Source organism: Methylomonas sp. EFPC3, from assembly GCF_029643245.1.
In the GTDB taxonomy this organism is placed as follows: domain Bacteria; phylum Pseudomonadota; class Gammaproteobacteria; order Methylococcales; family Methylomonadaceae; genus Methylomonas; species Methylomonas koyamae_B.
In genome coordinates this window covers 4,203,022-4,258,308 of sequence record NZ_CP116398.1, presented here as the reverse complement: position 1 = coordinate 4,258,308, position 55,287 = coordinate 4,203,022, and the positions used below count along the sequence as shown (strand labels likewise).

The following is a 55,287-nucleotide window of genomic DNA, read 5'->3' as shown; positions in this document are numbered from 1 at the left end:
GCTGCCGGCTGATCGGCGACTGGCAAGCCGGCTTCGATTATCGGCTAGACCAAGAGCGTGGGAGCATGCCGGTTTTCGGCCGTCTGCAGCCGGACGCGAACAATCTGGCGATTTTCACCTCCGGCTCGACCGGCGCGGCCAAATCGATAAGCAAATCCCTCCGACAGTTGCAAGCCGAAGTCGACACGCTGGAAAGGCTTTGGGGCCGGGATTTGGCCGGCAGCCGGATTCTGGCAACGGTCAGCCAGCAACACATTTACGGGCTGCTGTTCCGGGTGTTGTGGCCGCTAGCGGCCGGCCGCACCTTCCACAGCGAAACGGCGCTGGATGCCGAACATCTGGCTCGACAAGCCGCAGCCGGTCCGGCCTGCTGGGTCGCCAGCCCGGCCCATTTGAAGCGGCTGGCGGCCGATGCGCCGTGGCCCAGTCTGGCCGGGCTTTCCGCCATTTTCAGTTCCGGCGGCCCGCTTCCGGCCGAGTCCGCCGCACAGATTAAGCGCCATTGCGGCCGGGCGGCGCTGGAAATCTACGGTAGCAGCGAAACCGGCGGCATCGCCTGGCGCCGCTATCCCGATCCGGTCTGGCAATTGTTCGACGGCCTGAGTCTCGAACTAACCGACGGCAAGGCCTACCTGAGCTCACCCTATTTGCCGGATGAGAACGCACTGGAGCTGGACGACAGGCTGGATTTGCAAAGCAAGGACCGTTTCCTGTTGCACGGCCGCCGCGACCGTATCGTCAAAATCGAAGAAAAACGCTTGTCTCTAACCGAATTGGAACGGCATTTGGCGGATAACCCCTGGCTGAGCGAAGTCCATGCCCTGGCTTTGGCCGGCAGCCGCGACCAGTTGGCGGTCTGTGCGGTACTGTCCGCAGCCGGTAATGCGGCGATGGCCGCCCACGGCCGTAAAGCCTTGATCGGCAAGCTGAAGGAAGCTTTGCAGCCGTGGTTCGAAGCGGTGTTGATTCCACGCAAGTGGCTATTTCTGTCCGCCATGCCGACCACCGTGCAAGCCAAACTGGACAGCCAATTGCTGCAAACCTTGTTACAGAGCAACGACCGCATGCCGCTGTTGCAAACCGCCGACTTGCAGCCGGACACCGTGGTGCTGGGTTTGAAAGTGCCGCGCCAGCTGCGCTATTTTGCCGACCATTTCCCGGGTTATCCGATTCTGCCCGGTGTGGTGCAGATCGGCTGGGCCGAGCATTTCGGCAAACAACTTTTTAACATCAACGCGCCGTTTAGCCGTTTGGAAGCCGTCAAGTTCGCTAAACCGGTCCGTCCCGATTATGAATTGCAATTAACGCTGGACTGGCGCCGCGACAGCAACAAATTGAATTTCCGATTCAGCCAAGCCGAACAAGTCTATAGTTCCGGCCGTTTGACATACGCAGCGGACCCATCATGAATACCTGTTTGGTCATCCCGGTTTACAACCACGAACGTGCGATCGTGCCGTTGCTGGCGCGATTGAAACGCTTCGGTTTACCTTGCATTCTGGTCGACGACGGTAGCAGTCCGGCATGCCGGCAAGTACTGATCGAGTGTGCCGCCCGACACCGCAGTTGGATCACTCTGCTACAACGGCCGAGTAACGGCGGCAAGGGCGCGGCGGTAGTCGACGGTTTTCAAAGGGCCATCGCCCAGGGCTTCAGTCATGCGCTGCAAATCGACGCCGACGGCCAACATGACGTGGACGATATTCCCAAATTTCTGGAGCTGGGCTGCCAACATCCGGAAAAAATGATCTTGGGAACCCCGCAATACCAGAGCGACGCGCCAAAAAGTCGGGTTCATGGCCGAAAAATCACCAATTTCTGGATCGCAGTCAATACCTTGTCGACTGCTATCGGCGACGGCATGTGCGGCTTTCGCCTGTATCCATTGGCGGCGGTCGGGCAATTGCTGGCCGGCAGCCGGCTGGCGCCCGGCATGGCGTTCGATATCGATATCGTAGTGCGCTTGTACTGGCAAGGACTGGAGGCGGTCAACCTGGCGACCGCCGTTCGCTACCCCCTGGACGGCGTTTCGCATTTCGATCTATGGCGGGACAACTTGAAGATTTCGGCGGCCCACGCCCGCCTGTTTTGCGGCATGCTGCTTCGTCTCCCCCGCCTGCTGGCGCGGCATTGGCGATGAGAACCAAGCGGCATTGGTCGCAAATGCGGGACTGGAGCCTGGCTTGGGGTATGCACCTGTTGTTTGCGGTCTACCGACTGTGCGGACGGCAGATGCTGCAAGTCTTTCTCTACCCGGTCGTGACCTATTACTGGCTGGCAAATTCCGCGGCCAGACGCGCCAGCCGCGATTACTTGGCTAGATTGGCGGCTTTCCAGCCCGAGGTGAAGCTATCCGGCAGCCTGTTCGATAGCTACCGCCACTTCCTCGGCTTCGCCAACGCCATCATCGACAAACTGGCGGCCTGGTCGGGTCTGATCGCGGTAAACGATGTCGAATTCTCGGGCCGCGAACAACTATTGGCGGACCTTGCCGACGGCCGTGGCGCCTTGTTGCTGGCTAACCACCTGGGCAATCCGGAAGTATGCCGGGTCATGGCCGACCGCGACGCTGCCGTCAAGATCACGGTATTGGTACATACCAAGCACGCCGAAAAATTCAATCGCCTGCTCCGCCGTTACAACCCGGACAGTGCGATGAATCTATTGCAAGTCACCGAAATCAATGCCGCCACGGCCATGCTGCTGGCGGAAAAAATCGAACAGGGCGAACTGGTGGTGATTGCGGCCGACCGCACGCCGGTCAACGGCGGCCGTACCCTGACCGTCGATTTCCTGGGGGCGCCGGCCCGATTGCCGCTCGGGCCGTTCGTATTGGCCGGCCTGTTGAAATGCCCGGTGTATTACCTGTTTTGCGTCAAGTGCAAGGGCAGACACCAAATCGTGTTCGAACGAATCGGCGATGCGTTGAGTTGGCGGCGCGAACAGCGGGATGCCGTTATCCAACAAGCGGCCGCACTTTATGCGCAGCGGCTGCAACAGCATACATTGCAAGCGCCGTTGCAATGGTTCAATTTCTACGATTTCTGGCAGACATAAAAAAGCCGCCGTTCAAAAGAACGGCGGCCTACGCTGTATTTCCCAGCGGGCCGGCGGAAACCGGACCCGGTGTCGTTACCAGGTCAGAGTAAATACCGATCTAAAGTTTTTCGCCGGGGCATAGGTATAACCGGGAGCGGAAATACTGTTGATGGTATACACGCCGGATGCCGCCCTGACTTGTCTCGACGGTTTGGAGGTGTGAAACACGATACCGTCGGTTCCGGTTTTAGCAACCGAGGAACCGGACAGCGCACCCGACCAGGTGCCGGTTACCACCGCATTCGGCACCGGACGGCCTTGGGCATCAACCACTCTGAGCAAAATCATCCCGGTAGCAGTGGAGCCTCTGGCAACCATCAAACTGGCGGAGCCAACGGATACCGATTTCACTGCCGGCGCGATGACAACCACTTGCACCGATTTAGTATCGGTCAAATTGTACTGGTTGGTTACGGTCAGTTTTGCGGTAAAGGTCCCGGCGGTTTTGTAGATATAGACCGGGTTGGCACTGGTGGAGCTGCCGCCGTCGCCAAAGCTCCATTGGTATTTGACGATATTGCCGTTGCCGATGGATTTGTTGGCCGAGAAATTGACGGTCAATGCGCTAGGCCCGCTCAAGGTGGAAGCATCGATCACCGCAGCCGGTGCGGCGGCGCCGGCATTGGCAACCGGGAACGAGCCGGTGATGCTGTATTGGCCCAAGCTGGCGTAGGTCGGATAGCCATAATCGGTACCGGCAGCGGCATGAGCGCTGCCACTAACCGCCAGATAGTAAACGCCGGCAGGTACCGTACTGTTGATCGTTGCCGCCAACGAGGTTTCCGACGCACTGGTCGCAACCACGCTGCCATCGGCTTTGTAAAGCGTCGTTTTAACGTCCAGATTCGGACCTTTCGCCGCCGGTTTCACGCTCAGATTCACCAATCCGCCGGCCGTATTGACGATAAACATATCGATATCGGCAGCGGTTTCGATCACACCGAACGTGCTGATATTTGCTGTGGCGCCGGTTGCGGTATTGTTCAACGAGCTGGCGTTGCCGAAAAGATTACCGAAATCATCAATGCGCGCATTAAATCCGGCGGATGCCATCACCGCCAGATCGTTTTGCTGGTTATTGGCACCAGGATAGACGCCGGCACTCCACTGAGTCACATTTTTGTAGTAACCAACCCCCATGATCGGCGCCCAGCCGGTTTCGCCGGTACCGTGGCCGCTGTAATAACCTACCGTGGTGGTCCCGGAATTATGGCCGTCATGCAACAAGCCCAGGGTATGGCCGGCTTCATGCGATATCGCTTCCGCAATGTATTTTTCATTGTTGGCCAGCGATTGTTGGAACACCCATGCCGGTTGGTAGTAAGTGTTATTCACCATCGATACCACGCCGACGTAGGCGACACCACCGCAGTTACAACTGATGGTGCCGGTTTTGGTGATCACGACTTGGGTGCCGTAACTGGTATCGGCGGAACTGGTGCGGAGCAGCGCGTCGCTGCTGGGCGGCTCGGTGGTGACGTCGACGTCGAAGGCAATGTAATCCTCGGCCACCCGATTCCAGATACTGATGATATTGCTGCGTTCGTTGTCGTCGAATACCGCCGGGTTACCGCTCAAGTCGTAAGCCGGCGCGGTGATGGTAGAGCTGCTCCAAGCGGTTTTGCTGGCGGTGTAGCCGACGAAATTAAGATAAATGGTTTTGCTCGCGCCCGGTTTGCTATGCAATTTGAAGGCATTGGCCAGCTGCGCGGTAGAAGCGATCGGCACCGTGGTATTGCTGGTCGTCGCTGTGGTTGCACCGCCCGCCGTTTCGGGTTCGTGCGCGCCGGGATTACCGGCATCTTGGTCGACGTAAAACATCCGATTGTTCTCATCGACCCGCAACGAATCGTCGCTGAGTAGCATTTCCCGCAATTTGTCCGGTGTCAGGCCGTAACCGTCAGCCACCTTGGCCAATTCGGCCCCTAAAAAATCGATGGCGTGTTGCCCTTCGTAATTGACCGGCAATTCGACGGAAGTTACTGCGGCTTGGGCCAGCACCGCGCCGCCGGCGTTTGCCGCTTGCATCGGATCGCTGCCGTCGCCGTTGGCTCCGGTATCGATGATTTGTTTGATTTTACCGGCCTGATCGACTTGAACCATGTAGTTGCGGCCATGCATGACGCTATTGACCAAATCGCGGTTTTGGTCGAGATCTTTGCCAAGCAACTGAGAGGTATCTGCGGCGAATGCCAGAGAGGCGGAGCTTGCAGCAATGGCAAAAATGCCCGCCGCAATCTTGTTGAGCGTTTTCATATCGGTCACCTTTATATCATATGAACTGCAACAGGCACACCAACCGATCCAACCTGTTGCAGTGACGGCTTTGCGTTATCGCCGTCGAGTTAATGGAATGCACGGAAAGCTAAACTCGCTGAGTTTGCTTTCTGCACGGCTCATTGTTACGAGCATTGCGCCGGCGTTCTTTGAAGTAGCTCTAACTTAGCGAGACCCGGAGACCTACCTTGGCGAATTACTAGAGCCAGTCTTCAAAAAAGCCGCGCTCAGCAACGAATAAACTTGGTTAACCCGCCGCCGCGGGATATGCGAAAATCCCGGACGTTTTGATTTACGCAACCGGCATGTCCATTTCATCTTTACGCTACCCGGCCGGCTTCCGGCTCCACTCGAATCGCACACCGACGCCGTGACCCCACTGCCGCCCGTACTGTTCGACGGCTCGCCGTTGCCCATCGAATCCATCGCCGATCTGGCCCGCCAACGTCGTGGCGCTGGGTTAAGCGATAATCCGGACTTTGCCGCCCGCATCGACCGCGGTGCCGCCTTCGTCGACCGGCTATTGCAGGAAGAAGGCTGCGTCTACGGCGTCACCACCGGCTACGGCGACTCCTGCACGGTCGCCATTCCGGCCGATCGAGTTGAAGAATTGCCGATTCATTTGTACACCTTTCACGGCTGTGGTTTGGGCCATCACTTCGACGCCGAACAAAGCCGCGCGATTGTTGCCGCACGGCTGGCCAGTCTGGCTCAAGGTTATTCCGGAGTCAGATTCAAGCTGTTGCAACAAATCGCACTATTGCTGCAACACGACGTTTTGCCGTTGATTCCGCAGGAAGGCTCGGTCGGCGCCAGCGGCGACTTGACGCCTTTGTCTTATTTGGCGGCGGTGCTGGCCGGCGAGCGCGAGGTGCTGTACCGGGGACAACGCCGCCCGACCGCAGAGGTGTTTGCCGAATTGCAGATCGAAGCCTTACGCTTCCAACCCAAGGAGGCTTTGGCGATCATGAACGGCACCGCGGCTATGACCGGCCTGGCTTGTCTGGCTTTCGACCGCGCCGCCTATCTGGCCGCACTCTGCACCCGCATCACCAGCCTGACGGTGGCCGCCTTGCTGGGCAACGCCTACCACTTCGACGCCAAATTGTTTTCGTTGAAGCCGCATCCCGGCCAGATGCGGGTTGCGGCCCGAGTCCGCTCCGATCTGCAAATCACCGGCGAAGCGCCGCGCAACGACAAACGCTTGCAGGACCGCTATTCGCTGCGCTGCGCGCCGCATGTGATCGGCGCGCTGGAAGACGCCCTGCCCTGGCTGCGGCAACTGATCGAAACCGAATTGAACAGCGCCAACGATAATCCGTTGATCGATGCCGATGGCGAGCATGTCCTGCACGGCGGCCACTTTTACGGCGGCCACATCGCGATGGCGATGGACACTTTAAAAACCGCCGTCGCCAACTTGGCCGACCTGATGGACCGGCAACTCGCGCAACTGGTCGACCCCAAATTCAACCACGGCCTGCCGGCCAATCTAAGCGGCGCCTGCGGCGACCAGGCGCCTTTGAACCACGGCTTCAAGGCAGTGCAAATCGGCGTCTCGGCCTGGACCGCCGAAGCCTTGAAACTGACCATGCCGGCCAGCGTGTTCTCCCGTTCCACCGAATGCCATAACCAGGACAAAGTCAGCATGGGCACCATCGCCGCCCGCGACTGCATCCGGATTCTGGAACTGACGGAACAAGTGGCGGCAGCGTTATTGATCGCGAGCTGCCAGGCCTTGGAATTGCGCGGTAGCCTGGACCGCGGCGGACCGATGTTGCAAGCCACCCTGCACCAAGTCCGCGAACACGTAGCGTTTTTGACCGACGACCGGGCCCTGGAAGCCGATTTGCGCCGCTGCCTGAGCGCGATTCGGCAGCAGCAATGGCAACTGTATCCGTAACGCCATGCCCGAAAAATTGACCACCGAAGTCGAGTTTCTGGTTCCGTTCCACGATGTCGATATGATGGAAGTGGTTTGGCACGGCCACTATTGCAAGTATTTCGAGATCGCCCGCTGCGCCTTGCTGGAAAGCATCGATTACGACTACCGGCAAATGCGCGATTCGGGATTTTTCTGGCCTATCATCGACTTGCACCTGCGCTATATAAAACCGGCGCGTTTCGGCCAGCGCATTTTGGTGCGCGCCACGCTGAGCGAGTGGGAAAACCGGCTGAAAATCGACTATCTGATCCGCGACCACGCCAGCGGCAGCCGGCTATGCAAGGGCCACAGCGTACAAGTGGCGGTGGATATCCAAACCCGGGAAATGCGTTTCGAATCGCCGCCGGTTTTGTTCGCCAAACTCGGGATCGAAAAACCATGAAAACCTTATCCGCCCTGCTGCTCTGGCTATCCGCCGCCGCCGCCCAGGCCGACGACGCCTTGGCCGCCGTCAAATCCCGGCTGACGCCGACGGAAATCGTCCAAGGCCATTTCCGCCAGGAAAAACAACTGAAATTTCTGAGCAAACCGCTGATTTCGGAAGGCGAATTCACCTTCCAGCAGCAACGCGGCGTGATCTGGAAAACCGTCAGTCCGGTCGAGTCGGTGCTGCTGATCGGGCAAAACCGCTTAATCACCAGCCAGGGCGAGCAAGCCCTGCCGGCCAGTTTCGGCCGCGTGTTTCCGGCCATGCTCGGTGGCGATTTCGCCGAGCTAAGCGCAGACTTCAGCACCAGCGCCGAGATGCAAGCCGATTCCTGGCGCCTGACATTGCTGCCGAAAGACCCGCTGCTCGGCAAAGCCATCGCCGCCATTTACCTGGCCGGCGACAGCGAATTGCGCAGCGTGGAAATTCGCGAAACCGGCGGCAACGTGTCGCGGATCGGCTTCGATCAGATCAGCCGCCCAGCCCAACTCAGCCCGCAACAGGCGGCCGAATTTGCGCGTCTATCGCCCTAGACTTTACGCGGCGCTGTGGCTGCTGGGCATGCTGGCCCTGGTCTGGCTGACCCTGCAAAATCTGCGGCGGGATTGGCTGGAAACCGGCTTCCTGGCGCTACTGCCGCAGGCCGAACAACGGCCGGAGGTTGCAAACGCCATCGAACGCCACAATCAGGCCGTCAACCGCAAAGTGGTCTGGCTGGCCGGCGCTGCCAACGCCGGTCAAGCGCTAACCCTGGCTGAAACGGTGAAGACGCGCCTCGCCGCCAGCGGGCTATTCGCCGAGTTGACCTTACAAATTCCGCAGCAACAGTACCGGCAAAGTTACCTGCAACTGTTTAGTTACCGCTACCAACTGCTGGACGCAAAAACCCGGCAAGCCTTGCAGCACGATCCAGAGCGCTTGCTGCGCGACAATCTGGAAACGCTGTACAGCCCGCTCGGCCAGTTGCAAGCCGCCAATCTGGAACACGACCCGTTGTTGCTGTTCAGCCGCTACTTCGCCGCGCAAAACCCACTGCAACTGAATATCGAACACGGCGCCGTGGTGGTGCCGGACGGACAGATGGTCTGGGCCCTGCTGGTCGGCGAATTGCCCGACCGAGATTTGAAACTCGACAAGCTGGAACTCTTGCTGAGCCTGAATCAAAGTTTGCAAAACCAAGTGCGCCAACAAGGCGGCGAACTGCTGGCGACCGGCCTGCCGCTGTTTACCGCCTACGGCGCCCACCAGGCCCAACACGAAATATCCACCATCGGCAGCGGCTCGACGCTGGGGGTGGTATTGCTGCTCTGGCTGACTTTCCGCAGCCCCCGGCCCTTGCTGCTGTGTTGCCTGGCCGTTGGCGTCGGCCTGCTGACCGCCTGGAACTTGAGCCTGCTGCTGGTCCCGAAACTGCACATAATGACCTTGGTATTCGGCTCCAGCTTGATCGGCGTGGTGGTCGATTACGCGTTGCATTTTTTTTGCGACGGCCTCGGCCTGCCGCACTGGACGCCGCGCCGCGGCTTGACGTACGTGCTGCCGGGCATAGCCTTCGGCTTGCTGACCAGTTTGTTGGGTTATGCCGGCCTCGGCTTCTCGCCGTTTCCGGGCTTGCGGGAAATGGCGCTGTTCTCGGCACTGGGTCTGGTCGCCTCCTGGCTCACCGTGGTCATGCTGTTTCCGGTTCTGCTCACCCGCTTCCGGCCGCAACACCAATTCGGCATGCTGAGTCTGGCCGGCTACTGGCAGCGCAACTGGCCGGAACGGCTACACCGCCATCGGCGTTATCTCTGCGCCGGATTCGGGCTACTGCTGGTCGGCGGCCTGAGCCAGTTGCGCGCGCAGGACGACGTTCGCCTGTTGCAAACCGCCCCAACCGAAATTACCGCAGCGGACGCCGAAATCAGACGGCTACTGCCGATCGGCCGCGACAACCAATTCTTCCTGGTCTCCGGGGCAGACCTGGCCGACTGGTACCGCAACGAACGCGGCCTGCTCGACGCGCTGGCACCGCTAACCGCGCAAGCCAAACTCAAGCAGTTCGATGGCGTCAGTTCGCACTGGCCGGACCCGACCCAACAACGAGCCGATTACCAGTTACTAAAAACCGGCGTTTACCGGCCGGATTTGTTGCAGCGCTATATGCTGAACCTCGGATTCGAGCAAACGGCAATCGATAGTGAGTTACAAAATTTCGCAGCCGCAGAATCAAAAACGTTGAGCCTGGACGAATGGCTGGCAAGCGCCAACCCCAATCTGCGCCAGCAGTGGTTGGGCTGCAACGCCGAGGCTTGCCGCAGCATCGTGACTTTAGCCGGCATCGCCAATCTGGCGCCGCTACCAGCGCTGGCCGATTTGCCCGGCGTCGTCTGGGTGGACCACGTATCGCAATTGTCGGATTTATTCCAGCGCTACCGGCAGCGAGTTACAGTGCTGTTGCTCGGGGTGTGCGGCTTGATTCTGGGCATCCTGATTTATCGCCTGGGCTGGCGCGACGGCGGGCAGGTGATGTCGGTGCCGCTGTTGGCGATGTTAACGGCGCTGGCGACGTTGGGCTGGTTCGGCGAATTGTTTACGCTGTTCAATCTGTTCGCGTTGCTGTTGGTGTTGGAAGTTGCCGTCGACTATGCGGTGTTCTTCCATATGGCAGCTGCTTCCGCCGGTACGGTTGACAAGCGCGATACGACCACGCTGGCGGTGGCCTTGTCGGCCTTCACCACCCTGCTGGGCTACGGTTTGTTGGCAAGCAGTTCCACCGCCATCGTCCATGCCTTCGGCGTGACCTTGGCCGCCGGTGTCGGCAGCGCCTTCCTGCTGGCGCCGCTCATCGGCTTTAACGCCAATAATTCCAAGCAATGAAGCCCACACCCGCTTCGCCGCCGGCCAGCAAACCCGCCAAACGCTACAGGTGGTTATTTTTGCTGGCGCTACTGGCGATACTCGGCGCTGCGGTCTGGAACCTGCGCTTTCAGATCAGCGAACGGCTCTTGATCCGGGCGTTGCAATTGAGTCCGCTGGCCGCAACCGAATTATCCGGCCTTCAATTCGACGCCGGGCAGGTGCAACTGGCCCGGTTCGGATTTGCGCTGGAAACCGCCGCCGGCCCGTTGCAAGTAACGCTGGAAAACGTCGCCGCCGATTATCGGCTCGACCCGTTGGGTGTGGATGCCGTCGATATCGGCCGCGCGACGCTGAAGCTGGACTACCGGCCCGCTGCCGACAACCCCGCGGCGGCCGCTGCGGACGCCGAGCGCCAGCGCTTGCCGCTGCCGCCGGTACGCATCGCCCAGCTCGATCTGCAAATCGCCACACCCTGGGGCGACAGCAATTTCAACGGCAGCGCCCAATTCGGACTGACGCCGCCCGCCGCTTACCGGCTGAATCTCGAGGACGGCCGGCAAAGCCTGACCCTGGATTTGGCCGCCGACATGAGTAATTTCGACCTGACGCTGGCGGGCGCGAACCGCGCCCGGATTCTGACGCTGGACGGCTCCGGCTTCGGCAGCGCTGCCGGCAAGCTGAGCCTGCGCGGCACACTGGGCGACATCGCCGCCTGGCTGGCAAGCACGCCGTTGCTGCCGGCCAAGCTGCGGCCGGCCGGCGCGCCGACGGCGTTGGCGGCGCAACTCGGCAACAGCCGATTAAATCTGGACTTGCACAGTTCCGACGGCTTCGGCCACAGCCAGGGCCGTTTGTCGCTGATTCGCGATAAAGCCATTCTGGCCGAAGCCAACGCCGCGATCAGCCGACAACCGCAGCCGGCCGCCGAGATTACCGGCAGGCTGGCGCTGACCGCCGGCGAAGCCTTCGACCTGGCCAAACCCTGGCTCCCGGAAACCGCCCGCAACTGGAACGTGGCCTCGGGCCAGATCGCTGCCACCTGGCAAATCTATTGGCAAGCGCAACTCAAACGCGGCAAAGCCGACATTGATGTCTCCGATTTGGCGTTAACCGCCGGACCGGCGCGCTTGCTGCACAGCGATATCCACGTCGCCGTCCCTGACCTCGGCGCCGGCAGCGGCGAACTCAGCGCCCGGATTCGGACGCTGGAATTGGGCGACGGCTTGACCGGCCGCGATCTGGAGATAGACGCCGCCTACCGGGAACCGGAACTGAATCTGAAGCGGGCCCGGCTGGCCATCTTCGGCGGCGAGCTGGAACTGGCACCGGCGACGTTCGATATTAGCCAGATGCCGCTGGCCTTGACCCTGCAAGCCCGGCAAATCGATCTGGCCCAGCTATTGGCCAGCCTGGATTATCCACAATTGTCCGGAACCGGCAGCGTCGACGGCGAACTGCCGTTAACGCTGGCGACCGACAGCATCGAGCTGCAAAACGGCACCCTGTCCGGCACCCGCCCCGGTACTTTGCGCTACCTAAGCCCGGCCGACGACGGCAATCTGGCGTTTCAAGCGCTACGCAACCTGGTTTACCATCGCTTGCAAGCTCAATTAAACTACCAGCCCAACGGCGATTACCGGATCGGCTTGCGCCTGGAAGGCCATAATCCGCAAGTGCTGTCCGGGCACCCATTGGCCTTTAACCTGAACATCAGCGGCCAATTGCCGGAGCTATTGCGCCGCGGTTTGGTGGCCGGCAATTTCGAACGCGCGATACTGGAAGAAGTCGGACAACAAACGACCCAACCCAAAGCCCAGCCCGCTGGGAAACCATAACCAACGCTGCCGCCGGCGGCCGAGAGGAGAAAATAATGAAATTAGCAGCGCAGTACCTACTGCCGGTCTGGGCCGTCTGGATACTGGCGGGATGCTCGCCGTCCGTCAAACTCGAAGCCCCGGACAAACCGATCGAGATCAACATGAACGTCAAAATCGAACACGAAATCCGCCTGAAAGTGGAAAAAGACGTCGACGATTTGATTTCCAGCCAAAAAGGCCTGTTCTAAGGAGTCCCCATGTTAGCGAAAACCGCACAATCCCTGTTATCCGCCCTGGCCCTGGGCTTGATGTTGTCCTTCTCCGCCGTAGCCGCCGATCTGGCGCAACTGAAAGCCGCCGGCACCGTCGGCGAACGCAGCAACGGCCTGTTGGGCCTGGTCAAAGCGGACGCCCCGGCCGAAGTCAAAGCCTTGGTCGACAACATCAACGCCCAACGTCAGGCCGAATACCAACGCATCGCCGCCAAGAACGGCGTCAGCCCGGAAGAGGTCGCGCGGCTGACGGCGCAAAAAGTCATCAACCAAGCTGCGCCGGGCCAGTTTGTCGATACCGGATCGGGGTGGCAGCAGCGGTGATGGGTAATCGGTCGGCTGAGAAATCCAGGTTGAATCAATCTGAGCTTATCTCCATGCGGCCTTCCGCTGCGAACGAGTGGCAATTGGCGCACGATATAACCCGGGACAACATGGCACCTTACTACCGGTCGCTAGGCCGCGAATGGGACACAGCACTATATCGTGAGAGTTGGCCCACCACAGAGAACATTACAATCGAACATTCCGGCGTCGTGGTGGGTTTTCTCCGGCTTACTCAACAGCCGCCGGCAATGTATATCCGCGATCTGCAAATTATCGAAACCGCCAGAGGCCTTGGCCTAGGCTCCTATGCCATCGCCAGCGCGGAACAGTTGGCCCGAAAACAAGGGATTGACACAATCCGGCTCAGGGCCTTCGCCTCAAATCCAGCGATACGTCTTTACAAACGGCTAGGCTTTGCGCCGTTAAGCGAAATAGCAGGACTTGTGACCTTGGAAAAACAGCTGTCCCGTTAGCTTTCGAATCAAGCCGACTGAAATCACCAAACGCGACATTGCGTTACCGAATCGACTCCGGGCCGGCGGCCTGGGAGTCGTACCCGCCCAAAAACCCCGCTTTTTATGTTGGTTAAATAACAAGACCCTACAAACAATGTTGCCAACCCCACCATGCCAAACCGGAAAATCAGAATTTTTTATCATTTAAAATCAACAACATAAAAACAAATACCACATTGGCACGGCCATTGCTCTTATCAGGTTGTTATTAACAACACCCACTCAAGAGGAGAAGACCATGGCGAAACTACGTCAATGCGCTATTTACGGTAAAGGTGGTATCGGTAAATCCACCACTACCCAAAACCTGGTTGCCGCTCTGGCGGAAGCCGGTAAAAAAGTGATGATCGTCGGCTGCGACCCTAAAGCCGATTCTACTCGCTTGATCCTGCACTCAAAAGCTCAAACCACCATCATGCACTTGGCTGCAGAAGCTGGTAGCGTCGAGGACTTGGAACTGGAAGACGTGTTGAAAGTCGGCTACGGCGACGTTAAATGCGTTGAATCAGGCGGTCCAGAGCCAGGAGTTGGCTGCGCCGGCCGTGGTGTTATCACCGCGATCAACTTCCTGGAAGAGGAAGGCGCTTACGACGACGAACTCGACTTCGTGTTCTACGACGTATTGGGTGACGTTGTTTGCGGCGGTTTCGCGATGCCTATTCGCGAAAACAAAGCGCAAGAAATTTACATCGTTTGCTCTGGCGAGATGATGGCCATGTACGCGGCCAACAACATCGCCAAAGGTATCGTCAAATACGCCAACTCAGGCGGCGTTCGTTTGGCCGGTTTGATCTGCAACTCTCGTCAAACAGCTCGTGAAGACGAACTGATCGAAGAGTTGGCAAGACAAATGGGCACTCAAATGATCCACTTCGTACCACGTGACAACGTTGTACAACGTGCCGAAATCCGTCGTATGACGGTTATCGAGTACGAACCAACCGCCAAACAAGCCGACGAATACCGCGCCTTGGCTCAAAAAGTTCTGAACAACAAAAACCTGGTGATCCCTACTCCGATCAGCATGGACGAGCTGGAAGAGTTGTTGATGAACTTCGGTCTGATGGAAGAAGAAGACGAATCTTTGGTTGGCAAAACCGCCGCTGAAGAATAAGTCTAGCTAGAAACCGGCGGGCGGTTGACCGCCCGCCACCCTATCAGTTCCCAAAAACTGTCTGTTGGGGGATTACCCACGACATTAGGAGGAAAACATCATGGCTGCCATGACAAGAGAAGAGACTGAAGCGCTGATCGCAGAAGTGCTGGAAGTCTATCCTGAGAAAGCCAAGAAAGACCGCGCCAAGCACTTGGCGGTAAACGATCAAAGCTTGGAAAAATCCAATAAATGCATTACTTCAAACCGTAAATCCTTGCCGGGCGTGATGACCATCCGTGGTTGCGCGTATGCCGGTTCCAAGGGTGTGGTTTGGGGTCCGATCAAGGACATGATCCACATTTCCCACGGTCCTGTCGGCTGCGGCCAATATTCCCGCGCCGGCCGCCGTAACTATTACGTCGGTACCACCGGTGTCAACACCTTCGGTACGATGAACTTCACTTCGGATTTCCAAGAGAAAGACATCGTCTTCGGCGGCGACAAAAAGCTGGCCAAATGTATCGACGAGATCGAAGCTTTATTCCCATTGCACAAAGGTATTTCCGTGCAATCCGAGTGCCCGATCGGTCTGATCGGCGACGACATCGAAGCCGTATCCAAAAACAAAGCCAAAGACATCGGTAAAACCGTGGTGCCGGTGCGTTGCGAAGGTTTCCGCGGCGTATCCCAATCTCTGGGCCACCATATCGCCAACGACGCGATTCGTGACTGGGTGTTGGACAAACGCGACGGCGACGATAGCTTCCCGACCACTCCGTACGATGTCGCGGTAATCGGCGACTACAACATCGGTGGTGACGCTTGGGCTTCACGGACTTTGTTGGAAGAAATGGGTCTGCGCGTCGTTGCGCAATGGTCCGGCGACGGTACCATCGCCGAGATCGAAAAAACCCCGAAAGTGAAACTGAACCTGATCCACTGCTACCGTTCGATGAACTACATCGCCCGGCACATGGAAGAAAAGTACAGCATTCCCTGGATCGAGTACAACTTCTTCGGCCCGACCAAAATCGCCGAGAGCTTGCGCAAAATCGCCGCTCACTTCGATGACACCATCAAAGAAGGCGCAGAACGCGTGATCGCTCGTTACCAAGCCGAGTACGAAGCGGTTATCGCCAAGTACAAACCACGCCTGCAAGGCAAAAAAGTCATGTTGTACATCGGCGGCTTGCGTCCACGCCACGTCATCGGTGCATACGAAGACTTGGGTATGGAAGTGGTCGGTACCGGTTACGAATTCGGTCACAACGATGACTACGACCGTACCATCAAGGAAATGGGCAATGCCACCTTGTTGTACGACGACGTCACCGGCTACGAATTCGAAGAATTCGTGAAAAAGGTCAAACCCGACTTGGTCGGTTCCGGCATCAAGGAAAAATACATTTTCCAAAAAATGGGTATCCCATTCCGGCAAATGCACTCCTGGGATTATTCAGGCCCATACCACGGCTACGACGGCTTCGCCATCTTCGCCCGCGATATGGATATGACCCTGAACAACCCTTGCTGGAAACAAATCCAGGTGCCCTGGAAAAAAGCCGAATCCGAAAGCGAAGCGGTAAAAGCGGTTGCTTAATCGGCAGGGTGGACGCGGTATCGCGTTCACCTTCCCAGATCGATGGGTGGACGTCGAAACGGCGATCACCCTCCAGACCCAATCCATTCAACGCCGGACCACAGATTAGTGGCGCGTTTAGGAGATTATCATGAGCCAACAAGTCGACAATATCCAACCGAGTTATCCTTTATTCCGTACCGACGAATACAAGGAAAATCTTGCCAACAAGCGCGCGATGTACGAAGAACGTCATCCGCAAGATCAAATCGACGAAGTATTCCAATGGACCACCACCCAGGAATACCAAGAACTGAACTTCAGCCGCGAAGCGATCACGATCAACCCGGCTAAAGCCTGCCAACCTCTGGGCGCGGTACTGTGCGCACTGGGCTTCGAAAAAACCATGCCGTACGTGCACGGTTCGCAAGGTTGCGTCGCTTACTTCCGGACTTACTTCAACCGTCACTTCAAAGAGCCGGTATCTTGCGTCTCCGACTCCATGACCGAAGATGCGGCGGTATTCGGCGGTCAGAAAAACATGTTCGCCGGCCTGGAAAACGCCAAAGCCTTGTACAAACCGGACATCATCGCGGTATCGACCACCTGTATGGCGGAAGTTATCGGCGACGACTTGAACGCGTTTATCAACAACGCCAAAAAAGAAGGCCACGTCGATCAAGACTTCCCGGTACCGTTTGCTCACACCCCAAGCTTCGTGGGTAGCCACACCACCGGCTGGGACAACATGTTCGAAGGCATGGCGCGTTACTTCACGCTGAAAAGCATGGAAGGCAAAGAGCCAGGCAAAAACGGTAAAATCAATTTTGTACCCGGTTTCGAAACCTATTTGGGCAACTACCGCATCATCCACCGGATGATGAAAGAAATGGGCGTGGGCTATACCCTGCTCAGCGATCCGACCGAAGTATTGGATACTCCGGCCGACGGTACTTTCCGGATGTATTCCGGCGGCACCACCATGGACGAAATCAAGGATGCGCCGAACGCGATTACCACCGTGCTGCTGCAACCCTGGCAATTGGAAAAAACCAAAAAGTTCGCCGAAACCACTTGGAATCACGACGTACCGAAACTGAACATTCCGATGGGCTTGGAATGGACCGACGCATTCCTGATGAAAATCTCCGAACTGAGCGGCAAAGCCATTCCGGAATCGTTGGAAAAAGAGCGCGGCCGTTACGTGGACATGATCACCGACTCCCACGCCTGGTTGCACGGCAAAAAATTCGCGCTGTACGGCGACGCCGACTTTGCCTTGGGCATGACCAAAATGCTGCTGGAATTCGGTGCCGAAGTCAGCGACGTGCTGGTTAACCACGCCAACAAACGTTGGAAAAAAGCCTGCGAAGCGATCCTGGCCGAATCTCCTTACGGCCAAAATGCCACGGTACATATCGGTCGCGACTTGTGGCACTTCCGTTCCTTGATGTTCACCAACAAACCGGACTTCATGATCGGCAACAGCTACGGCAAATTCATCCAACGCGACACCTTCTACAAAGGTGAAGAGTTCGAAGTGCCGCTGATCCGCATCGGTTTCCCGATCTTCGACCGCCACCACTTGCACCGCATGACCACCCTGGGTTACGAAGGCGGCATGTATGTGCTGACCACCCTGGTCAATGCGGTTCTGGAGCAGTTGGACAAAGAAACCAAAGGTATGGGCACTACCGACTACAACTACGACTTGATCCGCTAAGATCGAAGCGCGTAGGGTGGGCGCCGCCAGGCGCCCACCGCCATTCCTGCCAGGCGGGCAATTGCCCGCCTCACGCTATCCCAAAGGAGAATCCCCATGCCCAGCGTCATGCTTAGAAAGCGCGAAGACGGTAAGCTGTTGTTCTACATTGCTAAAAAAGACTTGGAAGAAACCATAGAATCCCTGGAGTTCGATACCGCCGACAAATGGGGCGGCGAAGTTATGCTCGGCGACGGCTCGAAATACTACTTCGAACCGCTGTCCCCGGCACCGAAAATCCCGACCACGTTACAAGCGAAACGTTTAGCGGAGGAATAAAGCCATGTCCCTTTACATCGTAGCCGAAGAGTGTATTTCCTGTGGCGATTGCCTGCCGGTGTGCCCGACCGATTCGATCAAGGAAGGCGCCATCGTCTTTGAAATCAACAAAAAAACCTGTACCGAGTGCAACGGCGATTACGACGAACCGCAATGCGTCAAAGTCTGCCCGATCGACAACTGCATTCTGCCGCTAGCGGCCTAGAGCGATGGACCGGTCGAGCTTAAGCCGGGAACTGGCTCTCAGGATCGGGTTGGCCGCACGCGCCCTGCCCGATACCTCGCCGAAATTGTTCGTCTCGGTGTTGCGCGCCTGCGCCGGCCCCGTGCTTGACGAAACGAAGCTCGCCCAACTCGGCGAAGCGCAATTGCATCAAGCGCTCGGCAATTTCGGTGTAAAAACCGATGCCGATTCGGTGCGCACCGCACTGACGCTCCTGCAACGCCCGACTGCGCACGCCAATCCGGCGCCGCAACCGCGCTTGGCCGACCTGCCCGGCTCCATCCTGGTAGCCGTGGGCAGCGACGATCCGCAACAAGTCGTCGGCCATTTCGGCTCTTGCCGCCAATTCCTGGTGTATCAGGTTTCGGCTAGCGAAGCGCGTTTGATCGATATCCGCAGCGTCGATAGCGACGCCCAACGCCGCCACGACGACAAAAACGCCTACCGCGCGCAATTGATCGCCGATTGCCGCGTACTGTATGTGGCCTCGATCGGCGGGCCGGCCGCCGCCAAAATCATCAGGTACGGCCTGCACCCGATTAAAACCGAGCAAGGCGAAGCGATCAACCAAGTCATCCACCAACTGCAAAGCGTGCTGAGCCAAACCCCGCCGCCATGGCTGGCCAAATCGATGGGGATTGCCCCGGCACCACGCATTTGTTTCGAACAGGAATCTTAAAGATGATCAGTCCAGACCAACTGCAAACCATTGCCGACCGCATCAACGGCACCACGCTGAGCGAAAGCGTGGTCACCGAATTGCGCGGCGAATTTCCCGGCATCCACTTCACCTATTGCATGGAAGACGACATTCCCAACCACGAACCGTTGCTGGAAGGCAGCGGCTTCAATCTGTATCTGGTCGACGGCCGCGAACATTGCCTGTGTCTGACCCGTAACTACGAACACGCGTCAGGCATCGTCATCGCCGAAGTCATTCCCGAATAGGGAGGCGGCATGAGCGACGCGGACCGTCCCGTCAGCCTACCGATCGCCGATTGCAGCATTTGCCCGTTCCGCGGCAAAACCTTGCTGATGGGCCGCTGCATGCCCGGCGATACCTGCGTTACCGCCCAAAGCGGCCGCCAAATCGACCGCTTCTTCCGCGTCAACCCGGTGTACGCAGTCAATTTTCTGCGCGATAAATTCTGGGAGCGCCGCGCCATCGCCGTGCGTTACTCGCCGCTGAAAGCCTTGTTGCCGCTGATCGCAGACGAGGACGAGGTGGTACGCCGCGCCGTCGCCTTCCGCCTGCCCGCGCAACAACTGGCGGCGCTGATCGAAGACCCGGATCGCGAAGTGCGGATGACCGTGGCCGATCGGATCGACGCCGACAATCTGGAACGGCTGGCGGACGATCCGGATTACATCGTCCGCCTCACCGTCGCCAAGCGCCTGCCGCCGGGCCGGCTGTTCCGCTTCATCAAGGACGAGGATTTGCAGGTGCGCAAGCGGGTCGCGGAACGCCTGCCGGAAGTCAGCCTGGGCCTGATGGCCAACGACCCGGCGCCCGACGTGCGCCGCATCGTCGCCGAACGCATGCCGGCCGACGATGCGGCGCTGCTGTTGCACGATAGCGACTGGGTAGTGCGCTATACCGCGGCGCTGAAGGCCGATCCGGCCGAACTGGTCGCGCTGGCGGACGACCCGGAACCGGACGTGCGCGAACTGGTGCGGCAACGTTTACAATCAACCTCTACTCCAGAAGCCGATCATGACTGAAGCCAAACTCAATCTTGCCGGACAAGACATCACCGACTGCTGTAAAAAAGTCATTCCGGGGCAAACCGACGACCTGCTGCTCAGCAAATTGCAGGCGTTGGTGCCGGATTACCCGATTCATCTGGCCCTGACCGGCGACGAGTGGTACAAGCTGGGCGGCGTGGTCGACATGAACGGCTCCCGCATCGCCAACGACATCATCGAGTGGGCCGAACGCACCTACCTGGAGTGCGGCCAGAATCTGCAAACCCTGATCGACCACGCGCTCGAGTTGCAGTTGATCGCCACCCGCCAGACCGGCAAGACCCTGTATTTCGTCGTGCAAACCGGCGACAAGGCCGAAGACTTTACCCTGATCGAAATCGACAAAACCCACGAAGTCTCGGACCGGATGCTGATCGACGAAACCAATCCGCCGGCCGACCTGGAAGAGCTGATCGACCCGATCCAGCCGTTCTGCATCGAAAGCTACGGTTTCGGCCACTCCCGCTACACCTACCGGCGCAAGACCGACGTCAGGCTGTTCATGGAAGTCATCAACGAACGCCACCCCGGCGAGCATCCGGTGCAACGCTTCATGGACGACTGGAACCGCAGCAGCGCCGGCCAGAAACACCGGATGAGCGAGGACTGGGTCATCCGCCCCTACCGCCACACCGGCCGCTTCGGCGAACAAATCGTCAACGTCGAAATCGTCAACACCCACAAAAACCACCTGCCGCACCTGGAAGACTTCGCCGGCAAGAAAGGCAGCTCGCTCAGCAACGTGCTGAGCCGCTTCGACCGCCAGGCCGGCTACCCCTTCGCCTGGTTCTTCTACATGCTGAAAGGCAAGCTGGTATCCACCCACAGCGCCGAATCGGTGTACAAGGACATTTCCGGGGATTTCGCCTACTTGCCGGAACGGGACGAGGCGGTGCTGAGGGATTGGATTTCTACGCCGTATAACGTTTGATCCCTGTCTGACATAGGATGGGCACGGGTTTTGTGCCCATCGCATTCCCTGCTAAGCTTTCTCCTGACTATCGCAAATCAGATAGCATCCGATTTGGGATGGTATACACTATCTAATCAGTTGTTAGGGATCTCATGGCAACCTCCGTTCACGTCACCGTTCCGATGTTTGAAAAGGGCCGCAGCTTCGTCATGGCAGGAGCACTGGTGAAAGCCTACGAAGGGCATCGGTTCGTCTATTTGCACCTCTTGTGCCAAGGACTGGAGTGCATTGGCAAGGCCCTTTTGCTAGCGCACGACTACGAGAAGTACGAGCCAAAGCTGAAGAGCGACTTCGGTCACGGCCTCGAATACCTCATTGCTGAAGTCGACAAGAGTCGGGGCAGCGCATTCTTCTCCCAGGAGGCGCATAGGGAACTCAAGGCCCTCGATTCCTACTACAAGCGCCACATGCTTCGCTATGGCGACCCCTCAGATTTCAAGAAGGAGTCAGCCCAGCTCAAGGCCGATAGTCTTCACCGTGAACTTGTCGAATCACTTGATTCTCTCAACACGAAGCTCGTGGTGACCGGCGATGCCTAACTTCAAGTCCCTTGGCGGGCGTTCGGTCAGGGCTCTTAACCCGCCGACGTCTAACCCCTCAGTCAAGGGGAAGTCTTGCGGCAAGCCGCAAGACTTCCGTTACCTCGAACGCTAACCATTTCCAAATGCCATCTGTTATGTATAAGAAGATTGATATTTCAGAACGCCAACTTGAAGAGCTTATCCGTAAACACTCCGGGTTAATTGAAGAGGGTATGTCGTATATTTCACACCAAAATCGGCTACCGAACGGGCGACTTGATGTGCTCTTAATCGACAGTGGAAAGTCTTTGGTTGTTGGAGAGCTGAAGGTGGTTGAAGACGATGCAATGCTTATGCAGTGCCTCGATTATTACGATCTGTAATGGTCAACAAAAACCGGACACTTGTTTAGGCAGCGTCTCTCGAAAATTCCCGCTCGAATTCGATCGGGGATTGATAGCCCAATGTTGAATGCGATCGACGGCCGTTGTAAAAAGCCAAATAGTCGATCACGCTCAGTTTTGCCGCCTCTTGGGTTTTGAATTTTTCGTAGTTGAGCTGTTCATGCTTCAAGCTACGGAAAAAGCGTTCCGTCGGCGAATTGTCCCAGCAATTGCCTTTTCGGCTCATGCTTTGCTCCATGCGCATCACGGCCAGATGTTGGCGATATTCTCGACTCGCATACTGACTACCACGATCCGAGTGATGCAGCAGACCAGGTGGCGGTTTGCGACGCCAGAAGGCCATTTGTAATGCCTTGACACAGAGCGAGGTCCGCATGTGGTCGTCAATGGCCCAGCCCACCACTTGGCGGGAGAATAGATCGATAACGACCGCGACATACAGCCAGCCCTGTAACGTCCAGACATAGGTAATATCCGTGCTCCACACTTGATTTGGCTGAGCGACCTTGAATTGGCGATCCAGCCGATTTGGGGAGATGGCCTCGCTGTGGTTGCTGTCCGTGGTCACTTTAAATCGTTTGGGGTAGCGAACTTTTAACTTCAACTCCCGCATGATCCGCCGCGTTTTAAAGCGGCCGACGGCAAAACCCTGTTTCTGCAAGCGATCCGCTAAGCGACGCGAACCAAAGCACTGCTTGTTGTCGGTAAAGATTTGACACACTTTATCGGTAAGCTGTTGATCCTGCCGCTTTTTATCACTGCCTTGTGAGGCGGTGCACCATTCGTAGTAAGCACTAGTGCCAACGCCCATGACCCGACACAGTACGGTGACTGGATAGGTCTTCTGTTGCTCTCGAATAAACCCGTACTTTATTCGGTTTCTTTCGCAAAGAAGACTGCGGCCTTTTTTAAGATTTCGCGCTCCATTCGCAACTGTTCATTTTCCTTCCGTAAGCGGATCAATTCGTCACGGTCCCCCAGATTCAGACAAGACTTTTTTACCGCCGATTCGTTCGCCGAAGGCTTGCGTTCCGCTCGTACCCAGCGTCCTAGGGCGCTTTGCGATATGCCCAAATGATCGGCTGCCTGCTGTTGGCTGTAGCCTTTTTCCAGAACCAGTTTGGCGGCATCTTGTTTGAATTCCAGGCTGTATTTTGGCCGATTGTGTTTTTTGTCGTTACTCATGACCACCTCTGCTAACAGTATAAATTCTGCCTTTAGAAGTGTCCGGGGTTATTAGACCATTTCAATCATGTAAATACAGGGGTCGAAACATATGCCCGAATGCACCCAGACCATGGCATTGACCCTGCTCAACCTGTTCGTATGCTCCTAATGGCGCCCTCATTTTCCCAAGCACTTATAAATCGATGTAAATGGCTGGACGTCAATATTTCTCTCTTCACATACTCTTGCTTAGAGCTTGAAGGTTCGAAACAACTTGTTCCGGTCTTCTCTGAGCAGTCCATCCCGTCTGTGCTCGAAGCACCGATCGTTCACAAGCAAGATGATCGCCTCGACTACATAACAGATCAGGAAGCCCGTGCACGCGCCACATCTGCTATTAAAGAAATCAAAGATATGTGGCAAGGCAGAACTTCTGTTGATCCGTTGAAATATGCGATCTCCATTAAGGTCGACGGCAGGGTTGTTGCTTATCTACACCCCAGACGAAAAAACTTCCTGATCTCGACCTATAACGCAGACGAAAAATGGACTCCTTATCCAATTCAGAGCGATGACGATCTGGCAACCGTTCAGCGTTTGATCAGGGATCATGTTGAGCGACGGTCACAGAATGGCTAACCTTTCGGTCAACCAGACAGAGCTCGTAGGTCCGATTAGCGCAGCGTAATCGGACGCATGTTGGCCAAATCTTTGCGAAGTGTGCACTCTCGCAGATTGCCCAAACGCTGTTTGGAATATCCCTCGTTCCTCCGAATACGCTTCGCTATTCGGAGCTACTCCACTAATCCCAAAAGAATCTTCAAAGCCATTCAAGCCAGCGACGCTGTTTCTCCCGTATGCCACGCCGAGCACCGGAGCTTTTGAACGGATTTCCTACAGCCATGCCGATATAACGGCTTGCTATTACAACGTCGCCCTAACGCCCCCGATTTCCGCTTGTCCGGCAACTGCTCCGCCTTATAATGACCGGCCAGTTCAACGGGAGTTTTTATGCCGAAATTTTTACGCCTCTTTTTATGCTGCCTGCTTCTGGCGGCCACCGCCTGTTCCAAGGTCTATTACAGCGGCCTGGAAAAAATCGGCATTCCGAAGCGGGATGTGATGGTGCATCGGGTGGAAAAGGCCCGCGATACCCAGGAAGAAACCAAACAACAGTTCAAATCGGCGCTGGAGCAATTCACCTTCGTCACCAACTTCAAAGGCGGCGACTTGGAGGCGACCTATAACAAGTTGAACGGCGAATACGAAGCCAGCGTCAGCAAAGCGGCTGAAGTCAATAAGCGGATAGCGGATATCGAAGACGTATCCGCGGCGTTGTTCAGTGAATGGGAAACCGAGTTAAGCCAGTACAGCAATCCGAAACTGCGCCGCGACAGCCAGCAAAAGCTGACGGCCACCAAAGCCCATTACAAGCAATTGATTACGGCGATGCGGAAAGCGGAGACCAAAATCGAACCGGTGTTGAGCGTGTTCAGAGACCAGGTGCTCTACCTCAAACATAACCTGAACGCCCAAGCCATCGCGTCGTTGAAAGGCCAGTTGGACTCGGTTAAATCCGACGTCTCGGCGCTGGTGGTGGAAATGGAAAAGTCGATTAACGAAGCGGACGCCTTCATTAAGACCATGGAAAAACAGTGATTAAGTCCGGCCGGCCCGTTCTGTGACGAAAGCCGGGAACGGGCCGCCCGACATCAAACCAGATGGTGGGAGAAGGACAATACGTAGTAGCCGTAGTAGACGGCGATGAAAAACAGCAACGCATTCAACAACCGCTCTATCCTGCTGCAACTGTCGTGGGTTTCTTTCTTGGTTTTCCGGGCTTTCAAGCGCCCTGCCAATACTCTGTGCGACATTCCGACTCCTGGGCTATTCCGCCACGCTAAAACCGATTCGCCTAGTTCCGTATCTTAGGCATCGACGCTGACCCTCCATGGCGCTGACTGCCCGCGCTTGTACCCTTTGGTTAGCTTGGCGGGCATGACGACAAACTGCCAACGTAGCAAAAGAACTAACGGCTCATCCCGTTACCCAGCCACGCACCCGCCGCCGCACCGATACCCGCGCCCAACGGGTCGCCTTTGCTCATCTCATAACCCGCCATGCTGCCCAACGCACCGCCGACCAAACCCTGGGTGGAGCGCTGGTCGTAACTGTTGTAGCGTGGAGCCGGTTGCGGCGCCGGCACATATTGGACGACGCGTTCCGGATAGTAGGCGCGTTCCACTTCGACATAGTGGTCGTGATGATGGTGTTTATGATGCCCATGCTTACGCCCGTGGCCGTGGCCATCCGCAAATGCGGCCGAACAAGTCAATAATCCCGCGAATGCAACAGTTACCGCTCTTAACATAAAACGCTCCATATAAAATTCCATTGCCAAGGATTCTAATGCGCGTAATTGAAGTCCCGATTAGGAACAGATTAAGAATTGATGAAAATCGAACAGCCGTTACAGCGGCCCTTAACGACCGTGGCTCCCGCGTTGGCGGGAGCCCTGTTTCCCTGCCGGGACGACGCCGAGCTTGACTTAACGGCGCAAACCGTTATTTGCCGGCCAGCTCCGCCAAATCCAGCACCTGCCATTGAATGGCCAGACGGGTCATTTCGATGTCGCTGCCGACCCCGAGTTTACGTTTGATTAAATAATGACAATTGCAGACCGTTTTCGGACTGATATGCAAAATCGCCGCGATGGCATCGACGCTATGGCCGGCCACCAGCAAACGCAAAATTTCGAACTCGCGTACCGTCAAACTGCGCAAGGCCGGGCTGCCGTCGCCCAACTTTGCCAAAGCCATGGCCTGGGCGATATCGGCGCTCAACACGTGGCGTCCGGCAGCTACCTCGCGCACCGCGCGTAGCAACTCCTCCGGCTGGCTACTTTTACTGACATACCCCAGGGCCCCGGCCCGCAAGGCCTGCTCGGCAAAAAGCGGATTTTGGTGCATGCTGAATACCAGAACTTTGGCATCCGGCTGCAGCTGGCGCAAGCGGGCAACCAACTCCAAGCCGCTGCTGCCGGGCAAGGAAATATCGGTAATCACCAAATCCGCCGGCTGCTGCCGGTATTTCCGGTAAGCCTCGGCGGCATCCGCGGCTTCGGCAATGACTTGCAAATCGGGCTGTTTCGTCAACAAAGCCCGGTAGCCGGCACGGACCACGGCGTGGTCGTCGACCAACAGGATGGCGATCATTGCGCTTCCGGCTCCGGGGCCAGCGGCAGGCTCACCGCAACCCGCAGACCGTGCCGTTCGGCAATTGCCAGACTGAGTTCGCCATTCAAAGCCGCAACCCGCTCGCGCATGCCAAGCAAACCCAGGCCGCCGCCAGCAAGCGGCAACTCCCGCGCCACGCCGTCGTCCTCGACCTGCAGCAAGGCTCGGCCTTCATCGATTTGCAACGCCAGCCTCACGTTTGCCGCGACGGCATGTTTGGCGATATTGGTCTGGCATTCCTGGGCAATTCTGAATAAAGCCAACGCCTGCTGGTCCGTTAAGTGGCGGCAGTCGCCGACCACGTGCAAGCGGTAAGCGGTCTTGCCGGCTGCGAGCCGATTCCAGTCCGCGACCGCGCTGTGCAAGCTGGCCGCCAGGCCCAACTGCTCCAGCTCGGCCGGCCGCAGCCGTTGCAATAAGCCGCGCAAGCGCTGCAACATACCGCCGGCAATTTCATTGATTTGTTCGGCCTCGGCCGCCAAATCCGGCGCCAGTTCGGTAGCGCCGAATCTCACCGAGCTGGCCACAGCGTTGATACCGGCCAGACATTGGCCGAATTCGTCGTGCAGTTCGCGGGCCAAATAGCGGCGCTCGTCTTCCTGGAGCTGGATCAGTTTCGCTGCCAGTTGGCGCCGCTGTTGCAGCAACTGTTGCTGGGATTCGGCTAAGGCATTGACCGCGATGCCGATCCGCCGCCATTCGTCGAGTCCGAATCCGGGCAAGCGGTGCGCCAAATCGCCGGCCGCCAAAGTAGTCAAGCCGCGGACGATGGTTTGCGCCGGCCGCAACGCTCGACGCACGCTCCAATACACCAAAGCGCAAACCGCGGCCAGGGTCACCGCCGACAAAGTCGCCAGATCGCGTACGTTCTGCCAGGCGGCGGCGATTTCGGTTTCCGCGCTGGCGGCGAAGGTCAGCACGCCGAATTGCCCACCCTGACGGCGGATGCTGCGCGATACCGGCAGGCCGGGCTGAAACAGGCTACGGTAAGCGGTCTCGAAACCCGACGGCCAATTCCGCGCCGTCGGCTTGCCGCCGTAACACAGGCTACGCGGGGTTCCGCCGGTTTCCGGCTGGTAGGCCAGACAAGTACCGGCCTGGCCGCCGGCCTGTTTCCACAACTCGAAATCCGGAAAGCTGCCGCCGCGCCCCAGGCCGGCATCGATCAACAGCAATTGCGCTTCCAACTGCCGCGCTACGCCATCCGCCACTTCCGCCGCGTTCCGCTCCGCCAACTGGTGGCTCTGGTACAAAGCGTACCCCAACACCGCCAGCAAGCTCAGTAGGCCGGCCAGCACAATTCGAATCAACAAATGCCAATGTAATGCCATATTCCGCCGGTCCGGACACCAAAAAGTCGCTTCATTCTAAAAGCCGCACCGCCGCCGGCAAAGCCCGCCGCATACGCCGGGCAATTTGCCCGTATCCGCCGGGCAAATTTCGGCTTACAGACCAATGCGCTGTCGCTAAGCTGTGGCCGCAGTTATCCCAGCTATTTCGGCAACCCCATTGGAGAGCACTATGACCGCGTACCTATTCGACGACCGCCGTATCCGCTGGCAAACCCTGGCCGGCTTCGAACATTTGACCTATTCGATTCTGGACTTGGACGAAGCCCGCGGCAGCGTCGATGTTTTGTTCAAATTTGCCGCTAACCGCCAGATCGTGCTGCACCGCCACAAAGTATTGAACAAGACCTTTGTCGTCCAGGGCGAACACCGCTTGTACCACCCCGACGGTTCGTTGAAGGAAATTCGCGCCACCGGCAGTTACACGGTCAGCCCGGCCAAGGAAGAACCGCATCGCGAAGGCGGTGGCGAAATCGATGTCATCGTGCTGTTTCAAATAGTCGGCGACGGCGGCGTGTTCTACGAAATTCTCGACGACGCCGGCCAAATCGTGGCCAGCTTGGGGATGACAGAGTTCGCGGAACTGTACCGCGCCCAATGCGCCGCAGCGGCCTGAGCGGAGGTGCGCCATGTTGAGACCGCTCTGTTGCGCCGCATGGATGTTGTTAAGCCCCTGCAGCCATAGCGCGCAACGGCTGGCGATCTTGGACTTCGAAGCCAACGACCTGACCTCGCTGCCGAACACGCCGGCAGAAGTGGCTCGCACCGGCAGCATCCGTCCCTTGCTGGAACAGGCTTTAAGCCAGGGTGGCGACATCGAAATCGTCAGGATTGCGCCGCAACGGCAAGCCGCGGCCAATGCCGGCTTCGGTTACCTGTTCCGTTACGCCGACCAGGCGGCAAAACTGGGCCGCGCGGCCGGCGCCGACTGGGTGCTGGTCGGGCAGCACAGCAAGCCCAGCTTTTTGTTTTCGTATTTAATCGGCGATTTGGTCAAGGTCAACACCGAAACGGCGGCCTATCAATTCGATATCGAGTTGAAAGGCAATCACCGCAAAGTCACCGAACGCGGCGTCGCCGCCCTGGCCGACAAAATCAAACAGGCACTCGCCAAGCATTAATGGTCCGGCCTTGTGAAGTTTTAATGTCCGTTCGCCTTGAGCCTGTCGAAAGGCTGTTGTGCTTCGACAAGCTCAGCACGAGCGGTTAAATCATTTAAAACCGGTCATTAGTTGCCTTTGCCGCCGCCATTCTGAATAATCGCCGGCCTGACGTTATTTTTAGGCAAGCACTATGTACGAACTTTATCTGGACAGCGCCGATATTTCCGAAATCCGGGCGCTAGCGGCGATTCTGCCTTTGGCCGGCATTACCACTAACCCCAGCATCATGGCGACCGGCGGCTTGGGTTTGACTGCGCTGCTGCCGGCAGTTAGCGATATTTTAGGTCCGGCCTGCCGGCTGCATGTGCAGGTGTTGAGCAATACCACCGACCAAATCGTCGCCGAAGCCGAACGCCTGCATGCGCTGCCCTACGACATCGTGGTCAAAATTCCGGCCCACGCCGCCGGTTTGGCCGCGATCAAACGCATGAAACAACTGGACATTCCGGTGCTGGCGACGGCGATTTACAACGCGCAGCAGGGCATCTTGGCGGCGATGAACGGCGCCGATTATCTGGCCCCCTATCTGAACCGGATCGACAACCTGGGCTGCGACGGCCTCGGCGTGGTTGCCGATTTGCAGCAGTTCGTCGAGCGTTACCGACTGCCGGCAAAACTGTTGGTGGCCAGCTTCAAGAACGTGCGCCAGGTTTTGGAGGTGTTAAAGCTGGGCGTGCATTCGGCCACGTTACCGCCGGATATTGCCCGGCAGATGTTGCAGGTGCCGGCCACCGATGCCGCCGTCGCCAAATTCGAGCAGGATTGGCAAGCGGCCTTCGCCGAAAAACGGTCTTTCGAAACTTGAAACCAAAGTCGGTTAATCGGCGTTATCAATTTCGAAAAACACCCATTTCACCCGCGGTTGGCTGGCTTTGATGTTCTTCTCCAACGAGTTGCTCAGCGACACGGCCTGCGAAACGGTCAAATCCGGCAACAATTCGACCTTGATCGCCAGCATCACGTCGTTACCATGACTGACAGCCCAAACGTTGAACACCTGAACCACGACCGGTTGCTGTTTTAGAAAATCCACCACCGCATCGCGAATCTCCCGGTCGGTTTCGCCCAGCAGCAAGGCGTGTACCTCGCGGCCCACCGCCAGCGCCACCAGAATCAGCAAGCCGCCGATCAGCATGGAGCCGATCGCGTCGTAAATCGCGTCGCCGGTCAGCAACGTCAAACCCAGCATGCCGGCGGCGAGGATCAGGCCGAGCAAGGCGGCGAGGTCTTCGCCTATCACCACCATCAACTCGCTGGAATGGGTCTCGCGAAACCAACGCCACAAACTGCGCTCGCCCCGTTCGCCGCGCATCGCCCCCAACGCGCCTTTCAATGAAAGTGCCTCCATCACCACGGCAGCCGCCAGGATGCCGATTGCGATCTCCGCGTTTTCCACCGCATGGTTGTGGTGCAGACGCTCTATACCCTCGTAAATCGAAAACAGGCCGCCCACCGAGAACAAGGTAATCGCCACCATCATCGACCAGATATAGGACTCGCGGCCGTAGCCCATCGGATGGCGCGCGGTCGGTTCCTTCACCGCCCGCTTCATGCCGATGAACAGCAACACTTGGTTACCGCAATCGGCAAACGAATGCACCGCCTCGGCCACCAGCGAACCGGACCCGGTCCAAACCGCGGCCGCGGTCTTGGTCAGCGCAATCGCCAAATTGGCGGTGAAGGCATAAAGAATAGCTTTGCTTGAGTGGTTGTCGGACATGGCTGCTCGGTAAAATAAATTCGCCAAGCCTGATTATAGACAATTCATTTGCTATGGCCGGTCCGGCGCATACTAAATCGCTAAGGCAACCCCTCGATCACGCAGCCATGCCTTACGCCGGCCATAATCCGGCATTATTTTATCCACTTCGTTCCAGAAGGCCTCGGAATGATCGCGCTGGTGTAAATGGCATAGCTCGTGTACCACGATGTAATCGACAATGGTCAGCTAGGACAAATCAAAACCCAAGAGGCAGTGAAACTAAGCGTGATCGACTATCTCAATAAAGGAACCTCTGATTAATTCGTTATGCCAAATTTCAGCATCAATTAAATCAATAGGTTGGCCATCGATTTTTCTTGAAAAACTGCATTAATCAGAGGTTCCTAAACGCTAATCACATTGAATGCTAGGCCATCAAATCCCGTGCGAATTGGAGCGGGAATTTTCGAAAGACGCTGTCTAAACAGGTGTCCGGTTTTTGTTGACCATTACAATTCGGTGTTACTGTAAAAGTTACTGCATTTCTTTGCACATCGTTGGACAATAAAAAACCCGCAAACCTGGAAGATTCGCGGGTTTTTGTACTTCTATGCACCTCAGTGCATTCTCATCTGGTACCGACGGCCGGACTTGAACCGGCACGACTTGCGTCACCACCCCCTCAAGATGGCGTGTCTACCAATTTCACCACGTCGGCATTAACACTTATTGCGCGGCCGGTTTTTCGACTTCTTTGATGGCCGGCGCTTCGGGGATTTTGGCGTCGACTACGCCCGGCACTGCAGCCGGAACCTCGGCAGCGCTCTGCGGTAACGGCAGTTCCGACTTAGCGGATTCTGCCGCTGCCGGAGCCGATTCCAGAACGATGTCGGTCTTTTTGCCTTGATAACCGCCCATCACCGCCAGACCCAAGCTGGTTATGAAAAACAGGGTCGCGAAAATTGCAGTGGTTCTGGACAGGAACGATGCGGAACCCTGGGCGCCGAACACCGAACCGGATGCGCCGCCGCCGAAAGTTGCTCCGGCATCCGCGCCTTTTCCTTGTTGCATCAGCACCAAACCAATGATGCCTATGCCCAGGAAGATATGAATAATTATTATAATTTGGTACAACATAAAGACCTTAATCGGATGGAACTAAACCGAATGGCAAATTTGCAGGAAGCCTTGGGCATCGAGAGATGCACCGCCCACCAAACCGCCATCAATGTCCGGCTGCGCAAACAAACCTTTGGCATTATCAGGTTTGACGCTACCGCCGTATAAAATTTGTACTTTCTCGGCAATGGCAGCATTTCTGTCTGCGATGCGTTTGCGAATGTACTGGTGCACTTCTTGCGCTTGCTCGTCGGTAGCGACTTTGCCGGTACCGATCGCCCACACCGGTTCGTAAGCGATGACCGCTTTTTCGAACGCTTCGATGCCGGCTTCGGCAATCACTGCGTCCAATTGCTCGTCGACGACTTGGAAGGTTTTGTCTTGCTCGCGCTCTTCCAGGGTTTCACCCACGCACAATACCGGCACCACGCCTTTGCTCAAAGCTTGAGCGAAACGTTTGGCGACGGATGCGTTGGTGTCGCCGTAGTAGCTGCGGCGCTCGGAATGGCCGACCAGAGCGTATTTGCAGCCGACATCGGCCAGCATCGCCGCGGATACTTCACCGGTATAGGCGCCAGCCGCTTGGTCCGCCACATTTTGCGCACCCAAGGCGATTGGCGAGGACGCCAATATCGTGCGGATATCTGACAGGTAGACGAATGGAACGCACACGGCAACTTCTTGCTCGACGTTACCAAGGCCGTCGGCCAAGGCTTGCGCCAGCTTTTGCCCCTCTTCCCGAGAGCCGTTCATTTTCCAATTCCCCATAATCAAAGATCGACGCATTGCACCCTCCAAGCTAAATAAGACCGCATATGATATCGGGATAAGCCCGCTTATTCAAGCCGCAATGGCCTTCTTCACGTCTGCCGCCAACTGGTTGGCGTAACGGGTGACATCGTCTTCGTCGACACCTTCCACCATCACCCGGACTAATGGTTCGGTGCCGGACGAACGCAACAACACCCGGCCTTTGTCGCCGAGTTTTTTCTCGACGGCTTCGACGGCTTTCTTGATGCTGTCGATTTCCTCGATTTTGACTTTTTTCTCGGTTCTGACGTTGACCAGCACTTGCGGGTATTTCTTCATACCGGATTTGAGGTCGTGCAGGCTTTTGCCGGTACGCTGCATTTCCGCCAGCACCTGCAATGCCGCGACGATGCCGTCGCCGGTGGTGGTTTTGTCCAGACAAATGATATGGCCGGAACCTTCACCGCCCAACATGCCTTTGTTCTCCGTCAGCATTTCCATTACATAGCGATCGCCAACCTTGGCTCGCAGCAGTTGCAGGTTCAATGCGTTCAAGGCGTGTTCCATACCCAGATTGGACATCAGCGTACCGACTACCGGCCCAAGCAATTTGCCTTCGTCGAGGCGCGATTTGGCAATGATGTAGATCAGTTCGTCGCCGTCGACGATCTCGCCCTTATGGTCGATCATGATGACGCGGTCGCCGTCGCCGTCCAGCGCGATGCCCAAGTCGGCGCGGTACTCGAGCACCTTGGCAGCCAGATACTCCGGTTTGGTAGCGCCGCATTCGTCGTTGATATTCAAGCCGTCCGGCTCGGCGCCTATCGTCACCACCTCAGCCCCGACCTCGCTGAACACGTGCGGCGCGATATGGTAAGTGGCGCCGTTGGCGCAATCGATAACGATGCGCATGCCTTTGAAGTCCAGATGCGGCGGTACCGTAGCCTTGCAAAATTCGATGTAGCGTCCGGCCGCGTCGCTGATGCGCTTGACCTTACCCAATTTCGCCGACTCAACGGTTGTGATCGGCGCGTCCAGATATTGCTCGATTTGGTGCTCGACTTCGTCCGGCAATTTGGCGCCGTCGACCGAGAAGAACTTGATGCCGTTGTCGTAGTAAGGATTATGCGAAGCGCTGATTACGATGCCGGCTCTGGCCCGCAGCGTCCTGGTCAAATAGGCAATACCCGGCGTCGGCATCGGCCCCAACATCCGGGTATCGACGCCGGCCGCCGACAAACCGGCTTCGAGCGCCGATTCGAACATATAGCCGGAAATCCGGGTGTCTTTGCCTACCAAGACGAAGCCGCTGCCTTCCCGCGCAAAGACCCTGCCGGTGGCCCAGCCCAGTTTCAACATGAAGTCGGCGGTTATCGGGTACTCGCCGACCTTACCCCGAATACCGTCGGTACCGAAATATTTTTTTGCCATTCTCGAATCTACCTTATTTAAACCAAAAAAAAGAGAGGCCGGAGCCTCTCTTGTTATTCCATGCGGCGCTATCAGCCCTGTTCGGCTGCACCGCCAATCGATTCATCGCCGCTTTTTTGATCCCAATGGTCGTTTTTCCGCTCATCGCTTGGCGACGGCGTATCGTCCCAGCCTTTGGGCTCGCGAACCGGTTTTCTCGACATCAAGTCGTCGATTTGGTATTTGTCGATGGTTTCGTACTTCATTAACGCCTCTGCCATCGCGTGCAGGATGTCCATGTTTTCTTTCAGAATGGTTTCGGCGCGCTCGTAGTTGCGATCGATGATCGAACGAATCTCTTCGTCGATGGTATGCGAAGTTTCCTCGGCAACCGATTTGTGCTGAGTCACGGACCGGCCCAAAAAGATTTCGCCCTCTTCTTCGCTATAAGCCAACGGCCCCAGGCGCTGCGACAAACCCCATTTGGTCACCATGTTGCGGGCCAGTTCGGTGGCACGCTCGATATCGTTGGACGCACCGGTAGACACTTCTTCCCAACCGAAGATCAGTTCTTCCGCGATACGGCCGCCGTACAGACTGGAAATCATGCTGTCCAACTTACGCTTGCTGGCACTATACTGGTCGCGTTCCGGCAGGAACATCGTCACACCCAAAGCCCGGCCGCGGGGCATGATGCTGACTTTATAGACAGGATCGTGGTCCGGCACCAAGCGGCCGACGATGGCATGACCGGCTTCGTGGTAGGCGGTCATTTTCTTCTCTTTCTCGTCCATCACCATCGAGCGCCGTTCCGCGCCCATGATCAATTTGTCCTTGGCTTTTTCCAAATCGACCATGCTGACCAAGCGCTTGTTGAAGCGGGCAGCAAACAATGCGGCTTCGTTAACCAGATTGGCCAAGTCGGCACCGGAAAAGCCGGGCGTGCCTTGGGCGATGTATTTGACTTTGACGTCGTCCGCCATCGGCACTTTTTTCAAATGCACGTTCAGAATCTGCTCGCGGCCACGGACGTCGGGCAAGCCGACCACCACTTGACGGTCGAAACGACCGGGACGCAACAAGGCTTTATCCAATACATCGGAGCGGTTGGTCGCTGCGATGACGATAATGCCTTCGTGGCCTTCGAAACCGTCCATTTCGACCAGCAACTGGTTCAAAGTTTGTTCGCGCTCGTCGTTGCCGCCGCCGAGACCGGCACCGCGGGAACGACCAACCGCGTCGATCTCGTCGATGAAGATAATGCATGGCGCGTGCTTCTTGGCTTGTTCGAACATATCGCGCACCCTGGATGCACCGACACCGACGAACATTTCGACGAAGTCCGAACCGGAAATGGTGAAGAACGGCACCTTCGCTTCGCCGGCAATTGCCCGCGCCAACAAGGTTTTACCGGTACCCGGAGGTCCGACCATCAGCGCACCGCGGGGGACTTTACCGCCCAAGCGCTGGTATTTGGCCGGGTCTTTCAAGAAGTCGACCATTTCCTGGACTTCTTCCTTGGCCTCATCGCAACCGGCGACGTCGGCAAAAGTGACCTTGTTCTGATCCTGGTCCAGCATCCGGGCCTTGCTTTTACCGAAACCCATCGCACCGCCGCGGCCGCCGACGCCACCGCCCTGCATCTGCCGCATGAAGAACACCCAAACCGCTATCAGCAACAGAATCGGGCCGAACGACACGAATATCTGCATCAGCATCGACGGTTCTTCGGGCGGCTGCACGGTGATTTCGACCCCGTTCGCCAACAAATCGTCGATCAAATGCGGGTCGTTCGGCATATAAGTCTTAAACTTATCCCCGGTGTGCATGCGGCCTTTGACCGTATTATCGGAGATCGCGACTTGCTGAACCTGACCGGCTTTAACCGCGTCGATCAGTTGCGAATACGACAAATTGGCGTCGCTACGAACCGCCCGCGACCCGAAATTGTTGAATACGGCCATCAATACCACCGCGATGACCACCCACAAAACCAAATTTTTAATCATATCGCTCAAGTTACGCGCTCCAGCCAGGAATGGCCAACATATTTAAAAACCGAGTAATTGTATCAGGAGTACTCGCACCCTACCGGCTGGGACCGCCTGTAATCGAGGCATTTCGCCGGTTCATTTAAAACCTTTCGCCAGAATGTAGACTTCGTTGCTCCGCGCTCGCGAAGCCTTGGGTTTTCTGATTGCGACGCTGCTGAATTGCTGCCGCACCTGATTATAGTACTCGTCGAAACCGCCGCCCTGGAACATTTTTATTAAAAACGTCCCACCCTTGACTAAAATCCGCTGGGCGGCGTCCAATGCCAATTCCCCGAGATAGATAGAGCGCGGCTGATCCATTTCCCGGCTACCACTCATATTGGGGGCCATATCCGACAATAACAAGTGCACCGGCTCACCATCAAGCACTTTGTACAATTTTTCCAGGACTTCGTCTTCCCGAAAGTCGCCTTGGATGAATTCGACACCCTCGATCGGTTCGATCGGCAACAAATCCAGCGCAATCACTTTACTTTTCTTGCCGACGATCTTGCTGGCGTATTCCGACCAACCTCCGGGCGCCGCACCCAGGTCAACTATATTAATACCAGGTTTGATGATTTTGTCTTTTTCCTGAATTTCGATCAGCTTGAATACCGCCCGCGAGCGATAGCCCAGGGCCTGGGCTTTCTTGACATATTCGTCCTGGAAATGTTCCTGCATCCACTGCTGGCTACTTTTGCTGCGTGCCATATTTTCTATTCGTGTAAAATCGCTCGGTTTTAGAAGTCAAGGAAACTGCGTGAATCCCATCCAAAAGAAAAAACTCAAAGCCCAGGCACATGCCTTGAACCCGGTGGTGATCATCGGTCAGGCCGGCCTGACCGAAGCGGTGCTGAAAGAAATCAATGTCGCGCTGGATGCGCACGAACTGATCAAAATTAAAATTCGCGCCGACCGGGACGAACGCGCAGTGATCTCGGAACAAATTTGCGCTGAAACCCAAGCCGAGCTGATTCAGTCTATCGGCCAAATTGCTGTGGTTTACCGGCAGAACCCGAAAAAATAGCCTATTGGGGAGGCAGCGCCTCCCCGCTCGAACCGGCTAGATATATTTGACCGAAATAATCTCGTACTCGACATCGCCGCCCGGCGCCTTCACCGTCACGACATCTTCAACTTCCTTACCGATCAAGGCCCGCGCGATCGGCGATCCGACCGAAATCCTGCCTTCCTTGATATTGGCTTCGTCCTCGCCGACGATTTGGTAAGTCACAACCTTACCCGAATCCAGATCCTCGATTTCCACCGTCGCGCCGAATACGACCTTGCCGTTGGCATCGGTTTTGGTCACGTCAATGATATTGGCATTGGACAACTTGCCTTCGATTTCGGCAATCCGCCCTTCCGCAAAACTTTGTTGTTCGCGCGCCGCATGGTACTCGGCATTTTCTTTCAAATCGCCGTGCTCGCGGGCCTCGGCGATGGCCTGGATAATCCGCGGCCGAATCACGGTTTTCAATTCCTCCAGCTCGGCGCGCAGCTTATTGGCGCCAGCCACCGTCAGCGGAAATTTTTGCATTTACTGCTCCCCTTTTTGCTTCATCCGTTAAAACTGTTATGCAAATCTTGCAGACAATTGACGTCGCCGGCATCGAGTTCACCCAGCGCGTAACAAGCCGCTCTGGCGCCGGCCATCGTCGTGTAATAAGTCACCTTGCGCTGCAGCGCTTCCCGCCGCATCGTGAACGAATCCGCTACCGCTTTCGCGCCGTCGGTCGTGTTGATGACCATCTGAATTTCGCCGTTCTTGATCATATCCACGGTATGCGGCCGCCCCTGGTTGACCTTGAACACGTCTTTACAAGCGATCCCGGCCTCGCGCAACACGCGGGCGGTGCCTGGAGTCGCGACGATTTCGTAATTTTTGGCGATCAGCATATTCGCCAATTCCGGCAATTTGGGTTTATCGGCATCACGAATACTGATCAACACTTTGCCGCTATGACTCAAATCCACGCCGCAAGCGCGTTGCGACTTGGCGAAGGCTTCGCCGAAGGTTTTGCCGACGCCCATTACCTCGCCGGTGGACTTCATCTCCGGCCCCAACAACGGGTCGACGCCGGGGAACTTGATGAACGGGAACACTGCTTCCTTGACCGAGAAATACTCGGGGATGCGTTCTTCGGTCACGCCCTGCTCTTTCAACGATTTGCCGACCATGCAGCGCGCGGCGATTTTCGCCAGCGGATAACCGGTGGCTTTGGAGACGAACGGTGCAGTCCGCGACGCGCGTGGATTAACCTCCAACACGTATACGGTCTCGCCTTGAATCGCAAACTGGGTGTTCATCAACCCGCGCACACCCAAGGCTTCGGCCATTTTCGCCACCTGCGCCCGCAACTGATCTTGCAAATGGGCCGGCAAATCGTAAGGCGGAATCGAGCAGGCCGAGTCGCCGGAATGCACGCCGGCCTGTTCGATGTGTTCCATCAAACCGCCGATCAGCACCGTTTCGCCGTCGTAAATCGCGTCGACGTCCATTTCCACCGCGTCGTCCAGGAAACGGTCGAGCAATACCGGCGAGTCGTTGGAGACGCTGACGGCTTCTTTCATATACCGACGCAGACCGTCTTCGTTGAACACGATTTCCATCGCCCGCCCGCCCAGCACGTAGGACGGCCGCACCACCAGCGGATAGCCGATTTCCTTGGCAGAATTGACGGCCTGCTCCACCGAACGCGCGGTCGCGTTGGGCGGCTGCAACAGATTCAAGCGCTCCAGCAATTTTTGGAAGCGTTCGCGGTCTTCGGCCAAATCGATAGAGTCCGGCGAGGTGCCGATGATCGGCGCTCCGGCAGCTTCCAGTGCACGCGCCAGTTTCAGCGGGGTTTGGCCGCCGTACTGCACGATAACGCCCTTGGGCTTCTCCAGATCGATAATTTCCAGCACGTCTTCCAAGGTCAACGGCTCGAAATACAAGCGGTCGGAGGTGTCGAAGTCGGTCGACACGGTTTCCGGGTTGCAGTTGACCATAATGGTCTCATAGCCATCCTCGCGCAGCGCCAAGGCCGCATGGACGCAGCAATAGTCGAATTCGATACCTTGGCCGATCCGGTTCGGACCGCCGCCCAAGATCACGATTTTTTCCCGGTCCGACGGCTTGGCTTCGCATTCCTGCTCGTAGGTGGAATACAGGTAAGCCGTGTCGGAGGCGAATTCGGCCGCACAAGAGTCAATGCGCTTGAACACCGGCCGAATGCCTTTCTTGTGGCGGACGTTGCGCACTTCCGACTCTTTGGTTTCCAGCAATTTCGCCAGACGCTTGTCCGAGAAACCTTTGCGTTTCAGCCGCAGCAATTCGCCGGGCTCCAAGGTTGCCAGGGTTTTGGTGGACAGCGCCTTTTCGGTGGAGATCAAATCTTCAACCTGAGCCAGGAACCAGGGTTCGATTTTGCAGGCCTGGTGGATTTCTGCGAAACTCAAACCGCTACGGAATGCGTCGGCCAGGTACCACAAACGTTGCGGACCGGGGTAACGCAATTCGCGCAGGATAATGTCCTGGGCGTTCGAATCGGTCAAATCCGCCACTTCGTCCAGACCATCGACCCCGACTTCCAAGCCGCGCAAGGCTTTTTGCAGAGATTCCTGGAAGGTACGGCCGATTGCCATCACTTCGCCGACCGACTTCATTTGGGTGGTCAGCCGGTCGTTGGCTTGCGGGAATTTCTCGAACGCGAACCGCGGCACCTTCGTCACCACGTAATCGATGCTCGGCTCGAACGAAGCCGGCGTCGCGCCGCCGGTGATTTCGTTGCGCAGCTCGTCCAGCGTAAAACCGACCGCCAGTTTCGCCGCGACTTTGGCAATCGGGAAACCGGTGGCTTTGGAAGCCAGGGCCGAGGAACGGCTGACCCGCGGATTCATTTCAATCACGATCAAGCGGCCGTTATCCGGATTGACTGCAAACTGCACGTTGGAGCCGCCGGTATCGACGCCGATTTCGCGCAACACCGCCAGCGAGGCATTGCGCATGATTTGGTATTCCTTGTCGGTCAAGGTTTGCGCCGGGGCGACGGTGATCGAGTCGCCGGTGTGCACGCCCATCGGATCGAAGTTTTCGATGGAGCAGACGATGATGCAGTTGTCGTTACGGTCGCGCACCACCTCCATTTCGAATTCCTTCCAACCCAGAATCGATTCCTCGATCAACAGTTCGTTGGTCGGCGACAAATCCAGCCCGCGCTCGCAAATCTCGATGAATTCCTCGCGGTTATAGGCAATACCGCCGCCGCTGCCGCCCATCGTGAACGAGGGCCGGATGATGGTCGGATAACCGACCTCTTCCTGCGCGGCAAAGGCTTCTTCCATGCTGTGGGCGACTTTGGATTTGGCCACTTCCAGGCCGATCTTGCGCATGGCCTGATTGAATAGGTCGCGGTCCTCGGCTTTGTTGATGGCTTCCTTGGTGGCACCGATCATTTCCACGCCGTATTTGGCCAGCACGCCGTGCTTATCCAAGGCCAGCGCGCAGTTCAGTGCGGTCTGGCCGCCCATGGTCGGCAAAATCGCGTCCGGGCGTTCTTTTTCGATGATTTTTTCGACGGTCTGCCAGTCGATCGGCTCGATGTAAATCGCATCGGCCATGTCCGGGTCGGTCATGATCGTCGCCGGATTGGAGTTGACCAGAATCACCCGGTAGCCTTCTTCGCGCAAGGCTTTGCAGGCCTGGGTGCCGGAATAGTCGAACTCGCAGGCCTGGCCGATGACGATCGGTCCGGCGCCCAGTAATAAAATCGATTTTATGTCGGTTCTTTTTGGCATATCACTCTATAAAAAACTGGGCTTAACGGGACTGGTCCATCAGCGTAATGAAATCGTCGAACAACGATTCCACATCGTGCGGCCCCGGACTGGCTTCCGGGTGGCCTTGAAAACTGAAGGCCGGTACGTCGGTGCGGGCGATGCCCTGCAAGCTGCCGTCGAACAGCGACACGTGGGTGGCTTTCAGATTGGCCGGCAAACTGTCGGGGCTGACCGCAAACCCGTGGTTTTGGCTGCTGATCATGACCCGGCCGCTAGCCAAGTCCTGGACCGGGTGGTTGGCGCCATGGTGGCCGAATTTCATTTTCTCGGTTTTCGCACCGCTGGCCAGCGCCAACAATTGATGGCCCAGGCAAATCCCGAACACCGGTACTTTTTTCTCCAAAACAACCTTGATCGCCTCGATCGCGTAATCGCAAGGCTCCGGATCGCCGGGGCCGTTGGACAGAAACACCCCGTCCGGATTCAGAGCCAATACGTCGGCCGCCGGCGTTTTCGCCGGCACTACCGTGACCCGGCAGCCTCGGTTCGCCAATAGCCGCAGGATATTGCGTTTGACGCCGAAGTCGTAGGCGACGACATGTTTGACCAAGTCCGGTGCGGTTTCATGACCGGCGCCCAATCGCCAGACATTTTCGGTCCACTCGTAGGCCTGGCCGGTGGTGACTTCCTTGGCCAAATCCATACCCTGCAAACCTGGGAAATCGGCGATTGCCCGGACGGCCGCTGCGATATCGACGGTTTCGCCGGCCATGACGCAGCCGCGTTGGGCGCCTTTATCGCGCAGCAAGCGGGTCAGCTGGCGGGTATCGATATCGGCGATCGCCACCACATTGTGCTGTTGCAGATATTCGGGCAGGGTTTGTTGCTGGCGCCAGCTGCTGGCGAGCAACGGCAAGTCGCGAATCACCAAACCGCTGGCGAATACTTTTGCCGACTCGTCGTCCTCGGCATTGGTGCCGACGTTGCCGATATGCGGGTAGGTCAGAGTCACGATTTGTCTGGCGTAGGAAGGATCGCTCAGGATTTCCTGGTAACCGGTCAGCGCCGTATTAAATACCACTTCCCCGACGGAACAGCCATCGGCGCCGATCGAAACGCCGTGAAACGCAGTCCCATCCTCTAATACCAGTAATGCGGGTTTATTCAAGATTGGCCACCTTAGATGTAGAAAACGGGATAAGCCTTGCGGCCGATCCCGTTCCGGAGAGATAAAAACAGCGAGATTTTACGAAATTATGCTTGTTTGGTCATTAACAATTTTCCGTTTTGGTGCACACCGGCCACACCGAGCCAAGAATCCTGGTCAACCGACGCCAACCGGCCTTCAATCCACCGACTCCCCGACCAGCATGCCTTGCCTGGGATCATGGGCAATTAACAGTGTGATTCAATGTTCGGCTTTGTCCAGCTCGGCTTGTAACTTCTGCTGTTGCTCCGGGGTCAGCAGTTTATAGATCTGATTCTCGAGTTTGGCCTTATCCAACACGGCTTGCTTGTGCAATTCCAACGACTTTTCGACCAGGCTCAGGCTTTTCTCGTCGCTATAGTCGGCGGAAAAACTCAGTTTCCGTAACTCCTCGTGCATCGCCCGCCCCTGGCCCATCTTCTCCTTTCCCTGGCTAAACCGGTTCTGCAACAGGTTTTTGATCTCCGCCCGTTGCGCATCGCTCAGATTCAGCGGCCGCAGAAAGTGCGGCAGATGCTCGCCTGCAACAAACTCGCCATGATGAGCCGAATCGAAACCGCCCTCGCAACGAGGTTCGCCGTGGCGAGGGCCGGCGACGACGGCAAGCGGCAACAGACTTACAACAATTAAGAACTTCTTCATAACAACTCCGTGACTTGGATTGATCGGATAAACGGCAACGCCGAGCAGCTATATGCCGGAATCCAGTATTGCAAACAGGGAGTTAACTGCGGTTAGCGCAAAGTAAAATCAAGTAAAAGCGGTTGGCGCGATTGCGCCGGCAACCGCTATCATGCGGCATCGAATTTTGGTGGAGTCAAAGCAGATGAGCAACGTGTTGATTATCGACGACGATGAGGAACTGGCGGGGCTGTTCAGCGAATATTTGCAGCGGGAAGGCTTCGCAGTCGACATCGCCATGACCGGCCATTCCGGCCTGCAACAGGCCCTGTCCGGCAAACACCGATTGGTCATCTTGGACATCATGCTGCCGGACATCAAAGGCACCGAAATCCTGACCCGAATCAGACTGGAGAGCCGGGTGCCGGTCCTGATGTTCACCGCCAAAGGCGACGATGTGGACCGGATCATCGGCCTGGAATCCGGCGCCGACGATTATGTGCCGAAGCCTTGCACACCGCGCGAGCTGGTCGCCCGAATCCGGGCGATTTTGCGCCGAACCCAGGCTGCGGCCGACCTCCGGCAACATGGGCCGATTTTGGTCGGACCGCTGCAAATCTGGAGCGAAAAACGCAAGGCGATCTGGTTCGACCAAACCCTGGAATTGACCAGCACCGAATTCAATCTACTCGAAGCGCTGGCTTGCCAGGCCGGCCAGGTGGTCAGCAAACAAGCCTTGTCGGAAAAAGCCTTGGGCCGGCCGCTGGCCCGCTTCGACCGCAGCATAGACGTGCACATGAGTAGTATTCGCCAGAAACTGGGCAATCAGGCCGACGGCCGCTCCTACATCCAGACCGTGCGCGGCCAAGGCTACCAACTGGTTAAGGATTGAGATGGGCCGCTTGTTCTGGAAGTTCTTTTTCGCATTCTGGCTGGCCTGGCTGACGGCGGGCATCGGCGTCGGCACGATATTCTGGCTGCGGGAATCGCAACAACAAGCGGAACGCACCAATCAACCCAATGGGATCAACGTCAGGCATATCGCTTCGATGGTCAGTGTTGCCGCCAATTTGTTACCGCGCAGCGGCGTCGCCGGTTTGCGCGATTTTATCCATGCTTTGCGCCAGGAACGGTTTCCGCCGATTTACGCGGTAGACGACCAGGACCGGGAATTGTTGGGCCGCGAAGTCTCGGCCGAGATTTTGCAACAGGCGCGGACGCTTTACGCAGACGGCCAATATCCGGACGCGATCCGCATGGTCTCAGCCGACGACGGCCACCGTTATCTGTTATTCGTACCGTCGCCGGAAAACGGTTTCGCCGACAATTTCAGAATGGCCCTGCCGCCCAATCCGCCGGACCTGCTGGGCTTGGCTGGCCCCGGCCAACGCCCGCCGCCCGACCGCGACAATCGCCGCCCGCCGCCGCGCACGCCGCCGTCGCCCATTGCACCGATACTGGCCGGCAGCGTCGCCAGCCTGGTTTTTAGCGCGCTGCTGGCATGGTACTTCGCCAGACCGATCCGCAATCTGCGCAATGCCTTTCATGCCGTGGCCCAAGGCCGGCTGGATACCCGTATCGGCCTGGGCATGGGCCGGCGCCGCGACGAATTAAGCGATTTGGGACGGGATTTTGACCACATGGCCCAGCAAATCGGCAATTTGGTCGGCGCCCAGCAACATTTGCTGCACGACGTGTCGCACGAATTGCGCTCGCCGTTGGCGCGGATTCAAGCTGCAATCGGCCTGGCCCAGCAACAGCCGGAAAAATTACCGGCAACCTTGGAGCGCATCGAACGGGAGTCTCAGCGCATCAGCGACTTGGTGGGCGAACTGCTGATGTTGTCCAGGTTGGAAGCGGGGATCAATAAGCAAACGTTCGAACTGCTCAATATTGCCGACTTGTTGGCCGATATCGTCGAGGACGTCGGCTTCGAAGCGCAACAGAACGGAATTTCACTGGATTATTCCGGGATCGGCGACGTGCGCGGCTATTGCCTGCCCGAATTGCTGCACCGAGCCGTCGAAAACGTCCTGCGCAACGCGGTCCAGCACTGCCGGCGCGACGGTCGCGTGGCGTTAGCCGCCGATTTCGACCGTCATAATACGCGCTTAAGAATCCGGGTAGACGATACCGGTCCAGGGGTTCCCGATCGAGATTTAACGGCGATATTTCAGCCGTTTTTTCGCAGCGGCACACCGGCGAAAGCCCAAAGCACCGGCTTGGGCCTGACCATCGCCCAACGCGCGATCGAAGCGCACGGCGGCCGGATCGGCGCCGAAAACCGCGAAGCCGGCGGCTTGCGCGTCACGATCGATATCCCGTTCCCCAGTCGGCAAACCAGTTGAGGATTTTATGGATAGAGACAAACTTAGACTCCGGCCTTGGCTGGCCGCAGGTGTGGTCATGTCGGTGTTGGCATTCGGCGCCGACGCCGGCCCGCACCACCACGTCCATGGTTTCGGCCGCCACTATCATCCCGGCTTCGGTTTTTACTTGGGAGTCCCAGTGTTTCCGCGGCCTTATTATCCGGCTTATCCCTACTACCCGGCATATCCTTACTATCCGCGGGAAATCATAACGGTTCCGGCCCAACCGCCGGTTTACATCGAACGCGAACGACCGGCTACGCCCAACGCACCCTTGCCGGAAGGCTATTGGTATTACTGCGACAATCCGGCCGGCTATTACCCTTACATCAACCAATGCCCCGGCGGCTGGCGCCAAGTCGCGCCAACGCCGCCGAATTGAGTGGAGACGCGTCATGAAACGTAACGGCGTTATCGGCTTGGTCGGCGTTGTTTTGCTGAGCGGCGGCTGCGCCCACCTGCCATCCGGGCCGAGCGTGATGGCCTTGCCCGGCAGCGGCATGACGTTCGAGCAATTCCGCCAAGACGATTATCTGTGCCAACAGTACGCTGGCGGACAAGTCGGCGCCACACCGAATCAAGCCAGCGCGGATAGCCAGATTGGCAGCGCCGCCGTCGGTACAGCGGTCGGTGCGGCTGCCGGCGCGGCTTTGGGCGGTGGCGGCGGTGCTGCCATCGGCGCCGGTACCGGATTAATGGCGGGCACCATCGCCGGCAGCGGCGAAGCCCGCCGCGCCGGTTATGCCACCCAACAAAACTACGACAATGCCTACGTTCAGTGCATGTACGGCAAAGGCCACAAGGTTCCGGTATCGGCAGAATTTTCTGATCAATCCCCTGCGCAAAGGGTTACTCCGGCGAGAATTCCGCCGCCACCGCCAGGTTCTCCGCCGCCACCTCCCTACCGCTGATCCGCCGGCAAACAAATGGCTGGAACAAATCGCCGCTACAACGATCCTAAATAAGCGGCCAAAGCCTTGATATCGTCGTCGCTCAACGATTGCGCCATCGCATTCATTTGCGAAGCCTTGCGCGCACCTTTCTTGAAATCGGCCAGTTGCTTGGCCAGATATTGCGGCTGCTGGCCGGCGAGTTTGGGCACCATTCCGGTTCCCTGCGCATTATTGCCGTGGCAACCCAGACACATGCCGGCTTTTTCCTTACCCTGAGCGATCAAGATGGCATCAAGCCCGCCACCCGCCGATTTGCCCGACAAGCTGGCGTAGTAAGCCGCCAGATTCTGCATGTCGGCTTCCGATAAACCGGCCGCAATCGGTTTCATCACCTCGTTTTCGCGTTGGCCGGACTTGAATTTGTTCAACTGGCTTTCGATGTAGATTGCACCTTGCCCGGCCAAACTCGGCCACAGCGGACTGCTACTGACGCCGGCGCTGCCGTGGCAGCCCTGGCAAACCGCCGCCTTGGCTTTGCCGGCATTGATATCCGCCGCATTCGCTCCGGCGGCAAACAACCCCAGCATGACGAATAATTTGATGTTGTAGTAGTTATTGTTCATCCCGATCACCCTTGGTTGGCTTGTTGTACAATCCGGTCAGCGCTTTCGCACCGGCGGGGGAAGACTCATCATAGTCAGGCCGTTTTGAGTAAGCAAACCTAAAATCCCGTAAATCCCATCCCTAAGGAATAGGCCATGTCCTGGTTGCTATCGCTTTTCAATCAAGATTCCGTACCCCACACGCTACTCATCATCAGTCTGGTAGTCGCCAGCGGCCTGGTGCTGGGCCGCTTGTCGCTGGCCGGCATCCAGCTCGGCATCGCCGGCGTGTTGTTCTCCGGCCTGATCTTCGGCCATTTTCATCTCAGCATTAATCCGGAAGTCATGCACTTCCTGCGCGAGTTCGGCTTGGTATTGTTCGTTTACGCCATCGGCTTGCAGGTCGGTCCCAGCTTCGTCAGCGCTTTCTTTCGTTACGGCCTGCGCTTGAACGGGCTGGCCGCCGCCGTGGTTTTGCTGGGAGCGTTGATAGCGGTACTGATCAGCATCGTCGGCGACATTCCGATGCCGGTCGCGGTGGGCCTGTTTTCCGGAGCGACGACCAACACGCCATCGCTGGCTGCGGCCCAACAAGTTTTGGACACTTTACCCAATATCGGCCCGGAGACCCTGAAAATGCCGGGCTTGGGTTACGCCGTGGCCTATCCGTTCGGCATTGCCGGAATCATTCTGGCGATGCTGTTGAACAAGCGTCTGTTCAAGATCGATATCGCCCACGAAGCCAAGCTGTTCGACGACAACCAGCAGCAACACGCGCACGTACCGATCTGGAAAGATTTGAAAGTCGAAAACCCCAATCTTAACGGCCTGATGCTGAGCCAGATTCCGTTCTTCGAGGGCATGAACGTGGTCATGACCCGAATTCTGCATAACGGCCAGGTCGACGTCGCCGGCCAGGACAGTCGGCTTACGGTCGGCGATACGATCAGGCTGGTCGGCGAGCGCGAACCGCTGGAACAATTGAAAATCCTGATCGGCCCGGAATCGGATATCGACCTGAAACAAATTGCCACCAATCTGCACAGCAAACGTTTGGTGGTCACCAACAAGGCGGCGATCAATGAAACCATCGGCAACCTCTGCCTGCTTTACGGCGTCACGATCTCGCGGATTCACCGGCCGGACGTCGAATTTTCGCCGACCAGCCACGTGCATGTGCAATTCGGTGACGAGTTGCACGTGGTCGGCAGCCAGGATGCACTGACCAGCATCGAAAAAGCGCTGGGCAATTCGCTGGAGGAACTGGACCATCCGCAAATCATGCCGATCTTTATCGGCATCTCGCTGGGCGTGTTGTTGGGCAGTTTTCCGCTATATCTGCCCGGCATCCCGTCCGCGGTCAAATTGGGCATGGCCGGCGGGCCTTTGCTGGTGGCGATCATGCTCAGCCGGATCGGCAATTGGGGCGCGATGACCTGGCATCTGCCGAAAAGCTCCAACATCATTTTGAAAGATATCGGCATCGTGCTGTTTTTGGCCTGCGTCGGGCTGCACTCCGGCGACCAATTCGTCGAAACCCTGGTCAAGGGCGACGGTTTTTACTGGATGGCCTGCGCCGCACTGATTACCTTGCTGCCGCTATTGGCCGTTGCTGCGGTTGGCCGCATCTTCTATAAATTGAATTTCCTGTCGCTGTGCGGTCTGTTGGCCGGCAGCATGACCGATCCGCCGGCGCTGGCCTTCGCCAACAATCTGAGTCCGTCGGCGGCGGTGTCGATGGCTTATGCGACGGTGTATCCGCTGGTGATGATTTTGCGCATCATAGCCGCACAATTGATTATTTTACTGGTCAACTAAGCCTGATTCGGCGGGTGCATGATTAGCGACAGCGCCGCCGCAATGCCGGCCAACACCGAAAATCTGGCGCCGTGCGACGGCGAACTGTATTTGCTGCACGGGTTTTACCCGAGCAATACCGCCGACCGTTATTTTCAAGACCTACTGCACGGCCTGGCATGGCAAACCGAGCAAATCCAAATCTTCGGCCGCTTGCTGACAGTGCCGCGGCTGATGGCTTGGTACGGCGATCCGGACGCCCATTACCGCTATTCCGGCGTCGACCACGCTCCGCTGCCTTGGAACGGAGCTTTATTGGCGATAAAAGCCGACCTGGAATCGATTTGCCGGCATCGCTTCAATAGCGTGCTGGCCAATTTATACCGCGACGGCCGCGATTCGATGGGCTGCCACGCCGATAACGAGCCGGAACTGGGCGCCAATCCGTTGATCGCATCGCTTAGCCTCGGCGACAGCCGTCTGTTCCGCCTGCGTCACAACCGCAGCAAACAGCGACTGGATATCGAATTGGCCCACGGCGATTTGCTGGTGATGGCCGGCGCGCTGCAACACCATTGGCGCCACGAACTGCCGAAAACCCGGCAAATCAAACAAGCACGGATCAATTTGACGTTTCGGCGGATTTTGCCAGCCAATTGAGCCGGGCGATGCGCAAGGCATTGATCTTGTCGACCAGCATGCGGCTCAACGCCGGCTCAGCCGCTGCGTTACCAAGTCGGGTAGTATCGCCGTCCAGTTTCACCAGATAGTCGCCGTCGTCGCTGAATACGCTGACCTTATCGCGATTGTCGCCGCGGCGGTGGGCGATAAAGCGCGGCGGCGCAGCATGCTCGCCCCACAACACGCCTTGCCAAGCACTACTGCATTGGCTGCCGTCAACCATGCCTTGCAAGGTATTGAACACGTCGGTCTGTTGAAATTGCCGGTCCTCGTCTGCGTGCCCGCTAGCGGACACCACCAGCAGCGGCACTTTGGCCGAGGCTTTGTAATGGCCGAAGTGCGCGGCTTCTTCCTGCTTCAATGGCGTCATCGAATGGTGGTCGCCGACGATCAGCAGTATGCCGTTGCGAAAAAATCCGGCGTCCTGCAATTGCCGGTAAAAATGGCCCAATTGTTTGTCGGCATAACGAAACGCGGCCTCTTCCGATTTTTGTTTGGTTTCCGGATCGAGATAAGGATGGTGGGTGCTGACGGTTTTGATGAACAACAGCAGCGGTTGTGGTCCAGCTTTGGCGATTCTATCCAGCGCCCGCAGGTAAAGAGCTGTGTCGGGCGCGGCGCGAAAATGAAACCGTTCCCAACCCGCATAATCGGGATGGTCGTGGCCCTCGACATAATCGAAGCCGATGCTGTTGGCCCAGACTCCGGTATTGCCGAATTCGAGATCGGCGCTGGTCAGAAATTCGCTGCGGTAGCCGCGCGCTTTCAGCCGATGCGGCAACGATTGTTCGACAGCGTAAAACCCGGCAAAAGACGCGCTACCGCCGTCGGAATAGCTGGACGGCGAATAGATCGGCGGCAAGCCGGTCAGCAAAGCGATTTCGCCGTCTTCGGTGATGAACCCGTTTGCATAGAAGTTACGAAACGCCAGATGGTTTGCCGCAATGGCATCGAGTTGCGGCGTCCAATCGCGAATCCCGGAAAAGTAACGACTTTGGTAGGCGGACAGCGATTCCACCATCAGTATCACGATGTTTTTGCTTTGCGCCGGCTCGGCGTGGCAAGTTTGCGCTTCGTCGTAGCGAAAGCCGCGGATAAACTCGGCGCTGTAAGGCTCAGCCTCGGAACGTATGGTCAGGTTGTAATCGAAAACGTTTTTATAAATCCAGGCGTGGGCGTAAACGTCGTTGTCAGTGAAACCGGAAATTAACGGCAGCCCGGCGATAGCAAACAACGGCAGTTTGCGGTTGCGTTCGGTGGGAAGGCGGTACGGCACCGAGACCAACGCGGCAATCGCAGCCAACAGTATCAGCAAGATTCCCCACAAGGCCCAATCCGGTAGTCCGTAAATTTGCTGAATGTACTTATGCGAATAGCCGGCGTATTTGATCGCATCGCCGAGTGCCAGATGGGTGTCGAAATTGGCGATGACCAAATAATCGATCCAGTAAATCGCAAACAGGACTAATGCCAGCAGGCGCAACAGTGCCGAAACGACACGCCAAATACCTGGCCAGCACGACAGGTACAGCAGCAACAGCAATACCGCATAGACCACCGCGTCGTTAGCCAATACCCGAGCCCATCCCAGGAAACGGGTGCCGGTGTATTCGTAGATAAAATGATCGACGAACAGGCCTTTCAGTAGCAACGGCGCCAATAGGAAGGCAAATACACCCAAGCGCGTGACCATGCCGGGCTATACCGCGTGCTTGGGTTTTAACAGATAAAAAATATCGACTTCGATGAAACCGAACGCGACAATCCATAACAACGCATCGTAGCCGTCCAACCAGGCGCCGCGCGCCAACCAGATCCCGGCCATCGCCAGCAGACCGGCAAAAGTCACAATCGTCGCCAGCCAAAACAGCCGCTCGTGGCTGCGTACGTAGTCCGGCCAGCGGACTTCGGTTTCCAAGATCGCAATCAATCCAAACCAAAGCGCGGAATTGGCGATATCCAGCCATTCGTTGTCGCGCCAATAGCTACCGAAAACCAACCCGATCACCGCGATCAAACCGCTGCGTAAACGGCGCATGGCTGTTTCCCCCAGCGGCAACTCGACCTTGTTCGCTTCCAGTTCGTAAATCACCAGTAACACCAGCCAGACCAAGGCGTCGGTAAAACTGGTCAGCGTATCGGTAAAACCGTAGATGACGGCATTCAGCGCCAGCAATGCCAGAATCGCCAATTTGAATTTAGGATATTGGATCGCGGAGGTATTGAACATGATCGACAGGCCCGACATGCCGAAAAAGGCAAGATAAAAATGTGCAAATCATAAAGGGCTTTAGCGACGCTAGAGCCCTGGAGTGGCGGAGCCGTTTATTTGACGAAACAGGCTTTCTCGGCTTCGGCTTCGGCTTCCTTCAAGCGGGTGCGCAAATCCTTGGATTGCTTGGGGTCGCGGAACGCGGCGCCGGCTTCTCCGGCGGTTTTCTGCATCTGGCTGAAGGTTCTGGCCGCTTCGTATTCGGCAAAACTCAATTTCTCGGCGATCTTGTCGATCTTGCAGCCGCAGGCGTATTGGCTGATGTAGGTCAAGCCGCCGTGTTTGGCGACGCATTCCAAAACGTAATCGACTCGGTCGCGAGTCGGGTAATCGTTGACAATTGGCGCCGGCTCGGCCGCGGCAGCTTCGGCATCCGGTTTGGCGCTCTGTTCGGTGACGGCGCAACCGCTAAGCAAAACCAAAACGCTGAGCATCGGGATCAAAAAGTTTTTCATGGTGCTGGCTGTTTATAGTAGTTAAAAGTTACTGTTCGGCGGCGAAATCGACAATTTGCTTCAATTGCGGGTTCATTTCGCCGGCAAATTTGTTCAGTGCCGGATTGCCGGTATCGTCCGGCAACAAATGGGTACGCACGATGGTTTTACCCTCGAACTGATAGGTGACGACATTACAGGGCATGTAAGCGATGGCGTGCGGCGTGATGTCCAGTACCGTTTTCGCCAAGGTCAAATTGCAAAATTGTAGCGTGTCGTATTCGGGAAAATTCTCCGCGCCACGTTCTCGAATCACCTTGCCGACCCGGCTATGGCCGGTGATCCGAAAATTGTGCTCGGCAATCGCCACCTGCAATTCGGCCAGAACCTCGTCATACGGTTTGTTGGTCTCGACCTGGTAATACGTCACCGTCTCGGTGTGCAGTGCGGGACCGGCGCAGCTTGCAATCAGCGGCAAGCTTGCGAAAATGACGGCTCTGTTAAACATCGGCAAAGCTTACCATCATGAACGGGCAAAACAAAGTGAGCGGCGTGGTGCTGGCCGGCGGTTTGGCGCGACGGATGCAGCAGCAAGACAAGGGACTGATTTTGTTCGACAACCGGCCCTTGGTCAGCTATGCGCTGGCGGCGTTAGCGCCGCTTACCGACACGTTGGTGATCAGCGCCAACCGTAACCAGGAGCTATACCGCGGCTTCGGCTACCCGGTGATCAGCGACGCCAGCGCCAACTTCGACGGCCCGTTGGCCGGTATTCTCGCCGCATTGCAAACCGCACCGGCGGGCATATTACTGACCGCACCGTGCGATTCGCCTTTCGTCCGCACCGAACATTTGCAAAAGCTGCTGCGGGCCTTACACGGCAGTAGCGCCGACATTGCGGTAGCTTTCGACGGCGAGCGTTTACATCCGGTGTTCGCGGCCATTCAGACCCATTTACGCGACGATTTAAAGGACTACTTACTGCGCGGCGAGCGTAGATTGCAGACTTGGTTTCGGCAACACCCGCTGATGGAAGTCGATTTCAGCGCTACACCCGAGATTTTTGCCAACATCAACACCCCGGTCGAATTGCAAGCCCTGCAATCGCGCGGCTAACTCGACCATCACCAATTTCAGGGGAAGCGCCGCGCGGATTACCCCACATACAGTGCAGTATGTCTTTTCCGGCCGCTTGTGCTAACGTTGAATTATTTAACGGCCATTGCCTGGAATTGAAATGAAGCCCACACCGATCCGTAAATTCATGCCCGCCCTGCTATTACCGGTTTTCATGGTTCAATTCCAACCCGCCATCGCGGCAAACACGGCGGCGGCTCAGGACCAGCTGCGCATCCACACAGGGCTTCCGCGCCGGGCCAGCGACTCTTTGTTCTCCTATACCGTGGAGTGGCGTATCGACGACGGCGAAACCTACCGGTCCACCGGTTTAAGTTTTTTGAACTCGTCAAAATTGGACCACGACAAACCAGAGGCTTATATAGCCAAAAAGCTGTGGACCGCAATGAAGGACGGCATGGTCCAACTCGACCCTAACTGGCGCGGGGTCACCGTGGCCCAACCCAAGGAACAGCCAGAACTGGTGATTACCAACAAAGCCGGATATTCGGTAACCAACGTCACGATTCGCGACTATTCCAATCAATCACTTAAGTACGACTTGTCCGATAAAAGTTTCAACAGCGAGGGTGTGCAGGTGGCGATTGATTTGGTGTATACCGCCGACGTGGAATATTTGGACGACTTCACCGCCAAAAAAGCGCATTCGGCTTCTCAGGGCGAAATCGCAATTGCCATCGACGGTCAAACTCCGATCCGAATCAAAACCGACGGTAAAACCAGCAAAGAACTGGAACAAGAAATTGCCGGCAAACTCAGTGTCGCGCAATTGGCGCAAACTCCGCTGTATCCGGGCATGGTCAGTACCGATACCCGTAACAACAAACCTTTCGACGGTAGCGAGCTTCAGTTACTCAACCTGCCGGCAAAATCCATCTCTATCGATATCAGCGACCCGGCTTTAGGGGTGTTGACCAAATTTAAATTCAAAGATGACAACCGTTCTCTGCAGGTAGCCGAGCCGAGATTCATGCTGTCAGCGTTAGCTCTCGCCACCGCGCTGGCTTTGTTTTACTTTTGGCGCAACAGCCAACGGAAACCGTCTAAATAGCAACCCTCGATCCGGCGATAAAGCGTTCGCACATTACTCACCCGCCGGCAACACCATGCTAGGCGGACGGCTTGCCGGATTTTCGCCAAAACCAGACACCTAAGCCAACCACACCGGCGACCAGAAACAACATCAAAATCGGGTGTTGGTAAAACGTGTCGAAAAATGCTCCTGTGGTTTGCGATGTTGCGCGGTAATACGGTCCCATAAGTTTCTCCCCTGCAATCGGTTATTTTTATAGCAAGGCAAAGCCTTGCTAACTGAAGAAATTACCGCGCAAAACAGGCTTGTCCAATGCCAAACCTAAAATGCCTGCGCTCCACCCCCAGTAGTGAAAATTACAAAGGCAGCGACGTGATTCTTCAGACAACAAAAAACCAGGCCTGTAACCCAGCGCCTGGTTTTTAGGGGGCTGAAATTAGCGGCCTGGTCGACGCCGGATGCCGAGTCCGCCCAACAGTACGCTACCCATCAACACGAATGCCGCAGGCACGGGCACCGGAGTAGTGGTCGCCAACACCCGGAATTGTCCGTCCCAAGCCGCCGGGCCGGAAAAGTTCAGGCGAAAACTATTGACGCTGGAAAACACGGCGGGATTGCTGAATGCGTCGAACCCGAGCCAAAAATTTCCTGGACCGCTGAAACTTTGCACACCGCTAGTCGAAGTTCCGTTCGCGACCATTTCAACTTTCACGCCCAAATCAATGCTCAATATCTCCAACAAAATCGCGTTGCCATAAGCCTTAAAGTTGATCGGATCGAAATTCCAAATGATAGACGCCGTGCCGGCCGAAGTACCACCGTTGACGATTTTCAATACATTCCCGCCGGAAACGATTTCTTCCTTATTGGCATACGTCGTACCGCTGGCTACGGCAATAAAGGTACGCGAGGCATTGGTCAAATCGGTACCGGTCAATTGATTGACGGTAGTCGGACTACCGACCGAATTGCCTCGGTCAATCGCCGTCTGGGCGTGGCTAAAATTATCGATCGTCAAAACGCTGGCATCAGCATAAGGCGTGATAAACAGGGTGCAGAGCAGCGACAAGGCCGACAAACTGGATTTCAAGGCTTTTATAAACATGGGGAATAGTCCTGACGTTAAACGGAAATGGATTCGCGCTTCACAGCTTGAAGAGCAACATTTTTTTTCGGCGATCTGAAGCTGGTCGCCAGCAATCCGATCGCTAACAGAGCGACTACCGGCGGCTCGGGTACCGTGTTGTTAGAAGTTGCTAACAGCTTGAATTGCGCATCCCAAGCGTCTCTTCCTTGAAATTTGAGTTCTAGGCTATTCAAATTGGAAAACACGCCTGGATCGGAAAACTGGGTAAAGGCGATGACATGCTGGCCCAGCCCCAAATCGGTAAAGCCGAAAATCGAGCTGCCATTGGCAATCAACTGCACTTGGTGGCTCAAAT

At 56.9% G+C, this 55,287-nt stretch carries 61 protein-coding genes and 1 tRNA gene (2 of these 62 cut by a window edge); 36 read left to right on the top strand and 26 right to left on the bottom strand.

Translation table 11 applies throughout. From position 1 onward, the window contains the following. The 3 genes in view from PL263_RS19475 to PL263_RS19465 are tightly spaced (each overlapping or abutting the next) and all read left to right on the top strand, a layout consistent with a single transcriptional unit that may run on beyond the window. Positions 1-1,409, top strand: the 3' portion of a protein-coding gene (locus PL263_RS19475; RefSeq protein WP_278210932.1) for an AMP-binding protein. 268 nt of this gene lie to the left of the window's left edge; 1,409 of the gene's 1,677 nt are visible here — the last part of the coding sequence; its start codon lies off the left edge, out of view; it ends in the stop codon at positions 1,407-1,409. Beyond that, positions 1,406-2,140, top strand: a complete 735-nt coding sequence (locus PL263_RS19470) for a glycosyltransferase family 2 protein (RefSeq protein WP_278210930.1) — start codon at positions 1,406-1,408, stop codon at positions 2,138-2,140. The genes PL263_RS19475 and PL263_RS19470 overlap by 4 nt, the downstream gene beginning before the upstream one ends. After that, positions 2,137-3,057, top strand: a complete 921-nt coding sequence (locus tag PL263_RS19465; RefSeq protein ID WP_278210929.1) for a hypothetical protein — start codon at positions 2,137-2,139, stop codon at positions 3,055-3,057. The genes PL263_RS19470 and PL263_RS19465 overlap by 4 nt, the downstream gene beginning before the upstream one ends. A 75-nt stretch (positions 3,058-3,132) precedes the next feature. Here PL263_RS19465 and PL263_RS19460 read toward each other — a convergent pair whose 3' ends face one another. Beyond that, positions 3,133-5,355 (bottom strand): PKD domain-containing protein, encoded by a 2,223-nt coding sequence (locus PL263_RS19460; RefSeq protein ID WP_278210928.1) that lies wholly within the window; start codon positions 5,353-5,355, stop codon positions 3,133-3,135. A 391-nt stretch (positions 5,356-5,746) separates the two neighbouring features. On the opposite strand from PL263_RS19460, the gene PL263_RS19455 reads away from it, so the two are divergent. The 19 genes from PL263_RS19455 (at position 5,747) to PL263_RS19365 (ending at position 22,082) form a co-directional block, all read left to right on the top strand. Continuing rightward, positions 5,747-7,279, top strand: coding sequence for an aromatic amino acid ammonia-lyase (locus tag PL263_RS19455; protein WP_278210927.1), 1,533 nt, complete (start codon positions 5,747-5,749; stop codon positions 7,277-7,279). Positions 7,280-7,283: 4 nt separating this feature from the next. After that, complete coding sequence (locus PL263_RS19450) at positions 7,284-7,703, top strand: acyl-CoA thioesterase (protein WP_278210926.1); 420 nt, start codon at positions 7,284-7,286, stop codon at positions 7,701-7,703. Beyond that, on the top strand, positions 7,700-8,281 hold the full coding sequence (locus PL263_RS19445; protein WP_278210925.1) for an outer membrane lipoprotein carrier protein LolA: 582 nt from the start codon (positions 7,700-7,702) through the stop codon (positions 8,279-8,281). Before PL263_RS19450 ends, PL263_RS19445 begins: the two co-directional genes overlap by 4 nt. After that, complete coding sequence (locus tag PL263_RS19440; protein ID WP_278210924.1) at positions 8,262-10,607, top strand: MMPL family transporter; 2,346 nt, start codon at positions 8,262-8,264, stop codon at positions 10,605-10,607. Before PL263_RS19445 ends, PL263_RS19440 begins: the two co-directional genes overlap by 20 nt. After that, the gene (locus tag PL263_RS19435; RefSeq protein ID WP_278210923.1) at positions 10,604-12,424 is read left to right on the top strand and encodes a YdbH domain-containing protein; all 1,821 of its coding nucleotides are present in this window, start codon (positions 10,604-10,606) and stop codon (positions 12,422-12,424) included. The genes PL263_RS19440 and PL263_RS19435 overlap by 4 nt, the downstream gene beginning before the upstream one ends. 35 nt (positions 12,425-12,459) lie before the next feature. Continuing rightward, a complete protein-coding gene (locus PL263_RS19430) occupies positions 12,460-12,654 on the top strand; it encodes a YnbE family lipoprotein (RefSeq protein ID WP_140914208.1) in 195 nt (64 codons plus the stop codon). Between the two features lie 9 nt (positions 12,655-12,663). After that, positions 12,664-13,002 (top strand): YdbL family protein, encoded by a 339-nt coding sequence (locus PL263_RS19425; RefSeq protein ID WP_278210922.1) that lies wholly within the window; start codon positions 12,664-12,666, stop codon positions 13,000-13,002. Positions 13,003-13,085: 83 nt separating this feature from the next. Beyond that, a complete protein-coding gene (locus PL263_RS19420) occupies positions 13,086-13,478 on the top strand; it encodes a GNAT family N-acetyltransferase (protein ID WP_278210921.1) in 393 nt (130 codons plus the stop codon). A 280-nt stretch (positions 13,479-13,758) separates the two neighbouring features. After that, complete coding sequence (gene nifH / locus PL263_RS19415; RefSeq protein WP_278210920.1) at positions 13,759-14,634, top strand: nitrogenase iron protein; 876 nt, start codon at positions 13,759-13,761, stop codon at positions 14,632-14,634. A gap of 100 nt (positions 14,635-14,734) precedes the next feature. Beyond that, complete coding sequence (gene nifD, locus PL263_RS19410; protein ID WP_140911810.1) at positions 14,735-16,216, top strand: nitrogenase molybdenum-iron protein alpha chain; 1,482 nt, start codon at positions 14,735-14,737, stop codon at positions 16,214-16,216. Between the two features lie 130 nt (positions 16,217-16,346). Beyond that, on the top strand, positions 16,347-17,918 hold the full coding sequence (nifK, locus tag PL263_RS19405; protein WP_140911809.1) for a nitrogenase molybdenum-iron protein subunit beta: 1,572 nt from the start codon (positions 16,347-16,349) through the stop codon (positions 17,916-17,918). A gap of 96 nt (positions 17,919-18,014) precedes the next feature. Then, a complete protein-coding gene (nifT, locus tag PL263_RS19400) occupies positions 18,015-18,236 on the top strand; it encodes a putative nitrogen fixation protein NifT (protein WP_140911808.1) in 222 nt (73 codons plus the stop codon). Between the two features lie 4 nt (positions 18,237-18,240). Further along, entirely contained in the window at positions 18,241-18,441 is a 201-nt protein-coding gene (locus PL263_RS19395; protein WP_140911807.1) for a 4Fe-4S binding protein, read from the top strand. A 4-nt stretch (positions 18,442-18,445) separates the two neighbouring features. Then, entirely contained in the window at positions 18,446-19,138 is a 693-nt protein-coding gene (gene nifX / locus PL263_RS19390) for a nitrogen fixation protein NifX (protein WP_278210919.1), read from the top strand. Between the two features lie 2 nt (positions 19,139-19,140). Further along, the gene (locus PL263_RS19385; protein ID WP_140911805.1) at positions 19,141-19,407 is read left to right on the top strand and encodes a DUF6129 family protein; all 267 of its coding nucleotides are present in this window, start codon (positions 19,141-19,143) and stop codon (positions 19,405-19,407) included. A 9-nt stretch (positions 19,408-19,416) separates the two neighbouring features. Then, positions 19,417-20,181, top strand: a complete 765-nt coding sequence (locus PL263_RS19380; protein ID WP_278210918.1) for a 4Fe4S-binding leucine-rich repeat protein — start codon at positions 19,417-19,419, stop codon at positions 20,179-20,181. Beyond that, positions 20,174-21,136, top strand: a complete 963-nt coding sequence (locus tag PL263_RS19375; protein WP_278210917.1) for a hypothetical protein — start codon at positions 20,174-20,176, stop codon at positions 21,134-21,136. Before PL263_RS19380 ends, PL263_RS19375 begins: the two co-directional genes overlap by 8 nt. Positions 21,137-21,270: 134 nt before the next feature. Beyond that, entirely contained in the window at positions 21,271-21,717 is a 447-nt protein-coding gene (locus PL263_RS19370) for a hypothetical protein (protein ID WP_278210916.1), read from the top strand. A gap of 137 nt (positions 21,718-21,854) precedes the next feature. Further along, positions 21,855-22,082, top strand: a complete 228-nt coding sequence (locus tag PL263_RS19365) for an endonuclease NucS domain-containing protein (protein WP_278210915.1) — start codon at positions 21,855-21,857, stop codon at positions 22,080-22,082. Between the two features lie 25 nt (positions 22,083-22,107). On the opposite strand, the gene PL263_RS19360 is transcribed toward PL263_RS19365, so the two are convergent. Together PL263_RS19360 and PL263_RS19355 are read right to left on the bottom strand one after the other, a co-directional pair. Further along, entirely contained in the window at positions 22,108-22,962 is an 855-nt protein-coding gene (locus PL263_RS19360) for an IS3 family transposase (RefSeq protein ID WP_278212847.1), read from the bottom strand. A gap of 11 nt (positions 22,963-22,973) precedes the next feature. Continuing rightward, positions 22,974-23,288: a transposase gene (locus tag PL263_RS19355; RefSeq protein ID WP_278209330.1), complete on the bottom strand. Its 315-nt coding sequence runs from the start codon at positions 23,286-23,288 to the stop codon at positions 22,974-22,976. 99 nt (positions 23,289-23,387) lie between these two features. On the opposite strand from PL263_RS19355, the gene PL263_RS19350 reads away from it, so the two are divergent. After that, positions 23,388-23,909: a hypothetical protein gene (locus PL263_RS19350; RefSeq protein ID WP_278210914.1), complete on the top strand. Its 522-nt coding sequence runs from the start codon at positions 23,388-23,390 to the stop codon at positions 23,907-23,909. Between the two features lie 372 nt (positions 23,910-24,281). Next, complete coding sequence (locus tag PL263_RS19345) at positions 24,282-24,929, top strand: DUF2959 domain-containing protein (protein ID WP_278210912.1); 648 nt, start codon at positions 24,282-24,284, stop codon at positions 24,927-24,929. A 53-nt stretch (positions 24,930-24,982) separates the two neighbouring features. Here the strand turns inward: PL263_RS19345 and PL263_RS19340 are convergent, their stop codons facing one another. The 4 genes from PL263_RS19340 to PL263_RS19325 all read right to left on the bottom strand — a co-directional run bounded on the left by PL263_RS19340 (position 24,983) and on the right by PL263_RS19325 (position 27,837). Continuing rightward, complete coding sequence (locus PL263_RS19340) at positions 24,983-25,144, bottom strand: hypothetical protein (protein ID WP_278210911.1); 162 nt, start codon at positions 25,142-25,144, stop codon at positions 24,983-24,985. A 155-nt stretch (positions 25,145-25,299) separates the two neighbouring features. Continuing rightward, positions 25,300-25,641 (bottom strand): hypothetical protein, encoded by a 342-nt coding sequence (locus PL263_RS19335; RefSeq protein WP_278210910.1) that lies wholly within the window; start codon positions 25,639-25,641, stop codon positions 25,300-25,302. Between the two features lie 193 nt (positions 25,642-25,834). Beyond that, positions 25,835-26,485, bottom strand: a complete 651-nt coding sequence (locus PL263_RS19330) for a response regulator transcription factor (RefSeq protein ID WP_278210909.1) — start codon at positions 26,483-26,485, stop codon at positions 25,835-25,837. Next, entirely contained in the window at positions 26,482-27,837 is a 1,356-nt protein-coding gene (locus PL263_RS19325) for a histidine kinase (RefSeq protein WP_278210907.1), read from the bottom strand. Before PL263_RS19325 ends, PL263_RS19330 begins: the two co-directional genes overlap by 4 nt. Positions 27,838-28,027: 190 nt before the next feature. Here PL263_RS19325 and PL263_RS19320 point away from each other — a divergent pair, with 190 nt between their 5' ends. The 3 genes from PL263_RS19320 (at position 28,028) to PL263_RS19310 (ending at position 29,823) form a co-directional block, all read left to right on the top strand. Beyond that, positions 28,028-28,471 (top strand): regulator, encoded by a 444-nt coding sequence (locus tag PL263_RS19320; protein ID WP_278210906.1) that lies wholly within the window; start codon positions 28,028-28,030, stop codon positions 28,469-28,471. Between the two features lie 13 nt (positions 28,472-28,484). After that, positions 28,485-28,976 carry a DUF2380 domain-containing protein gene (locus tag PL263_RS19315; RefSeq protein ID WP_278210905.1) on the top strand — a complete coding sequence of 164 codons (492 nt, stop codon included), beginning with the start codon at positions 28,485-28,487 and terminating at the stop codon, positions 28,974-28,976. A gap of 172 nt (positions 28,977-29,148) precedes the next feature. Beyond that, complete coding sequence (locus PL263_RS19310; protein ID WP_278210904.1) at positions 29,149-29,823, top strand: transaldolase family protein; 675 nt, start codon at positions 29,149-29,151, stop codon at positions 29,821-29,823. Between the two features lie 12 nt (positions 29,824-29,835). Here the strand turns inward: PL263_RS19310 and PL263_RS19305 are convergent, their stop codons facing one another. The 7 genes from PL263_RS19305 to rlmE all read right to left on the bottom strand — a co-directional run bounded on the left by PL263_RS19305 (position 29,836) and on the right by rlmE (position 36,746). Further along, entirely contained in the window at positions 29,836-30,738 is a 903-nt protein-coding gene (locus PL263_RS19305) for a cation diffusion facilitator family transporter (RefSeq protein WP_278210903.1), read from the bottom strand. 615 nt (positions 30,739-31,353) lie between these two features. Then, positions 31,354-31,438: transfer RNA gene (locus PL263_RS19300), tRNA-Leu, on the bottom strand. Positions 31,439-31,446: 8 nt separating this feature from the next. Next, positions 31,447-31,857: a preprotein translocase subunit SecG gene (gene secG / locus PL263_RS19295; protein ID WP_278210902.1), complete on the bottom strand. Its 411-nt coding sequence runs from the start codon at positions 31,855-31,857 to the stop codon at positions 31,447-31,449. A 21-nt stretch (positions 31,858-31,878) separates the two neighbouring features. Beyond that, positions 31,879-32,625 (bottom strand): triose-phosphate isomerase, encoded by a 747-nt coding sequence (gene tpiA, locus PL263_RS19290; protein ID WP_278210900.1) that lies wholly within the window; start codon positions 32,623-32,625, stop codon positions 31,879-31,881. Between the two features lie 54 nt (positions 32,626-32,679). Beyond that, positions 32,680-34,020 (bottom strand): phosphoglucosamine mutase, encoded by a 1,341-nt coding sequence (gene glmM / locus PL263_RS19285; RefSeq protein ID WP_140911791.1) that lies wholly within the window; start codon positions 34,018-34,020, stop codon positions 32,680-32,682. Positions 34,021-34,091: 71 nt separating this feature from the next. Next, on the bottom strand, positions 34,092-36,008 hold the full coding sequence (gene ftsH / locus PL263_RS19280) for an ATP-dependent zinc metalloprotease FtsH (RefSeq protein WP_186289524.1): 1,917 nt from the start codon (positions 36,006-36,008) through the stop codon (positions 34,092-34,094). Positions 36,009-36,128: 120 nt separating this feature from the next. Next, the gene (rlmE, locus tag PL263_RS19275; RefSeq protein ID WP_140911789.1) at positions 36,129-36,746 is read right to left on the bottom strand and encodes a 23S rRNA (uridine(2552)-2'-O)-methyltransferase RlmE; all 618 of its coding nucleotides are present in this window, start codon (positions 36,744-36,746) and stop codon (positions 36,129-36,131) included. Positions 36,747-36,795: 49 nt separating this feature from the next. Here rlmE and yhbY point away from each other — a divergent pair, with 49 nt between their 5' ends. Next, positions 36,796-37,062, top strand: coding sequence for a ribosome assembly RNA-binding protein YhbY (gene yhbY, locus PL263_RS19270; RefSeq protein WP_140911788.1), 267 nt, complete (start codon positions 36,796-36,798; stop codon positions 37,060-37,062). A gap of 36 nt (positions 37,063-37,098) precedes the next feature. Here the strand turns inward: yhbY and greA are convergent, their stop codons facing one another. The 4 genes from greA to PL263_RS19250 form a co-directional block, all read right to left on the bottom strand. Next, on the bottom strand, positions 37,099-37,575 hold the full coding sequence (gene greA, locus PL263_RS19265) for a transcription elongation factor GreA (RefSeq protein WP_064020763.1): 477 nt from the start codon (positions 37,573-37,575) through the stop codon (positions 37,099-37,101). 20 nt (positions 37,576-37,595) lie between these two features. Further along, positions 37,596-40,817, bottom strand: a complete 3,222-nt coding sequence (gene carB / locus PL263_RS19260) for a carbamoyl-phosphate synthase large subunit (protein WP_140911787.1) — start codon at positions 40,815-40,817, stop codon at positions 37,596-37,598. A 22-nt stretch (positions 40,818-40,839) separates the two neighbouring features. Continuing rightward, on the bottom strand, positions 40,840-41,967 hold the full coding sequence (gene carA / locus PL263_RS19255; RefSeq protein ID WP_278210896.1) for a glutamine-hydrolyzing carbamoyl-phosphate synthase small subunit: 1,128 nt from the start codon (positions 41,965-41,967) through the stop codon (positions 40,840-40,842). Between the two features lie 240 nt (positions 41,968-42,207). Continuing rightward, entirely contained in the window at positions 42,208-42,648 is a 441-nt protein-coding gene (locus tag PL263_RS19250) for a Spy/CpxP family protein refolding chaperone (RefSeq protein ID WP_278210895.1), read from the bottom strand. Between the two features lie 184 nt (positions 42,649-42,832). On the opposite strand from PL263_RS19250, the gene PL263_RS19245 reads away from it, so the two are divergent. Genes PL263_RS19245 through PL263_RS19230 form a run of 4 tightly spaced genes read left to right on the top strand, consistent with a single transcriptional unit; the run spans position 42,833 to position 45,907 of the window. Next, positions 42,833-43,519: a response regulator transcription factor gene (locus PL263_RS19245; protein ID WP_278210894.1), complete on the top strand. Its 687-nt coding sequence runs from the start codon at positions 42,833-42,835 to the stop codon at positions 43,517-43,519. A 1-nt stretch (position 43,520) separates the two neighbouring features. Further along, positions 43,521-44,975 carry an ATP-binding protein gene (locus tag PL263_RS19240; RefSeq protein WP_278210893.1) on the top strand — a complete coding sequence of 485 codons (1,455 nt, stop codon included), beginning with the start codon at positions 43,521-43,523 and terminating at the stop codon, positions 44,973-44,975. Positions 44,976-44,982: 7 nt separating this feature from the next. Further along, positions 44,983-45,378: a hypothetical protein gene (locus tag PL263_RS19235; RefSeq protein WP_278210892.1), complete on the top strand. Its 396-nt coding sequence runs from the start codon at positions 44,983-44,985 to the stop codon at positions 45,376-45,378. Between the two features lie 13 nt (positions 45,379-45,391). Then, complete coding sequence (locus tag PL263_RS19230; RefSeq protein ID WP_278210891.1) at positions 45,392-45,907, top strand: hypothetical protein; 516 nt, start codon at positions 45,392-45,394, stop codon at positions 45,905-45,907. Between the two features lie 35 nt (positions 45,908-45,942). Here the strand turns inward: PL263_RS19230 and PL263_RS19225 are convergent, their stop codons facing one another. After that, positions 45,943-46,512, bottom strand: a complete 570-nt coding sequence (locus tag PL263_RS19225; RefSeq protein WP_278210890.1) for a c-type cytochrome — start codon at positions 46,510-46,512, stop codon at positions 45,943-45,945. A 135-nt stretch (positions 46,513-46,647) separates the two neighbouring features. On the opposite strand from PL263_RS19225, the gene PL263_RS19220 reads away from it, so the two are divergent. Both PL263_RS19220 and PL263_RS19215 read left to right on the top strand, forming a co-directional pair. After that, positions 46,648-48,309, top strand: a complete 1,662-nt coding sequence (locus PL263_RS19220; RefSeq protein WP_278210889.1) for a putative transporter — start codon at positions 46,648-46,650, stop codon at positions 48,307-48,309. Positions 48,310-48,327: 18 nt separating this feature from the next. Beyond that, complete coding sequence (locus PL263_RS19215) at positions 48,328-48,948, top strand: alpha-ketoglutarate-dependent dioxygenase AlkB (protein ID WP_278210888.1); 621 nt, start codon at positions 48,328-48,330, stop codon at positions 48,946-48,948. Here the strand turns inward: PL263_RS19215 and PL263_RS19210 are convergent. The 4 genes from PL263_RS19210 to PL263_RS19195 form a co-directional block, all read right to left on the bottom strand. Further along, the gene (locus tag PL263_RS19210) at positions 48,911-50,662 is read right to left on the bottom strand and encodes an LTA synthase family protein (protein ID WP_278210887.1); all 1,752 of its coding nucleotides are present in this window, start codon (positions 50,660-50,662) and stop codon (positions 48,911-48,913) included. The two genes, PL263_RS19215 and PL263_RS19210, sit on opposite strands and share 38 nt — an antisense overlap. A gap of 6 nt (positions 50,663-50,668) precedes the next feature. Then, positions 50,669-51,199: a hypothetical protein gene (locus PL263_RS19205; protein ID WP_278210886.1), complete on the bottom strand. Its 531-nt coding sequence runs from the start codon at positions 51,197-51,199 to the stop codon at positions 50,669-50,671. Positions 51,200-51,294: 95 nt separating this feature from the next. Next, a complete protein-coding gene (locus tag PL263_RS19200; protein ID WP_278210885.1) occupies positions 51,295-51,696 on the bottom strand; it encodes a hypothetical protein in 402 nt (133 codons plus the stop codon). 28 nt (positions 51,697-51,724) lie between these two features. Then, complete coding sequence (locus PL263_RS19195) at positions 51,725-52,183, bottom strand: DUF302 domain-containing protein (RefSeq protein ID WP_278210884.1); 459 nt, start codon at positions 52,181-52,183, stop codon at positions 51,725-51,727. A 17-nt stretch (positions 52,184-52,200) separates the two neighbouring features. Between PL263_RS19195 and mobA the strand changes: the two genes are divergently transcribed. Both mobA and PL263_RS19185 read left to right on the top strand, forming a co-directional pair. Then, positions 52,201-52,791, top strand: a complete 591-nt coding sequence (gene mobA, locus PL263_RS19190) for a molybdenum cofactor guanylyltransferase MobA (protein WP_278210883.1) — start codon at positions 52,201-52,203, stop codon at positions 52,789-52,791. Between the two features lie 121 nt (positions 52,792-52,912). Then, a complete protein-coding gene (locus PL263_RS19185) occupies positions 52,913-53,863 on the top strand; it encodes a hypothetical protein (RefSeq protein WP_278210882.1) in 951 nt (316 codons plus the stop codon). Between the two features lie 58 nt (positions 53,864-53,921). Here the strand turns inward: PL263_RS19185 and PL263_RS19180 are convergent, their stop codons facing one another. From PL263_RS19180 to PL263_RS19170, 3 genes are all read right to left on the bottom strand, one after another. Next, positions 53,922-54,071 (bottom strand): hypothetical protein, encoded by a 150-nt coding sequence (locus PL263_RS19180; protein WP_186289520.1) that lies wholly within the window; start codon positions 54,069-54,071, stop codon positions 53,922-53,924. Positions 54,072-54,281: 210 nt separating this feature from the next. Then, the gene (locus tag PL263_RS19175) at positions 54,282-54,950 is read right to left on the bottom strand and encodes a hypothetical protein (RefSeq protein WP_278210881.1); all 669 of its coding nucleotides are present in this window, start codon (positions 54,948-54,950) and stop codon (positions 54,282-54,284) included. A gap of 17 nt (positions 54,951-54,967) precedes the next feature. Next, positions 54,968-55,287, bottom strand: partial view of a hypothetical protein gene (locus PL263_RS19170; RefSeq protein ID WP_278210880.1) — the final stretch only. The gene runs 361 nt beyond the window's last position; the window shows 320 of its 681 coding nt (coding positions 362-681); the start codon falls outside the window, past its right edge; it ends in the stop codon at positions 54,968-54,970.

Coding starts and splice junctions, on each gene's coding strand:
- PL263_RS19185 (WP_278210882.1), top strand. CDS start 52,913: ATGAAGCCCACACCGATCCGTAAATTCATGCCCGCCCTGCTATTACCG.
- nifX (WP_278210919.1), top strand. CDS start 18,446: ATGGACCGGTCGAGCTTAAGCCGGGAACTGGCTCTCAGGATCGGGTTG.
- PL263_RS19220 (WP_278210889.1), top strand. CDS start 46,648: ATGTCCTGGTTGCTATCGCTTTTCAATCAAGATTCCGTACCCCACACG.
- PL263_RS19425 (WP_278210922.1), top strand. CDS start 12,664: ATGTTAGCGAAAACCGCACAATCCCTGTTATCCGCCCTGGCCCTGGGC.
- tpiA (WP_278210900.1), bottom strand. CDS start 32,625: ATGCGTCGATCTTTGATTATGGGGAATTGGAAAATGAACGGCTCTCGG.
- PL263_RS19395 (WP_140911807.1), top strand. CDS start 18,241: ATGTCCCTTTACATCGTAGCCGAAGAGTGTATTTCCTGTGGCGATTGC.
- greA (WP_064020763.1), bottom strand. CDS start 37,575: ATGCAAAAATTTCCGCTGACGGTGGCTGGCGCCAATAAGCTGCGCGCC.
- PL263_RS19370 (WP_278210916.1), top strand. CDS start 21,271: ATGGCAACCTCCGTTCACGTCACCGTTCCGATGTTTGAAAAGGGCCGC.
- PL263_RS19450 (WP_278210926.1), top strand. CDS start 7,284: ATGCCCGAAAAATTGACCACCGAAGTCGAGTTTCTGGTTCCGTTCCAC.
- PL263_RS19245 (WP_278210894.1), top strand. CDS start 42,833: ATGAGCAACGTGTTGATTATCGACGACGATGAGGAACTGGCGGGGCTG.
- PL263_RS19375 (WP_278210917.1), top strand. CDS start 20,174: ATGACTGAAGCCAAACTCAATCTTGCCGGACAAGACATCACCGACTGC.
- PL263_RS19230 (WP_278210891.1), top strand. CDS start 45,392: ATGAAACGTAACGGCGTTATCGGCTTGGTCGGCGTTGTTTTGCTGAGC.
- PL263_RS19205 (WP_278210886.1), bottom strand. CDS start 51,199: ATGTTCAATACCTCCGCGATCCAATATCCTAAATTCAAATTGGCGATT.
- carB (WP_140911787.1), bottom strand. CDS start 40,817: ATGCCAAAAAGAACCGACATAAAATCGATTTTATTACTGGGCGCCGGA.
- glmM (WP_140911791.1), bottom strand. CDS start 34,020: ATGGCAAAAAAATATTTCGGTACCGACGGTATTCGGGGTAAGGTCGGC.
- PL263_RS19225 (WP_278210890.1), bottom strand. CDS start 46,512: ATGAACAATAACTACTACAACATCAAATTATTCGTCATGCTGGGGTTG.
- PL263_RS19355 (WP_278209330.1), bottom strand. CDS start 23,288: ATGAGTAACGACAAAAAACACAATCGGCCAAAATACAGCCTGGAATTC.
- PL263_RS19305 (WP_278210903.1), bottom strand. CDS start 30,738: ATGTCCGACAACCACTCAAGCAAAGCTATTCTTTATGCCTTCACCGCC.
- PL263_RS19315 (WP_278210905.1), top strand. CDS start 28,485: ATGTTGAGACCGCTCTGTTGCGCCGCATGGATGTTGTTAAGCCCCTGC.
- PL263_RS19470 (WP_278210930.1), top strand. CDS start 1,406: ATGAATACCTGTTTGGTCATCCCGGTTTACAACCACGAACGTGCGATC.
- PL263_RS19345 (WP_278210912.1), top strand. CDS start 24,282: ATGCCGAAATTTTTACGCCTCTTTTTATGCTGCCTGCTTCTGGCGGCC.
- PL263_RS19335 (WP_278210910.1), bottom strand. CDS start 25,641: ATGTTAAGAGCGGTAACTGTTGCATTCGCGGGATTATTGACTTGTTCG.
- PL263_RS19385 (WP_140911805.1), top strand. CDS start 19,141: ATGATCAGTCCAGACCAACTGCAAACCATTGCCGACCGCATCAACGGC.
- PL263_RS19365 (WP_278210915.1), top strand. CDS start 21,855: ATGTATAAGAAGATTGATATTTCAGAACGCCAACTTGAAGAGCTTATC.
- PL263_RS19195 (WP_278210884.1), bottom strand. CDS start 52,183: ATGTTTAACAGAGCCGTCATTTTCGCAAGCTTGCCGCTGATTGCAAGC.
- PL263_RS19310 (WP_278210904.1), top strand. CDS start 29,149: ATGTACGAACTTTATCTGGACAGCGCCGATATTTCCGAAATCCGGGCG.
- PL263_RS19340 (WP_278210911.1), bottom strand. CDS start 25,144: ATGTCGCACAGAGTATTGGCAGGGCGCTTGAAAGCCCGGAAAACCAAG.
- rlmE (WP_140911789.1), bottom strand. CDS start 36,746: ATGGCACGCAGCAAAAGTAGCCAGCAGTGGATGCAGGAACATTTCCAG.
- PL263_RS19180 (WP_186289520.1), bottom strand. CDS start 54,071: ATGGGACCGTATTACCGCGCAACATCGCAAACCACAGGAGCATTTTTC.
- PL263_RS19325 (WP_278210907.1), bottom strand. CDS start 27,837: ATGGCATTACATTGGCATTTGTTGATTCGAATTGTGCTGGCCGGCCTA.
- PL263_RS19320 (WP_278210906.1), top strand. CDS start 28,028: ATGACCGCGTACCTATTCGACGACCGCCGTATCCGCTGGCAAACCCTG.
- PL263_RS19210 (WP_278210887.1), bottom strand. CDS start 50,662: ATGGTCACGCGCTTGGGTGTATTTGCCTTCCTATTGGCGCCGTTGCTA.
- nifH (WP_278210920.1), top strand. CDS start 13,759: ATGGCGAAACTACGTCAATGCGCTATTTACGGTAAAGGTGGTATCGGT.
- PL263_RS19430 (WP_140914208.1), top strand. CDS start 12,460: ATGAAATTAGCAGCGCAGTACCTACTGCCGGTCTGGGCCGTCTGGATA.
- ftsH (WP_186289524.1), bottom strand. CDS start 36,008: ATGATTAAAAATTTGGTTTTGTGGGTGGTCATCGCGGTGGTATTGATG.
- PL263_RS19435 (WP_278210923.1), top strand. CDS start 10,604: ATGAAGCCCACACCCGCTTCGCCGCCGGCCAGCAAACCCGCCAAACGC.
- PL263_RS19445 (WP_278210925.1), top strand. CDS start 7,700: ATGAAAACCTTATCCGCCCTGCTGCTCTGGCTATCCGCCGCCGCCGCC.
- PL263_RS19250 (WP_278210895.1), bottom strand. CDS start 42,648: ATGAAGAAGTTCTTAATTGTTGTAAGTCTGTTGCCGCTTGCCGTCGTC.
- PL263_RS19330 (WP_278210909.1), bottom strand. CDS start 26,485: ATGATCGCCATCCTGTTGGTCGACGACCACGCCGTGGTCCGTGCCGGC.
- PL263_RS19235 (WP_278210892.1), top strand. CDS start 44,983: ATGGATAGAGACAAACTTAGACTCCGGCCTTGGCTGGCCGCAGGTGTG.
- PL263_RS19215 (WP_278210888.1), top strand. CDS start 48,328: ATGATTAGCGACAGCGCCGCCGCAATGCCGGCCAACACCGAAAATCTG.
- PL263_RS19175 (WP_278210881.1), bottom strand. CDS start 54,950: ATGTTTATAAAAGCCTTGAAATCCAGTTTGTCGGCCTTGTCGCTGCTC.
- secG (WP_278210902.1), bottom strand. CDS start 31,857: ATGTTGTACCAAATTATAATAATTATTCATATCTTCCTGGGCATAGGC.
- PL263_RS19350 (WP_278210914.1), top strand. CDS start 23,388: ATGCACCCAGACCATGGCATTGACCCTGCTCAACCTGTTCGTATGCTC.
- mobA (WP_278210883.1), top strand. CDS start 52,201: ATGAACGGGCAAAACAAAGTGAGCGGCGTGGTGCTGGCCGGCGGTTTG.
- nifT (WP_140911808.1), top strand. CDS start 18,015: ATGCCCAGCGTCATGCTTAGAAAGCGCGAAGACGGTAAGCTGTTGTTC.
- PL263_RS19380 (WP_278210918.1), top strand. CDS start 19,417: ATGAGCGACGCGGACCGTCCCGTCAGCCTACCGATCGCCGATTGCAGC.
- PL263_RS19460 (WP_278210928.1), bottom strand. CDS start 5,355: ATGAAAACGCTCAACAAGATTGCGGCGGGCATTTTTGCCATTGCTGCA.
- nifK (WP_140911809.1), top strand. CDS start 16,347: ATGAGCCAACAAGTCGACAATATCCAACCGAGTTATCCTTTATTCCGT.
- PL263_RS19465 (WP_278210929.1), top strand. CDS start 2,137: ATGAGAACCAAGCGGCATTGGTCGCAAATGCGGGACTGGAGCCTGGCT.
- PL263_RS19240 (WP_278210893.1), top strand. CDS start 43,521: ATGGGCCGCTTGTTCTGGAAGTTCTTTTTCGCATTCTGGCTGGCCTGG.
- PL263_RS19200 (WP_278210885.1), bottom strand. CDS start 51,696: ATGAAAAACTTTTTGATCCCGATGCTCAGCGTTTTGGTTTTGCTTAGC.
- nifD (WP_140911810.1), top strand. CDS start 14,735: ATGGCTGCCATGACAAGAGAAGAGACTGAAGCGCTGATCGCAGAAGTG.